At 59.7% G+C, this 56,718-nt stretch carries 52 protein-coding genes, 1 tRNA gene and 3 pseudogenes (1 of these 56 only partly in view); 27 read left to right on the top strand and 29 right to left on the bottom strand.

Features of this window, described 5'->3' with window-relative positions; translation table 11 throughout:
* The 4 genes in view from BW978_RS22195 to BW978_RS22180 are tightly spaced (at most 52 nt apart) and all read left to right on the top strand, a layout consistent with a single transcriptional unit that may run on beyond the window.
* Positions 1–351: the 3' portion of a gluconokinase gene (locus BW978_RS22195; protein ID WP_076398240.1), read on the top strand. The gene continues 147 nt to the left of window position 1, outside the view; only the last 351 of its 498 coding nucleotides appear in the window; its start codon lies off the left edge, out of view; the stop codon is at positions 349–351.
* Positions 348–1,235, top strand: a complete 888-nt coding sequence (locus BW978_RS22190) for an NAD(P)-dependent oxidoreductase (protein ID WP_076398237.1) — start codon at positions 348–350, stop codon at positions 1,233–1,235. Before BW978_RS22195 ends, BW978_RS22190 begins: the two co-directional genes overlap by 4 nt.
* The gene (locus BW978_RS22185; protein ID WP_062284603.1) at positions 1,232–1,567 is read left to right on the top strand and encodes a hypothetical protein; all 336 of its coding nucleotides are present in this window, start codon (positions 1,232–1,234) and stop codon (positions 1,565–1,567) included. The genes BW978_RS22190 and BW978_RS22185 overlap by 4 nt, the downstream gene beginning before the upstream one ends.
* 52 nt (positions 1,568–1,619) lie before the next feature.
* Positions 1,620–2,636, top strand: a complete 1,017-nt coding sequence (locus BW978_RS22180) for a LacI family DNA-binding transcriptional regulator (protein WP_076398234.1) — start codon at positions 1,620–1,622, stop codon at positions 2,634–2,636.
* Positions 2,637–2,691: 55 nt separating this feature from the next.
* Here BW978_RS22180 and BW978_RS22175 read toward each other — a convergent pair whose 3' ends face one another.
* The 3 genes from BW978_RS22175 to BW978_RS22165 are packed head-to-tail and all read right to left on the bottom strand — an operon-like array spanning position 2,692 to position 5,462.
* Positions 2,692–3,666 carry a TRAP transporter substrate-binding protein gene (locus BW978_RS22175; protein ID WP_076398232.1) on the bottom strand — a complete coding sequence of 325 codons (975 nt, stop codon included), beginning with the start codon at positions 3,664–3,666 and terminating at the stop codon, positions 2,692–2,694.
* A gap of 27 nt (positions 3,667–3,693) precedes the next feature.
* Positions 3,694–4,974, bottom strand: a complete 1,281-nt coding sequence (locus BW978_RS22170; RefSeq protein ID WP_076398229.1) for a TRAP transporter large permease subunit — start codon at positions 4,972–4,974, stop codon at positions 3,694–3,696.
* Positions 4,971–5,462: a TRAP transporter small permease gene (locus tag BW978_RS22165; RefSeq protein ID WP_076398227.1), complete on the bottom strand. Its 492-nt coding sequence runs from the start codon at positions 5,460–5,462 to the stop codon at positions 4,971–4,973. Before BW978_RS22165 ends, BW978_RS22170 begins: the two co-directional genes overlap by 4 nt.
* A gap of 82 nt (positions 5,463–5,544) precedes the next feature.
* Between BW978_RS22165 and BW978_RS22160 the strand changes: the two genes are divergently transcribed.
* The 5 genes from BW978_RS22160 (at position 5,545) to bcsN (ending at position 14,600) form a co-directional block, all read left to right on the top strand.
* Entirely contained in the window at positions 5,545–6,576 is a 1,032-nt protein-coding gene (locus BW978_RS22160) for a LacI family DNA-binding transcriptional regulator (RefSeq protein ID WP_076398224.1), read from the top strand.
* Positions 6,577–7,227: 651 nt separating this feature from the next.
* Positions 7,228–9,498 carry a UDP-forming cellulose synthase catalytic subunit gene (gene bcsA, locus BW978_RS22155; protein ID WP_348529170.1) on the top strand — a complete coding sequence of 757 codons (2,271 nt, stop codon included), beginning with the start codon at positions 7,228–7,230 and terminating at the stop codon, positions 9,496–9,498.
* The gene (locus BW978_RS22150) at positions 9,491–11,782 is read left to right on the top strand and encodes a cellulose biosynthesis cyclic di-GMP-binding regulatory protein BcsB (RefSeq protein WP_076398222.1); all 2,292 of its coding nucleotides are present in this window, start codon (positions 9,491–9,493) and stop codon (positions 11,780–11,782) included. The genes bcsA and BW978_RS22150 overlap by 8 nt, the downstream gene beginning before the upstream one ends.
* Entirely contained in the window at positions 11,779–13,824 is a 2,046-nt protein-coding gene (locus tag BW978_RS22145) for a hypothetical protein (protein WP_076398219.1), read from the top strand. Before BW978_RS22150 ends, BW978_RS22145 begins: the two co-directional genes overlap by 4 nt.
* Positions 13,824–14,600: a cellulose biosynthesis protein BcsN gene (gene bcsN, locus BW978_RS22140; RefSeq protein WP_076398217.1), complete on the top strand. Its 777-nt coding sequence runs from the start codon at positions 13,824–13,826 to the stop codon at positions 14,598–14,600. The genes BW978_RS22145 and bcsN overlap by 1 nt, the downstream gene beginning before the upstream one ends.
* 52 nt (positions 14,601–14,652) lie before the next feature.
* Here bcsN and BW978_RS22135 read toward each other — a convergent pair whose 3' ends face one another.
* On the bottom strand, positions 14,653–15,081 hold the full coding sequence (locus tag BW978_RS22135; RefSeq protein ID WP_076398215.1) for a Tn3 family transposase: 429 nt from the start codon (positions 15,079–15,081) through the stop codon (positions 14,653–14,655).
* A 296-nt stretch (positions 15,082–15,377) separates the two neighbouring features.
* Between BW978_RS22135 and BW978_RS22125 the strand changes: the two are divergent.
* Positions 15,378–16,547: pseudogene (locus BW978_RS22125) on the top strand (IS3 family transposase).
* Between the two features lie 89 nt (positions 16,548–16,636).
* A complete protein-coding gene (locus BW978_RS22120) occupies positions 16,637–16,873 on the top strand; it encodes a hypothetical protein (protein ID WP_139330634.1) in 237 nt (78 codons plus the stop codon).
* A 221-nt stretch (positions 16,874–17,094) separates the two neighbouring features.
* On the opposite strand, the gene BW978_RS22115 is transcribed toward BW978_RS22120, so the two are convergent.
* The 4 genes from BW978_RS22115 to BW978_RS22100 all read right to left on the bottom strand — a co-directional run bounded on the left by BW978_RS22115 (position 17,095) and on the right by BW978_RS22100 (position 20,864).
* A complete protein-coding gene (locus BW978_RS22115) occupies positions 17,095–17,796 on the bottom strand; it encodes an ATP-binding cassette domain-containing protein (protein ID WP_076398210.1) in 702 nt (233 codons plus the stop codon).
* A 9-nt stretch (positions 17,797–17,805) separates the two neighbouring features.
* Positions 17,806–18,978 (bottom strand): FtsX-like permease family protein, encoded by a 1,173-nt coding sequence (locus BW978_RS22110; RefSeq protein ID WP_076398208.1) that lies wholly within the window; start codon positions 18,976–18,978, stop codon positions 17,806–17,808.
* A complete protein-coding gene (locus BW978_RS22105) occupies positions 18,975–20,024 on the bottom strand; it encodes an HlyD family efflux transporter periplasmic adaptor subunit (protein WP_175616928.1) in 1,050 nt (349 codons plus the stop codon). The genes BW978_RS22110 and BW978_RS22105 overlap by 4 nt, the downstream gene beginning before the upstream one ends.
* 387 nt (positions 20,025–20,411) lie before the next feature.
* On the bottom strand, positions 20,412–20,864 hold the full coding sequence (locus BW978_RS22100) for an EF-hand domain-containing protein (protein ID WP_076398204.1): 453 nt from the start codon (positions 20,862–20,864) through the stop codon (positions 20,412–20,414).
* Positions 20,865–21,083: 219 nt separating this feature from the next.
* Here BW978_RS22100 and BW978_RS22095 point away from each other — a divergent pair, with 219 nt between their 5' ends.
* Entirely contained in the window at positions 21,084–21,818 is a 735-nt protein-coding gene (locus tag BW978_RS22095; protein WP_076398201.1) for a response regulator, read from the top strand.
* Entirely contained in the window at positions 21,815–23,152 is a 1,338-nt protein-coding gene (locus BW978_RS22090) for a sensor histidine kinase (RefSeq protein WP_076398199.1), read from the top strand. The genes BW978_RS22095 and BW978_RS22090 overlap by 4 nt, the downstream gene beginning before the upstream one ends.
* 29 nt (positions 23,153–23,181) lie before the next feature.
* Here BW978_RS22090 and BW978_RS22085 read toward each other — a convergent pair whose 3' ends face one another.
* The 5 genes from BW978_RS22085 to dsbD are packed head-to-tail and all read right to left on the bottom strand — an operon-like array spanning position 23,182 to position 27,608.
* Positions 23,182–23,637, bottom strand: coding sequence for a thioredoxin family protein (locus tag BW978_RS22085; protein ID WP_076398196.1), 456 nt, complete (start codon positions 23,635–23,637; stop codon positions 23,182–23,184).
* A gap of 4 nt (positions 23,638–23,641) precedes the next feature.
* Complete coding sequence (locus BW978_RS22080; RefSeq protein ID WP_076398193.1) at positions 23,642–24,253, bottom strand: DsbA family protein; 612 nt, start codon at positions 24,251–24,253, stop codon at positions 23,642–23,644.
* Positions 24,253–24,960, bottom strand: a complete 708-nt coding sequence (locus tag BW978_RS22075) for a L,D-transpeptidase (RefSeq protein ID WP_076398190.1) — start codon at positions 24,958–24,960, stop codon at positions 24,253–24,255. Before BW978_RS22075 ends, BW978_RS22080 begins: the two co-directional genes overlap by 1 nt.
* 6 nt (positions 24,961–24,966) lie before the next feature.
* Positions 24,967–25,782 (bottom strand): TlpA disulfide reductase family protein, encoded by an 816-nt coding sequence (locus BW978_RS22070; RefSeq protein ID WP_076398187.1) that lies wholly within the window; start codon positions 25,780–25,782, stop codon positions 24,967–24,969.
* Positions 25,782–27,608, bottom strand: coding sequence for a protein-disulfide reductase DsbD (gene dsbD, locus BW978_RS22065; RefSeq protein ID WP_076398184.1), 1,827 nt, complete (start codon positions 27,606–27,608; stop codon positions 25,782–25,784). Before dsbD ends, BW978_RS22070 begins: the two co-directional genes overlap by 1 nt.
* A 113-nt stretch (positions 27,609–27,721) precedes the next feature.
* Between dsbD and BW978_RS22060 the strand changes: the two genes are divergently transcribed.
* The 4 genes from BW978_RS22060 to dsbG all read left to right on the top strand — a co-directional run bounded on the left by BW978_RS22060 (position 27,722) and on the right by dsbG (position 31,434).
* A complete protein-coding gene (locus BW978_RS22060; RefSeq protein ID WP_076398181.1) occupies positions 27,722–28,381 on the top strand; it encodes a response regulator in 660 nt (219 codons plus the stop codon).
* Complete coding sequence (locus BW978_RS22055; protein ID WP_076398178.1) at positions 28,381–29,745, top strand: sensor histidine kinase; 1,365 nt, start codon at positions 28,381–28,383, stop codon at positions 29,743–29,745. The genes BW978_RS22060 and BW978_RS22055 overlap by 1 nt, the downstream gene beginning before the upstream one ends.
* Before the next feature lie 106 nt (positions 29,746–29,851).
* Entirely contained in the window at positions 29,852–30,595 is a 744-nt protein-coding gene (locus tag BW978_RS22050; RefSeq protein WP_083697677.1) for a L,D-transpeptidase, read from the top strand.
* Between the two features lie 71 nt (positions 30,596–30,666).
* The gene (dsbG, locus tag BW978_RS22045) at positions 30,667–31,434 is read left to right on the top strand and encodes a thiol:disulfide interchange protein DsbG (protein ID WP_076398304.1); all 768 of its coding nucleotides are present in this window, start codon (positions 30,667–30,669) and stop codon (positions 31,432–31,434) included.
* A gap of 8 nt (positions 31,435–31,442) precedes the next feature.
* On the opposite strand, the gene BW978_RS22040 is transcribed toward dsbG, so the two are convergent.
* Together BW978_RS22040 and BW978_RS23855 are read right to left on the bottom strand one after the other, a co-directional pair.
* Entirely contained in the window at positions 31,443–32,132 is a 690-nt protein-coding gene (locus BW978_RS22040; protein ID WP_244552031.1) for a hydrogen peroxide-inducible genes activator, read from the bottom strand.
* Between the two features lie 36 nt (positions 32,133–32,168).
* Positions 32,169–32,354 (bottom strand): annotated as a pseudogene (locus BW978_RS23855) (LysR family transcriptional regulator); the annotation flags it as partial.
* Between the two features lie 196 nt (positions 32,355–32,550).
* On the opposite strand from BW978_RS23855, the gene BW978_RS22035 reads away from it, so the two are divergent.
* The 5 genes and pseudogenes from BW978_RS22035 to BW978_RS22015 all read left to right on the top strand — a co-directional run bounded on the left by BW978_RS22035 (position 32,551) and on the right by BW978_RS22015 (position 36,273).
* Positions 32,551–33,201 carry a peroxiredoxin gene (locus BW978_RS22035; protein WP_244552029.1) on the top strand — a complete coding sequence of 217 codons (651 nt, stop codon included), beginning with the start codon at positions 32,551–32,553 and terminating at the stop codon, positions 33,199–33,201.
* A gap of 137 nt (positions 33,202–33,338) precedes the next feature.
* A pseudogene (locus BW978_RS22030) lies at positions 33,339–34,208 on the top strand (MBL fold metallo-hydrolase); the annotation flags it as partial.
* Complete coding sequence (locus BW978_RS22025) at positions 34,205–34,999, top strand: sulfite exporter TauE/SafE family protein (RefSeq protein ID WP_076398165.1); 795 nt, start codon at positions 34,205–34,207, stop codon at positions 34,997–34,999. The pseudogene BW978_RS22030 and the gene BW978_RS22025, both read left to right, overlap by 4 nt.
* Positions 35,000–35,010: 11 nt before the next feature.
* Positions 35,011–35,634 (top strand): class I SAM-dependent methyltransferase, encoded by a 624-nt coding sequence (locus tag BW978_RS22020; RefSeq protein WP_076398301.1) that lies wholly within the window; start codon positions 35,011–35,013, stop codon positions 35,632–35,634.
* 81 nt (positions 35,635–35,715) lie between these two features.
* Positions 35,716–36,273, top strand: a complete 558-nt coding sequence (locus BW978_RS22015) for a CIA30 family protein (protein ID WP_076398163.1) — start codon at positions 35,716–35,718, stop codon at positions 36,271–36,273.
* Positions 36,274–36,416: 143 nt separating this feature from the next.
* Here BW978_RS22015 and BW978_RS22010 read toward each other — a convergent pair whose 3' ends face one another.
* The 8 genes from BW978_RS22010 to BW978_RS21975 all read right to left on the bottom strand — a co-directional run bounded on the left by BW978_RS22010 (position 36,417) and on the right by BW978_RS21975 (position 45,681).
* Positions 36,417–36,770, bottom strand: a complete 354-nt coding sequence (locus BW978_RS22010; protein WP_076398160.1) for a DUF5368 domain-containing protein — start codon at positions 36,768–36,770, stop codon at positions 36,417–36,419.
* 10 nt (positions 36,771–36,780) lie between these two features.
* On the bottom strand, positions 36,781–38,124 hold the full coding sequence (locus tag BW978_RS22005) for an NAD(P)/FAD-dependent oxidoreductase (RefSeq protein ID WP_076398157.1): 1,344 nt from the start codon (positions 38,122–38,124) through the stop codon (positions 36,781–36,783).
* 166 nt (positions 38,125–38,290) lie between these two features.
* Positions 38,291–39,235, bottom strand: a complete 945-nt coding sequence (locus BW978_RS22000; protein WP_280173604.1) for an SLAC1 anion channel family protein — start codon at positions 39,233–39,235, stop codon at positions 38,291–38,293.
* 130 nt (positions 39,236–39,365) lie between these two features.
* On the bottom strand, positions 39,366–39,482 hold the full coding sequence (cydX, locus tag BW978_RS21995; RefSeq protein ID WP_076398152.1) for a cytochrome bd-I oxidase subunit CydX: 117 nt from the start codon (positions 39,480–39,482) through the stop codon (positions 39,366–39,368).
* 12 nt (positions 39,483–39,494) lie between these two features.
* A complete protein-coding gene (gene cydB / locus BW978_RS21990; RefSeq protein WP_076398150.1) occupies positions 39,495–40,658 on the bottom strand; it encodes a cytochrome d ubiquinol oxidase subunit II in 1,164 nt (387 codons plus the stop codon).
* A gap of 5 nt (positions 40,659–40,663) precedes the next feature.
* Positions 40,664–42,274: a cytochrome ubiquinol oxidase subunit I gene (locus BW978_RS21985; RefSeq protein ID WP_076398147.1), complete on the bottom strand. Its 1,611-nt coding sequence runs from the start codon at positions 42,272–42,274 to the stop codon at positions 40,664–40,666.
* A 117-nt stretch (positions 42,275–42,391) separates the two neighbouring features.
* Positions 42,392–44,035, bottom strand: a complete 1,644-nt coding sequence (locus BW978_RS21980) for an amino acid ABC transporter ATP-binding/permease protein (protein ID WP_139330633.1) — start codon at positions 44,033–44,035, stop codon at positions 42,392–42,394.
* The gene (locus BW978_RS21975; protein ID WP_076398144.1) at positions 44,032–45,681 is read right to left on the bottom strand and encodes an ABC transporter ATP-binding protein/permease; all 1,650 of its coding nucleotides are present in this window, start codon (positions 45,679–45,681) and stop codon (positions 44,032–44,034) included. The genes BW978_RS21980 and BW978_RS21975 overlap by 4 nt, the downstream gene beginning before the upstream one ends.
* 127 nt (positions 45,682–45,808) lie before the next feature.
* Here BW978_RS21975 and BW978_RS21970 point away from each other — a divergent pair, with 127 nt between their 5' ends.
* A complete protein-coding gene (locus BW978_RS21970; RefSeq protein WP_076398141.1) occupies positions 45,809–46,282 on the top strand; it encodes an RrF2 family transcriptional regulator in 474 nt (157 codons plus the stop codon).
* Between the two features lie 456 nt (positions 46,283–46,738).
* On the top strand, positions 46,739–47,770 hold the full coding sequence (locus tag BW978_RS21965; RefSeq protein WP_076398138.1) for a CNNM domain-containing protein: 1,032 nt from the start codon (positions 46,739–46,741) through the stop codon (positions 47,768–47,770).
* 71 nt (positions 47,771–47,841) lie between these two features.
* On the opposite strand, the gene BW978_RS21960 is transcribed toward BW978_RS21965, so the two are convergent.
* The 3 genes from BW978_RS21960 to BW978_RS21950 form a co-directional block, all read right to left on the bottom strand.
* Positions 47,842–49,293 carry a phospholipase D-like domain-containing protein gene (locus BW978_RS21960; protein ID WP_076398136.1) on the bottom strand — a complete coding sequence of 484 codons (1,452 nt, stop codon included), beginning with the start codon at positions 49,291–49,293 and terminating at the stop codon, positions 47,842–47,844.
* A gap of 79 nt (positions 49,294–49,372) precedes the next feature.
* The gene (locus BW978_RS21955; protein WP_076398133.1) at positions 49,373–49,837 is read right to left on the bottom strand and encodes a hypothetical protein; all 465 of its coding nucleotides are present in this window, start codon (positions 49,835–49,837) and stop codon (positions 49,373–49,375) included.
* Positions 49,834–51,411, bottom strand: a complete 1,578-nt coding sequence (locus BW978_RS21950; RefSeq protein WP_210216997.1) for a mechanosensitive ion channel family protein — start codon at positions 51,409–51,411, stop codon at positions 49,834–49,836. The genes BW978_RS21955 and BW978_RS21950 overlap by 4 nt, the downstream gene beginning before the upstream one ends.
* Before the next feature lie 175 nt (positions 51,412–51,586).
* On the opposite strand from BW978_RS21950, the gene BW978_RS21945 reads away from it, so the two are divergent.
* Entirely contained in the window at positions 51,587–52,672 is a 1,086-nt protein-coding gene (locus tag BW978_RS21945; protein ID WP_076398131.1) for an AI-2E family transporter, read from the top strand.
* Positions 52,673–52,826: 154 nt separating this feature from the next.
* Positions 52,827–53,942: an acyltransferase family protein gene (locus BW978_RS21940; protein WP_076398129.1), complete on the top strand. Its 1,116-nt coding sequence runs from the start codon at positions 52,827–52,829 to the stop codon at positions 53,940–53,942.
* A 314-nt stretch (positions 53,943–54,256) separates the two neighbouring features.
* Here BW978_RS21940 and BW978_RS21935 read toward each other — a convergent pair whose 3' ends face one another.
* Positions 54,257–54,880 carry a class I SAM-dependent methyltransferase gene (locus BW978_RS21935; RefSeq protein ID WP_076398127.1) on the bottom strand — a complete coding sequence of 208 codons (624 nt, stop codon included), beginning with the start codon at positions 54,878–54,880 and terminating at the stop codon, positions 54,257–54,259.
* A gap of 538 nt (positions 54,881–55,418) precedes the next feature.
* Here BW978_RS21935 and BW978_RS21930 point away from each other — a divergent pair.
* Positions 55,419–55,835 carry a hypothetical protein gene (locus BW978_RS21930; RefSeq protein WP_076398124.1) on the top strand — a complete coding sequence of 139 codons (417 nt, stop codon included), beginning with the start codon at positions 55,419–55,421 and terminating at the stop codon, positions 55,833–55,835.
* 364 nt (positions 55,836–56,199) lie between these two features.
* On the opposite strand, the gene BW978_RS21925 is transcribed toward BW978_RS21930, so the two are convergent.
* Entirely contained in the window at positions 56,200–56,421 is a 222-nt protein-coding gene (locus tag BW978_RS21925) for a hypothetical protein (RefSeq protein WP_076398121.1), read from the bottom strand.
* A gap of 202 nt (positions 56,422–56,623) precedes the next feature.
* Positions 56,624–56,700: transfer RNA gene (locus tag BW978_RS21920), tRNA-Met, on the bottom strand.
* Positions 56,701–56,718 lie beyond the last annotated feature (18 nt).

The following is a 56,718-nucleotide window of genomic DNA, read 5'->3' as shown; positions in this document are numbered from 1 at the left end:
CCGCTTGGCGACGATGATCGCTGGCCTTGGCTGGATCGGATTGCCCACGCACTCAGGAGCGAGGTGCCTCTGATCATCGGATGTTCAGCCCTTCGACGCTCTTATCGCGACCGCATCCGTGCCGGTGCTGGTGGAGACGTCACGTTCGTCCACCTGGCGGGAGACCGAGATCTCATCGCATCCCGCATGGCCTCTCGCGCCGGCCACTACATGCCCCTGTCACTGCTCGACAGCCAGTTCGCCACCCTGGAGCGGCCGGGACCGGACGAGGCCATCGAAGTGACAATCGACCAACCGATGGACGCCATCGTCGGACAGGTCCTGTCCCATCTTGGAGGAAACCCACAATGACAGACAAGATCGCCCTGATCGGGGCCGGCGCCATGGGCGGCGCCATCGGCGCACGCCTCGCCGAAACGGGAACGGATCTGATCGTCTACGATCGTGACCCCGAAAAAATCGCCGCCCTTGTCGCCAAGGGCGCAGTGGCGGCCTCGTCCGCCGCAGATGCGGCAAGCCAAACAAAGGCCGTGATCCTCTCGCTGAATTCCGCAGCCATCGTCCGCGCAGCCGTCTTCGGGCCACAGGGCGTTGCCGAAGGGGCTAAGCCCGGCACGCTGATCATCGATATGTCCTCGATCGATCCGGAGACGACCAAGGCGCTCGCGACAGAAGGCGCGACCCGTGGCTTGCGCTGGGTGGACAGCCCTCTGTCCGGCGGCATCCCGAAGGCCGCGATCGGCCAGCTGACTCTCATGCAGGGCGGCACCGAAGCCGATGTACAGGAAACGCAAGCCATCCTGTCGAAGCTCGCTGGCAACCAGACCCATATGGGTGGCCCGGGAGCAGGACAGACAACCAAGATGATCAACCAGGTGCTTTGCGGTCTCGGTTTCCTCGCTGTCGCAGAGGCAACCGCCCTCGCCGAAGCAGCCGGCGTCGATGTCGAGAAGATCCCGCAGGCGCTCAAGGGTGGCCGCGCCGACAGCGCACTGCTGCAGGAGTATATGCCGCGCTTCGCCAGCAGGGATTACCGCCGCACCGGGCGCATCGACAACATGGTCAAGGACCTCAACGCCGCCCAGGATCTGGCACGGCTCACTCACACCTCGATGCCACTGACGGCGATTTGCGCCGAGGTGCATCGCATGCTGACCGCCGCCGGCCTCGGCGGCGAGGACCAGGCCGCACTGATGGAATATTTCAAGGGACCCAACAAGGAGATTGCCCCATGATCACCCGCTACGCACTGTTCGACGGCAAGATCCATGAAGGACAGACGGAGGCTTTCCGCGCCGCTGTGCTCGCCGAAATCCTGCCCAAGTGGCGCCAGTTCCCTGGCGCCCTGTCCGTCCGCGTCACTTTCGCCGAAAGCCGCGATGAGGGCGCACCGGAATATCCGATGATCCTCGCCATCAGCTATCCGGATCTGCCAAGCGTGGACGCTGCCCTTGCGAGCCCCGTTCGCACCGAGGCAAGAGCCGCGACAGAGTCTGTCCTGGCGCGCTTCTTCACAGGCTCGATCCATCATCACGTCACAACGGCGCATGAATACGCGCCCCTGTGAGCTAACCCTGCAGAGACTGGATTTTCGCCAGAGATAACGATAACAAAATGGTATGAGCACGCCCCGCAAAACACCGACCATGGCCGACGTCGCCCGCCTTGCGGGCGTCTCGCCCATGACGGTGAGCCGGGCGTTCAAACGTGATGCCTCGGTGAGCGATGCGACCCGCAGTGCCATCCTAGAAGCTGCCGATACGCTCGGATACGTGTTCGACAGCACCGCCTCGAACCTGCGTTCGCAGCGCACGGATTTCGTCGCCGTGACGATCCCATCGATCAACAACGCCAACTTCGCCGATACCGTGCGTGGCCTGTCGGAGGGGCTGAAGGAGCGCGGCCTGCAGATCCTGCTCGGCTATACGGATTATGACATCCAGGAAGAAGAGCGGCTGGTCGAACAACTGCTTCGCCGTCGCCCGGAAGCGATCGTCGTGACAGGCGGTCGCCACACCCCACGGACGCGGCGTCTGTTGGAAAACGCAGGCATACCTGTCATCGAGACATGGGATCTACCCGAGAATCCCGTCGGCCATGTCGTCGGTTTTTCCAATGCGGCAGCGGTTCGCTCCATGGTAGACCACTTCGTCTCGGTCGGGATCACCCGAATTGCCTTCATCGGCGGCGACGCCGACCGCGACACCCGTGGCACGGACCGCCGGGCCGGCTTCATCGCGGCCATGCAGGCACGCGGCCTCGATGCCACCCGGCTGATCGCAGCCGGAACACCGCCCATTTCCATGAGAGAAGGCGCAGACGCCATGGGCCGGCTGTTGGATACGCTGCCGGACACGCGGGCCGTCATCTGCGTGTCGGACCTGTCAGCCTTTGGCGCCCTGACGGAATGCCAAAGGCGCGGTGTAAATGTGCCCGGACAGATTGCTGTCGCCGGCTTCGGCGACTACGAGATCGCCGGGATTTGCGTACCGTCGCTCACCACCATCAACCCGCTGCCCCGGGAAATTGGCAAACGCGCGGCCGAGCTCATCCTTGATGTTCTCGATGGCACACTGGCAGGCCCTACGACCATTGCTCTGGAACCCATCTTGATGCGTCGCCAATCGAGCCCGTAGCGGCATGAAAAAGGGCGCAGATCGTGCGCCCTTTCTCCTGACCAATGGCAGTATGTTACTTTTGGGTGGCCAGCACCGCATTGACGACTGCATCGCCATTCGCAGCGGTATAGCCATCCCAAACCGGCTTCACAGCGGCCTGGAAGGCAGCAGCATCCACGTCCGAGTTGACCTCCATGCCGGCAGCCTGCAGCTCAGCGATCATCGAAGCCTCTTTCTCCTGTGCCAGCTTCCGCTGCATGGCGACGGCTTCGGCGGCCACGTCGAGGATCACCTTCTGCTCATCGGCGGTCAGGCCGTTGAACTTGGCGTCGTTGATGGCGAGCGCCAACGCCGAATAGGCATGCTGCGTCATGCTCAGATACTTCTGCACTTCGTTGAACTTGAAGGACAGGACGATGCCGATCGGATGATCCTGGGCATCGACCACACCCGTCTCAAGCGCCGTGTAGAGTTCGGCGACCGGCAATTGCGTCGGATTGGCGCCGAGTGCCGCGAACATGTCGTTCAGGGCCTTCGAATTGTTGACGCGCATATTGAGCCCGGAAACATCAGCCGGCACGCGGATTGGACCGCGATTGTTGGTCATGTTGCGGTAGCCATTTTCCGGATAACCGAGCATTTTCAGGCCATGCTGGGTAAACTGCGCCGACACGCTCTGACCGACCTCCCCGTCGAGGACCTTGTAGGCAAGCTCGCGGTTCGGAAACATGAAGGGCAGCTCAAAGGCGCCGGCGTCCGGCACTAGCCCGGTCAGGTTGTTGAGACCGGTCATGACGATGTCGATGATCCCCGAACGGGCGCCATCGATCATCGCCTGATCGTTGCCAAGCTGCCCCTGCGGGAAGATTGTGACCTTCACAGAGCCATTGGTGCGAGCCTCGACCTGCTCTTTGAAGAAGACTGACAGAGTCTGCTGCAGGTCTGTATCGGGGGCCGCATGGGCGAGTTTCAATTCGGTCTCGGCATAGGCCGAAGCGCCGGTGAAAGCGATCGCGGTTGCCAGTCCAAGCATTTTCAAGATTTTCATTTTCAGGCTCCTCCCTGTTGTGAAGTCTTAGCCGCCAAGGAATTTGGCGGGAACGGTAATGAGTTGCGGAAAGATGATGAAAAGGCCGAGCAGCGCGGCATAGGCCAGCAGGAACGGCACGACCCCGCGCACTGCCAAGCTCATCGGCACACGTCCGACGCCACAAATGACGTTGAGGACTGTGCCGACGGGGGGCGTCAGAAGGCCGATCGAGCAGTTGAGAATAAACATGAGCCCGAAATAAACCGGGTCGATGCCTGCCAACTTTACCACCGGCATAAACAGCGGAACCAGGATCAAAACTGTTGGAGACAGGTCCATAACCATGCCGACCGCCAGCACGATCAGCATGATCACCAGCATCAGAAGCCTTGGGCTATCGATCAGCGGCTGAAGCGTCTCGGCGAGCTGTTGCGGCAACTGTGCGACTGTAATCAGCCAGGCGGCGACCATGGCGGCACCGACGAGGAACATGACCATCGCCGTCGAGCGACCGGCCGTAACCAGAACGTCGAACATGATCTTCCAGGTCAGGGCGCGATAGATGAACGTTGAAACGAGGATGGCATAAACGGCGGCCACGACAGCGGCCTCGGTCGGCGTGAAGGCGCCGGATCGGATGCCGCCGATAATGATGACAGGCAGCAGCAGCGCCCAAATTCCTTCCTTCAAGGCAACGAGACGCTCCTTGCCACTCGCCTTTGGCAGCGTTTCGATCTGTTCGTTGCGCATGATGAAGGACCAAACCGCCATCAACGTCAGGCCCATCATCAACCCGGGCGCGATCCCGGCCATGAACAGCTTGGCGATCGAGATGTTGCCGGCGACACCGATGAGGATCAGTGGAAGTGACGGGGGAATGATCGGGGCGATGATCCCGCCCGAGGCCAAGAGGCCGAGACTGCGGCCTTCCGGATAGCCCGCCTTGCGCATCATCGGATAGAGAATGGCGACGAGCGCTGCGGCATCAGCAACGGCTGATCCGGAGAGCCCCGCCAGCACGATTGCGGTCATGATCGCTACATAGCCGAGGCCGCCGCGCTTGTGACCGACAAGTGTCATCGCGAGCCGGACGATACGCTCCGACAGCCCGCCCTTTGACATGACTTCGCCAGCCACGAGGAAGAAGGGAATGGCAAGCAGCGGAAAGTTGTCGACCCCGTTGATCAGCCCCTGTGCCAGGATATCAGGGCTGAATGTGCCGAGATGCAGCATCAGAACCATGGCGGACAACAGCAATGCGAAGGCGACGGGCAGACCGGCCAGAATTGCTACGAAGAGGACGGTGAGGAACAGAATCAGGGTCATTGATGGATGTCCTCGGGCATGCGGGCATCGACGTTCATGGGATGGATAAAGCGGGCGACGGCAATGACACCCATCAGGACGGCCGAGACGACGCCTGCGAGATAGAAGAGACCGGACGGAAGGCCCGTCAGCGGCGAAATGTTCTTCCAGTTCGCGACCGTCTGGTTAAGGGCACCGATGAACAGCATACCGACAGCCATGAGCACCACGAACCAGCAGAGCCGACGCAGGATCGGAACCGCCCTCGGCATGAGGGCTTCGGAAAACTCCGCCACAGCGAGGTGCTCCCCGCGGCGCAAGACGACGGCAGCACCCAGCATCACGATCCACACGAACCAGAGCCGCGCCAGCTCGACAGACTGACGGATGCCGGATGAGAAGCCATAGCGCAGGACGACATTGGCAAAGACGAGGGCAATCATGGCCGCAAGTATCACCGCCATCAACACGTCGATGATTGACCAGATTGCCTCAATCAGGCGTCGCATGAGATCCTCCTCCCTGAAGTCTCGTTGCGTTTAACCCTCCACTGGGTTATCGTTAACCCAAATTGGTATCGATAACATTTTCATGAGTCAAGTCCCGCATTTGCCCCGCACGATCACAATCGCCGATGTCGCCAAGGCGGCTGGCGTCAGCAGCATGACTGTCTCAAAGGTGCTGCGTGGAACGGGCCGCATCGCCGCCGAAACGCGGGCTCGCGTCACCCGGATCGCGGAAGAACTGGGCTATGTTCCAAACCGATTGGCTGGCTCACTGTCTTCGCAGACGAGCTCGCTGATCGGCATTGTCATTCCCTCAATCGGCGATCAGGTCTTTGCGGGAATATTGGCTGGCATCAACGAAATCCTGAACGATAAGGGATACACCGCCTTTATCGGGGAAAGCTTTTTCGACCCAGCCAATGAACTTCGCATCGTCCATATGATGCTCACGATGAAACCGGCTGCCCTCATTCTGACCGGGGGTATTGCACGTGACGAACGCACCAAGCATCTCCTTCGCCAGTCTGGCATACGCACCGTACACTTATGGGATGGCGATAATCCGGACTTGGACGTAACAGTTGGGTTCTCACACCTCAAAGCGGGCAGGTTGGCGGCGCAGAGCTTCCTCAATGCAGGCCTTACCCGCTGCGCCTATATTGGGTCTCAACTGTCTCGCGATCTCTGTGCGGCCTCCAGGCTTCAGGGGTACAGCAGCGCATTGGCAAAGCATGGCGCCAGCCTGCAACTGAAGACGGATCCAAACCTGCCGCGTAGCACGGAGACCGGCTACGCCCTGACAAGAGCGCTTATCTTGCAAGGGGAAACGCCACAGGGAATTCACTACCTGAACGACGCCATGGCGATCGGCGGCCTCCGCTACCTGCTTGAAGCGGCAATTGCCGTCCCGGATAAAGTGTCTGTCAACGGCTTTAACGGTACCGCCCTGATACATGCACTCACGACACGCTTAACCAGCATTGAAGTACCACTCAATGAAATTGGCCGCATGGCTGCAACCGCCGCTCTAGCGTCGCCGGAGCCATGCTTACAGGTACCAGTTGATCTGATCGAAATCGGCCTAACTGAGGGCAATACCGTGTTCGCGGATGATTGACGCGAATGCTCGCTCTTGAAGGGATGCGAACCGAGAACCCCCGATTTTCCGTTTTAGCTCCAGCAATCACATTTAGCGGCAGAAGTATGCGGTTCTAGAAGTTACCGTCATGTCCGTTGGCACGGTTCTTTGCGAGACGTGCGATGAATGCGCTCAACATGAAGCACTGGGTGATCCACGCCGCTTATCGCGCATTACCCTTTGGAAATCCGGGTCGAAGTCTCACCTGCACAATAGACCGGCAGTCCGACCCAGTCCCAGGTCTCGGATGAGTTACGCAGAGCGAGCGTCCAAGCTCAAGGTGCGGCACGGGCGTCGTGACTTCAGGCGTTTGCCCTGGCAGCGGAGCTTTTCAGGTTCAAATTGATCCAAGACTGACGCGACTTCACCGAAAAGGTGCCGATTTTCAGAAATCGTAAACCATGTCGATTAGAACAGGCTTAGGGGTTTGATTATTCTTTTATGCCGAATTTCCGAAATTCAATTTCGGGAAAGACTAGCAACTTCATAATGTTATTCTCAGCGACGAATTTGGAACGACGCCTATCCAGGTTGCTTTCGCCCCTCGATGTCTTAGCAATTTGCTAAGAAATCACCCCTAATTTCCGGCCATTCCTTCTGAGGGGTCGCCGCAGATGAAGCTGCGGATGAATGAAAAATGGGGGTCTGCACATGATGTGCGCTGCGTTGCCTGCAATCATTGCGGGCGCTTTTGGTGTGTTTCTGCTTTGGCTGCCGATCAGCCTTCAGGCGCAATTGGTGCTCAGCCTGGTCATCCTGGCCCTGATGCTTCTGTTCATGATGCGTCCGCAGAACAAGACATTCCGCGTGATGACTTTCGTGTTCTCGGCCGTACTCGCCCTGCGCTATGCGTTCTGGCGCACGACGGAGACGCTTCCCGACATCAACGAGCCCTGGAACTTCATCCCGGGCATCATTCTCTATGCGGCGGAAATGTATTGCCTGGTCATGCTGGCAATCAATTTCTTCATTGTCGCGGATCCGCTGCAGCGCAAGCCGGCGCCGCAGCTGGCCGATGACGACAAGCCGACCGTCGACGTCTTCGTTCCGTCCTACAACGAGTCGGCCGACCTTCTGGCGCTGACACTGGCTGCGGCCAAGTCGATGAACTATCCGGCCGACAAGCTGACCGTCTATCTGCTCGACGATGGCGGCACCGATGCCAAGTGCAGACAGTCCGATCCGCGTGCCGCAATCGCTGCCCGTCGCCGTCGCGAGGAACTGCAGGCGCTTTCGGCAGCGCTTGGGGTCCGCTATCACGCCCGCGCCGAAAACAGCCATGCCAAGGCCGGCAATCTGAACGCGGGTCTCTCGATCTCGACCAGCGAGCTTGTGGTCGTCTTCGATGCGGACCATGCGCCCGTCCGCGAATTCCTCAACGAGACAGTGGGCCACTTCAGAAACGACGAGAAGCTCTTCCTCGTCCAGACACCCCACTACTTCCTCAATCCGGACCCGGTGGAGAAGAACCTCCAGACCTTCGGCAAGATGCCGTCGGAAAACGAGATGTTCTATTCGGTCGTGCAGCGCGGCCTCGACAAGTGGAATGCCTCTTTCTTCTGCGGCTCGGCTGCCGTTCTGCGCCGCAAGGCATTGAAGGAGACCGGCGGCTTTTCGGGCCAGTCGATCACCGAAGACTGCGAGAGCGCGCTCGCGCTCCACTGCCGTGGCTGGCACAGCCTTTACGTCGACAAGCCGCTGATCGCCGGCCTGCAGCCCGAAACGCTCGTCTCCTTCATTGGTCAGCGCGTTCGCTGGGCCCAAGGCATGCTGCAGATCCTGACGCTGAACCGCCCCTTCCTGCAGCGCGGTCTCTCGACTGCGCAGCGCATCTGCTACGCCGGCACGAACCTGTTCTGGCTCTTTCCCCTGACGCGGTTGACCTTCATGTTCTCGCCGCTGCTCTACATCTTCTTTTCGCTGCAGATCTTCGAAGCCAACATCACCGAATTCATCTGCTACTCGGTGACCTATCTCATCTCATCCTTCGCCATGCAGAGCTACCTCTTCGGTCGCGTCCGCTGGCCCTGGGTCTCCGAGCTCTATGAATATGTGCAGTCGGTGATGCTTTTCGGCGCGATCCTGAGCGTCGTGAAGAACCCGCGCAAGCCGACCTTCAACGTCACGTCGAAGGGACAGACACTGGATGAGAGCAAGCTGTCACCGCTGGCGCGCCCATACTTTGTGATATTCTTCCTGCTCTTTGCCGCCACCTGCTATGCGATCTGGCGTTACACGACGGAAGCAATGCCCTCCGAACTGCTCCTGATCGTCGCCGGCTGGAACATCATCAACATGGGCATTGCGGGTGCTGCCCTCGGCTCCGTCTCGGAACGGCGCGAACGTCGGCGCAACCAGCGCCTCAGCGTTCGGCGTCATGCGATCCTGCATTCCGGCGGCACAAGCCACGCCGTCATCATCGCGGATGTCTCGAGCGGTGGTCTCGCACTGCAGTTCATCGACGGACATCCGGTGAACGGGCTGGAGACGGGCGAAGAGGCCACAATCGAGATCCGCCGCCACGGCCGCGGAATGCGCGTACCCCTTGTTTGCCGCAGCATGCTGCGCCGGCAGGACGAGACGAGCTTCGGCTTTGCCTTTGCCGAGCGCACACCCGAAACCTTCATCGCGATTGCCGAGATGATGTATTGCGAACAGCAGCCGCTTCAGGAGCGCTGGAACCGTGTTCAGAAACACAAGGGCTTCTTCACCGGCACCTTCCGATTTGCCCTCTGGACGATCACCGAAACGCTGCGCGGCTTCACCTACGCCTTGCGTCTGGTTCGCGAAACGACGGAAATCTCGCATCCCGACGCGCCGCTGATCATCAACACATCGAGCAGCGTTTCGGAGCCGGGCGCGACCTATCCGGCAGCCGTGAAAGGGCCGGCCTATGCATAACCTTGAAGTCCGGCGCCGGCTCTCAGCAGCAGCGATCCTCGTTTGTCTGTCGGCAAACGCCTCTCATGCGGGTGATTTCGTGCCCGCAGACCTTGGTGCGGCAAGTGTCCAGAGCGCGGGTCAGGCCGTGTCGGACATCCCCCGCCAGATGGTCGCCTTCCGCCAGACGGCAGCCGCCATGCGCCTGGAAGGCGAAGACGCGGCGAGAGAACTCAGCTTCTATCTCTCAGCGGAGCAGGCCGCGACAGCAGGCCTGTTGAGACTGAGCTATACCAATGCGGTCTCGGTCATGCCTGATGACGCCGTGCTCGACATCGAGTTGAACGGCAAGCCTCTCGCGGCCTTACCCATCCGCTCGCCCAATGGTCCGGCGACCCATGACATTCCGGTCGCCGCCAAGGATCTGACGGTCGGCTGGAATCAGGTCCGGCTGCGTGCAAAACAGCACCACCGCATCGACTGCAGCGTTCAAGCGACCTATGAATTGTGGACGCAGGTCGATCCGCTGATCAGCGGCTTCCTGACCAGCGCACGCCCGAAGGACGGCGATCTCGCAGGCCTTCTGTCCGTCGGGCGAAATGGCGATGGCGCCACGGAAATCCGCGTGATTGCCGGAAACGATGCTCCCCAGGCGACATTGAGAGACAGCCTGTCCCTCGTGCAGACCCTTGCACTTGTGCTCGGTCGTGAGGACCTGAGCATCACCGTCGGCGACGTCGGAGGCAGCGGACCGGGCATCGACCTCTATCTCGGTGACCCCGCAGACGCGAACTTACCGCAACCCGCCCGCGACGCCCTTGCCGCCGCACCGCGTGGCCTATTCGTCCGGCAGGGCGAACACGGCCGCCAGATCGTCACCATGCGCGGTTCGAACAACAGTGAGCTTCAGTCGCTCCTGGTTGCCGCCGTCAACGGCCCCCTGCTTCCGTCGATCCGCGCAAACAAGTTCGCCATGACGAAGACGCGGATCGATGGCGAGAGCCCGGGCACACACCCGCTGTCGAGCATCGGTTATCAGACGACACCTTTCGCCGGCCGTCTCTTCCAGACGAGCTTCGATGTCGTCATGCCCGCCGATTTTTATCCGGGCGACTATGCCACGGTTGATCTCAACCTGAATGCGGCCACTGCGTCCGGCCTGGCACCCGGAACGCAGTTGCTGGTCCGCGTCAATGAACGCGCCGTGGCAAGCCTCGTGCTCTACGATCCCGAGGGCACGACGCTTGAGGACAAGCCGCTGGAACTTCCGCTCCGCGCCTTCCATCCCGGCGTGAACCATGTTCGTGTTCTGGCCGAAGTGCCGCTCGCTTCCGATCTCGTCTGTGATCCGGCCGCCCGTGACGAGGCGCGATCTCGCTTCCTGCTGCTCGAAGAAACCACGGTGACGATACCGCCCCTGGCCCGCGCCGGCCGTCTTCCGGACCTTGCAGCCTTTGCTGGCTCCTCCTTCCCCTTAAAGGGTTCTGCAGCATTCGATCTCTATGTCGATACGGCGACACCCGCCCGATTTGGCTCGGCCCTGACGCTTCTGACGCGGCTCGCCATGTCGGCAGGCCACCCTCTGCCGGCCGAGCTCAAGATCGGTCGTCCGGATCCCCGCAAGTCGACAAATGCACTGATCGTTGGTGCCAGTGGTCAACCGCTGGAGCTTGCCGCCCTTGCCGGGCACAAGGGCGATCGCCTGCAGCCGTCTTCAACCGATGACCTCGTCACGGCGTCCGTGACAGTGGGCGACCAATTGTCGGACTCTCAGGCCCTTCTCGACGCTTTCCAGGTCGAAACGCGGCTCGAGCATGATCAGCTGTCATTGAAGAGCCGCGCCTCCGATTGGGTTGCGCGCGCCTCGACGACCGTCAACCGCTGGCTGGCTTACAAGGACATCGGGCGCGAAGACATCAAGGTCGATCCGCGCGACCAGTTGATCAGCGTGAGACAGGTGGCATCCGCCGAAAGCGCCGCCGTCTGGACCTATGTCAACGCGGCTGATGAAACCATGCTTCAGCGGGGCGTCGCAGCCCTGACCAAGCCGGCAACCTGGACGGCCCTCGAAGGAGGGGAAGCGGTGATCCGCCGCTCGGACCTCGAACTCGTGAACCGCTATCCCGAAAGCTACAGCTTCTTTCCGATCACTGATACGAGCCCCGCCAATCTGAGACGTCTCGCGGCTGCCTGGCTCTCCGACAACTTCATCATCTATGTCGGCCTTGTCCTCGCACTGATGGGCGGCTTCGGCTGGTGGGTTGGTTACGTCGTGCCGCGCCGGGGCGTGAGGACAGTCGAATGAGGAAGACAATCAACATGAAGCTTTTGGCCGGCACCATCCTTGCCACGCTGCTTCTATCACTGCCTGCCAGCGCGACGTCGCTTTTGGTACCCGAGGCGAGCACCGCCATGGCACAGCCTTCGAACGGCCAAGAAACCGGCGAAGCGAATGCGCAGACGACGTCAGCCCCCGACACGGTCGATCTTGCCGCACTCTATTACTATGCGCGCAATGGCGAGGCAGAGCGCGTCGAAGCCGAGACCCGCCGCCTGGAACTGAAATATCCCGGCTTCATGCCCCCGGCCGACCTCTATGCCCCCGATGCCGGCGACCATGTCGATGAGACAACGCTCTGGCAACTTTACGAGCGCGATGACTATGCCGGTATCGAGCAGGAAATCAGCCGGATCGCCGCAAGCCATGTGGGCTGGGAACCGTCAGAGGATTTCCGCAGCAAGCTCGAGCGGCGCAAGCTGAGATTTGCCATGACGCGAGCCAGCGAGGCGAAGGACTTTGTGACCGTCATTCGTCTAGGTGCAAAGCTCGACCCTGCGCAGGAAACCGAGATCGACCTGCTCTGGATGATGCTTGACGCGCACCGGGCGAACGAGATGCAGGAGGGGCTGACGGCAGTCTATCGCGGAATCCTTTTCCGGACGCCGGAGAAGGCGTTTTCAGATGAGATTGTTCTCACCACCCTGCAAAAGGCGATGGAGGACATTCCGGCAGCCGATCTGCGGGAGGCGATGCGTGTCCTCTCTGCCGATCCCGAACTCGCCCTCGCAATGCGGTCGCTCAGCCTCGATCTCATGCGCCGCGAACTGGGAGACTTCGCATCGGGCATTGCGGGCGCTCCTCAACCTGGCCCAGAAATCATCGCCGCTGTCAGGACGGTTGCCGAAAGCGGTCAATTGCCCGAAGACCTCGCCCTCATGGGCTGGTACATGCTGAAGATCGAGCAGCCGGACCAGGCCGCAAACTTCTTCCAGCGCATGCTGCAGAACAAGGCGACGCCGGAAGCCGTCCGCGGCATGGCGCTCAGTTTTTCCCACCAATCGAAGGACGAGGACGCCTATGCGTTTGTCACGGAGCACCTCGACATGCTTGCCGGGCAGGACGCCTTCCTCCTCGATCAGCTATCCTTCCCTTTCAAGGGCGAGGGCAAGACCGACATCGATGAACGTGTCGTGACCCGGTATTCGGAAGCGATCCAGAAGACGGAATCGTCCGATCACGCCCGCCTCATCGGCTGGTATGCCTATAACTCTCGCCAGTTCGAGCCGGCGCGTGCCTGGTTTGCCAAGGCCTTCGAATGGAAGGCCGAGGCAGACAGTCTGAAGGGCCTGGCCCTCACCCTGACGCGCTTGGGCGAGAAGAAAGCCCTTGCCAACCTGCGGGAACAGCATGGCGACGCCTATGAAACGGTTTTCGCCGAGCTGAAATCAGCAGCGGAACCGCGCGAGCGGGCCGGGAAATCGGTCTCGGCACCCGCAGGCGTTCAGGCCGGCTATCTTTCCCGGCTGCAGAAAAAGGACTATGGCGGCTGTGTTGCCGAGTTGCGGCGGCTTGAAGCGAGGACAGCCTTGCGGCCGGATGCACAGGTGGCCAAGGGCTGGTGTCTTCTGGGTCTCAACCATCTGGCCGAAGCGCGTCAGGCCTTCACGGCCGGCCTCGCGGGCGGTGGCGGCAAGGCGGATGATGCCGCCTATGGCCTTGGCCTCACGCTGCTCCGCGCCAACCTGATCGACGACGCCGAGGCTCTCTTGATGCAGCACAGCCTGACGCCGCTCCGCGACCGGGAACTGCGCGCTGAGCTTCTCTGGCAGCGGGCGCGCGCCGCCTTCGACCGCAAGCAATACCGCGTGACGCTCGAAGCGCTGAACATCCGCCTGCAGATCATGCCGGAGCCGGTGGGGATCAGCCAGATGCGCGCCTGGAGCCACTACCACCTCGGCAATCTGGCACAGTCGCGCGCGATCTTCGCCCAGCTCAATCAGGTCATGGCAGACCCGACAAACAGCAGGGGCATCGCGGCCATCAACGAACGCATGGGGATCAACTAGTGAAGCCAAACATCCTTGCGATCCTGGCACTGCTTGGCCTGCACGGTTGCAATACCGTCGAGGATCCCTTCCTTGATGGCATGACCGGCAATATGCCCGTCGCGACAGGCAACCGCGAACTGCCCGTTCATCTCGCCTCTGCTTCACTGACCGGGCTAGGCGAGATGCCGATCGGCCTTCGCCAGACATTTACGGATGGAGTGACCAGGCAAACTCTGGTCTGGGCGAACACAACATTACTGCAGGGCGAAAACGCGCTGACGATATCAACCTCAGCCGCCTCAAGATCGACGCTCAGGAAAGGGCCTGATCGTGCAGAGATCACCCGAACCTTGCGAAGGGAATTCCCGGGTGTCTCTATGAGTATCGATCCGGTCATCCGCCGCAACGCTTACGGAGCCTATGGCGCAGCGACCGGCAAACTGGGCGACAAAGGCGGCTGCGTTTACGCGTGGCAGATCATCGGCCACGACGTCGAGCTTGGCCGCAACGAGCCGAGAGAGATCCGACTGCGATACTGCCATCAGGCGCTTGGACCGGAAGTGCTCGCAGAGCTCCTCACCGGGCTGTCGGTGAGAGGCCCGGGATTCGTGGCGTCCACTGCAACCGTGGCCTATGGTTATCCCGCTTTCGCCGCAGCATCGAAGAAGGTCATCGATCATGCCACCATCGACCAAGACGCGGATAAGTCACTGAAAACTGGAGCAGTATCCGTAGCCGCGACGATCGATCCGGACATTGAGGCCACCATACCGGTGAGAATACCAAAGCCTTAACGCGGGCCAGTCACGGGGGAATAAGCCCTACGGCGTTTTCGCCTTGTTGCCGTCACGGCACGAAAGTGGCAGATCTGTCCGAATTTTGAGAACATAGGGTGCTGATGCTGTGAGGATGGAGGTTTCCTGCCGCAATGGTCTGAGTGAGATCGGCGCCGTCCGTCGGCGCAAAGATGTAATCGCCAGTGAGACTGATATGCTGCCATCCAAGCGGAGTGATGTGTCTGATCACGTCGGGCGGCGTTACGACACTTTCCCGGTTTAGCTCGGCGAACGCTGGTTCAAGATAGAGCGTGTTCCAATAGACTATGGAGTTGGTTTGCAGGTTTTGTCCTGAAGCTCGGTAGAACTGGCCCTGAAAAGTCCGGTCACGCAGTTCTCCGAGGCGATTGAAGAACAGTGCGCGAGCAAGAGTGTTCTCGGCTTCGCTGTTATTGAGGCAGGTGGTTGCGTTCCTCCGTCTCTCCGGGTTTGCCAGCATTGCGGCAGGGGGTCTGGTAGTTTGGGTTCGGCAAGCGGCCCTTCTTGGAAATGTCGAGAAGCTCCTGACCAATGCAATCTGATACGGAAAATCCCCGATCAGCTTAAGCGCATGCGCTGATGGTCGGAACCTGCTGATCGGTGCACGGGATTGCGGGCCTGGCATCTCACCTGGAGACGCACGGGACCTGAGGCGCCCATTCGCACGAGGCGATGTTGCACGCGATGGAGAAGGTGATCTGTCACTGAGAATTCCCTCCGCTATTGATTCGAGTCCGCCCCATTGAGGACGGACGAATGAAGAAGCAGAGATTTACGGAAGAGCCGATTACGGGTTGCTGCGTGAGCAGGAGGCTGGCGCGAAGGCTGCCGAACTGTGCCGCAAGCAAGGGATTTCTGAGGCTACATTTTACAACTGGAAGGCCAAATACGGCGGCATGGATGTCGCCGAGGCAAAGCGGCTGAAAGCGCTTGAAGAGGAGAACGCGAAGTTGAAGACGCTGCTCGCCGAGGAGATGCTGCATGTGGCAATCCTCCGTGAGCTTCTCAAAAAAATGGTAGGGCCTGCCGACAAGCGTGACGCCGTCGCGCATCTGAAGGTCGTGATGGGCCTCTCGGAGCGTCGGGCCTACCAGATCATTTCCGCCGACCGCAAGATGATCCGCTATCGGCGGTCCTGCCGACCGCCGGAGGTCGAGTTGCAAATGAAGCTGCGCGGACTCGCCAACCAGCGACGGCGTTTCGGATATCGGCGGCTGTTCATCGTGGTCAGACGGCAGGGAGAACGATCCGGCGTCAACCGCATCCACCGGCTCTATCGCGAGGAAGGGCTATCCGTTCGCAAGCGCAAAGCGCGACGAAGTGCCGTCGGCACCCGTGCGCCGATCCTCGTCGAGGCGAAGGCCAATGTTCGCTGGTCGCTGGATTTCGTTCATGATTAGTTCGCCTACGGCAGACGCCTTCGGGTGCTCAATGTCGTTGATCATGTCACCCGCGAACGCCTGACAGCGATCCCTCACACCTCGGTCTTCGGCTGTCGGGCTGCTCGCGAAATGACGACACTGGTCGAACGGCGCGGCAAACCCAGCATGATCGTCTCCGACAATGGCACCGAGTTCACGTCGAATGCGATCCTGGCTTGGTCCAAAGACCACAAGGCCGAATGGCACTACGTCGCACCGGGCAAACCTATGCGGAACGGCTATGTCGAAAGTTTCAACGGCCGCATGCGTGATGAGGCGCTCAACGAAAGCCTGTTCTTCGGTCTTGATCATGCCCGCAGCGCCATTGCCGAATGGGCGGAGGACTACAACAGATTTCGTCCGCGCTCGTTGCTCGGACCAGACCCCGGCTGCCTATGCCGGAACCTACGCTACGCAATGTGAAAGCTACGCGTTTCCACCGGTTGCTCCCACCGGGCCCATTGGCGTATCAGAAACCACCGAGGCTCTAATCGCTGCTGGATGAAAATTCAATAGCAGGTCACGATCCGCACGCTCATCTTCCTCGCGCGCATCAACGCCGACGAAGCGGTCAAACAGCGACTAGTGCCGATCGTGCGTGACCTCATCCGGATCGCCGTCATCGGTACGACCCCGGGCCACCGACCGGCAAGCCTGCAGGTGCATGGCGATATCGCCCACATCATGACTTCCATGGACGTGATCGATGTCCTGCAGCAACAGTTTATCACTGCAGCGCAGAATGATTTGATGACGCGCCTGACATCCGGTGAGATCGACACGGAGGCCAAAAAGAACAAGCTCATTGAGGCTTATATCAATGAGCTTTGATTGTGACGATTTCGGATTGTGTAGTCATTTGGGGATGATTTGGTTGCGGGGGCCTGATTGCACCGAGGCTTGCATAAAACCCGCATCGAGAGCGCTGAAACGAACCTTTTGTGGGGCAAGCAAGATAATGCAACTTTCGCTTACATCGCATGCTTGTTCAGTCCGCCAGGCAAATCCGTCAGTCGCAGATGGGACGCCTCAAGTCTCTTGCTTCATGGATTCTAGTTTCGCGCTCGGTCCTCTATTTTGACGATACGGCCATCCTCCAGCGTAAGGATACGGTCAGCGCGGTCGAGGATACGATTGTCGTGGGTAACGAGCAATGTCGTAGTACCCCGAGCCTCACCCATGCGTTTCAGAAGATCTACAACGTCAGCCGCACTGTCTTTGTCCAAGGCGGCTGTCGGCTCGTCTGCCAACACCAGCGCCGGACTAGAGACCAGAGCACGGGCCACTGCCACGCGCTGCTTTTGCCCGCCTGACAAGTTCGCGGGCAGATAGGTAGTACGGTCGGTCAAGCCAACGAGGCCAAGCGCATGTGCGGCCGCGCTTTGCGCTGCGCTATCAGCCACTTCGCCATGCACCTGCACGCCCATCATCACGTTCTGCAGCGCCGTCAGACTTTCATGCAGATTGTGTGCCTGAAATATGAAGCCGAGGCGGCGGCGCAAACTGACAAGTTGTGCCTGCGATGCGCCATTCAACTCGCTCGACAGAAGCCGCACCGATCCATCCTGCACGGCTCGGAGACAGCCGACAAGCGTCAGGACAGTTGTCTTGCCAGATCCGGAAGGACCCATAAGCACGGTGAGGCTGCCGCGCTTCAGTGTCAGGTTCACATCAAACAGTGCCTGTTTGCGAACGTCGCCACTGCCGAACCAATGGTTCAATCCACGCACCTCGACGATTGCCTCATTGTCCATCGCAGCCTCCTAAAAAAGTTCGGCAGGGTCGGCAGCGCCGAGCCGACGGGTCGCAATCGCGCCGGAAAGGGCGGAAAAGACAATGGTGCCGAGAAAAACGGTAATTGCCATCGAAGGTGTCATCCCCAGAGGCAGGGTCGTGATCTTGCCCATGAGCGTCAGGATGGTCGTGCCGACAATAAGGCCGGGAATAAAGCCCATAATCCCGAGCACGAGCGCTTCTTCGAAGACGATGCCGAGGAAGAAACGAGGGCCATAGCCCATGGCCTTGAAGGTTGCGTATTCGCGCAGGTGGTCGGCCACGTCGGTGGACAGCACCTGATAGACGATGACGATGCCGACGAGAACGCCGATCAGCACGCCGAACCCGAAGATGATGCCCGTCGGACGCTTGGTCTGCTGATAGCGCAGATCCTCCTGCGCTGCATCCTGGTAGCTGCGTATGCGAAGGGACGGGTCGGAAATCAGGGTTTTCAGGCGCGCGATTACGTCGCCTGTCTCGGCACCGGGGCGCAGGTTCAGGAGAATATGATCGGGTGCAGAGGAACTACGCGTCGGGAATAGCGACAAGAATGTCTGGTCCGAAACCAGCATATAACCATCGCCACCGAAGCCCCCTCCGCCGGAGAACGTGGCATAGGCGGTGATTGTGCGGCCTTGCGTTTCAAAGGACAGAGGCGTTTGCGGACGGATTGAAGCAGCTTCGTTCTTGGCGAGGCCTCGGGCCAGCCGATCGAGTATTGCCGCGTCTCGCACCTGCAGGAGATTGAGATCGCTTGCAATATCCTGAGACAGAAACTCGGTCTTGATCGGATCTACACCGAAGGTCGTCAGACTGATGTCCTTTTCGCCACGGTCCCAGGGAACATTGGCGATGAAAAGACCCATTCCAGCGGCTACATCCGGATCGCCCAGCGCTTGCAGCAACCATTGCCGAGCCACATTGCCACCGTCGGTCAAGGTACTCGCATCGCCAGCCGAGATCATGATATCCGCCTGGAAGAAATCATAAGGGCGCAATGTTGCTGCCCCCATCGAATTCATGATCCCGAGCTGGACAAAGACCAGCACATTGGCAAAGGCCACACCGGCAAGTGCCGCGGCGAAGCGGGTCCGGTTGTGGGTCAATTGCAGCCAGCCGATGGGCAGTCGCCCGAACAGGCGTTGCAGCAGGTAGCTCATGGATTGACCCGTACCGTGGTGTCGATGCGGGCGATGACCTCGAGATTGGTGAAGCGTGCAGCGACATCCGAGGAGGTTTTGTCCAGGACCACCAAGACCTGAATGACGCGCGCGTCCTTGTTTTCCGCAGCATCGTCCGAAATCAGGCCCTGCCGTCCCACGGTCAGGCCTATCCTGTCCACCCGGCCTTGCAACGTGACGCCAAGAGCCGGAGTTACCAGTTCCACCGGCTGGCCGACCATGACTGCACTGATGCGGTCCTGCCAGATCTCAACCTCGGCCATCATCTGATCCGTGTCCCCCATATCCATGATCCCGTCGGTGGGTGGTCGCTGTCCGGGCGTGACATGGATGTCGAGGATCGTGCCGGTGATGGGCGCCACGACCTCGGCACGTGCAAGGTCGAGCCGAGCCCGGGCCAGCTCGGATCGGGCGGCGTCGACATTGCGACGGGCGACGATCACATCGGGCTGTTCGTCCAGCGTGACTGCGGCATAGCGCGTGAGCGTGGCCTCAGCGCGGACAACAGAAAGTTTCGCGCCTTCTGCTGCAGCACGGGCCGCATCGAGTGCAGCCTGCGTGCTGACGGCGCTCGAGGCGAGCGCTTCCGTTCGCGCCAGCGTCGATGCAGCTTCTGCGGCCGTGGACACGGCTTGATCGAGTGCGGCCTTTGCTTCGTTACGGCTTGCCTCTACCGCCGCCCGCGTCTGGATGAGGTTTGCTTCGCGCACGGCGAGATTTGCCTCTGCGGTCAGCACGGCACCCGCAAGAGCCGCATGATTATCGAGCCTCGCCAGCAAGGAGCCTTTTTCCAACCGGTCGCCGACGGAAACGAGGATGTCAGCTATGCGCGCATCCCCAGCCCCATAGGGCGCCGCCACAACTGAAACGTCGCCACGCGGCATCATCCGCGCCAAACCGACCACGTCAGATGGCAGCAAGGTTTCGACCATCTTCGGTGGAAGCTCGATGTCAGGCGGCAAGGCAATGGGTGCGTCAGAGCCGCCGCCGGGTTGAAGCCCCGTCAGCGCGTAAAACTTCTGCAAGCCCGTCGGCTGAAAATACATTCCCAGCACAGCACCTGAGAACATGAAAACCGGGACCAGCATCACTAGCAGGTACCGCTTGCGAAACCAGCGGCGCCGAGACAATTTTGGCTCGGACAGGTTCAGATTGATCGGGAGGCTTTTTTCATCCGTGGCTGGCATTGCAGGTCACTCGTTCCTGTCGATCTTCGAATGGGATGTTGACTTCAACACCTTCGTCACGGCCTTGCCAACCGGCAAGGATGCCTCAGCGTTCAGGCTGCAACGAAACACATAGCGCAGAACATATATTTCTATTGTTCGATATCGTGCATTTGTGAGCCTGGCCAGACATCGAAGCGGTTATCTGGCCAGGCAAGATGCGACAAAGATACGCAAGCCCAGCGTTTAGCGACCGAAATCAGCCGTGGTCACGACGCCGTCTGTGTCACGATCCAGCATGCCCATCCAGGCGACGGCACCGCCGAGAAATTCGTCCCGCGACACCTTGCCGTCCTGGTCGGTGTCGTTGTTCTGAAGTGTCATTCCCTGGGACGCCCGGTCGGCTCTGCCACCATGCCCACCCTGACCGCCTGCATTGGCCTTCATGTCGTTGGCGCGCGCCTCGTCGAAATACACGTATTCGTCGGCATCTATAAAGCCGTCCTCGTTGGAATCGAAGGTGAGGAAGACGTCACCGCGCTTGGTCTGCAGCTCTGAAAGGGTGACCTCGCCATTTGCGTCGAGGTCCCAGTTTTCCAGGAAGTGGGCGCCGGGATTGCCCTGTTGCTGAGCCATCAGCGGTGCGGCGGTAGCAGCCAGAGCCATGGCGGCGATCAGGGATGTCTTGAGACTATGCATTTTGCGTTCCTCTTCATCGGATCTCGTTTGCGCGTCTTGAGCGGGGAAGTTTGTTTCACCCCGCCTCGACTGCGATGGACATCTGATGACGGATACATGTCGCACGATGATGCCGTCTCAGGCCCCTTTTGTAACGGTTTGTCGCAGACCGGCTAACTGACACCCGGTGTGACAAAGGAGGAGTAGAACACGGTCGCCATCATGCGCTAGAAACGTGCCATGACCTCAAGCGACCCCAGTCCCCATATCCTGATTGTCGACGACCATCGCGACATCCGCGACGGGCTGGTCCGTTACCTTGAGAAGAATGGATTCCGGACGACGGCTGCGCGCGACGCGACCGAGATGGACAAGTGCCTGCATGGCGGACGCTTCGATCTTGTGATCCTCGACGTCATGATGCCGGGTGAGGACGGGCTTTCTATCGCACGGCGGCTGAGCAGCGCAGGCGGGCCGCCGATCCTGATGCTGAGTGCCTTGGCCGAGGAGACGGATCGCATTGTCGGTTTGGAGGTCGGCGCTGACGACTATCTGCCGAAACCCTTCAGCCCGAGAGAACTGCTGGCAAGGGTCAAGGCCATATTGCGACGGACCGGCAGAACGACCAGCCTGGCCGGCAGCCTCTCGGGCCGACGCCTTGCCTTTTCCGGATGGACACTGAACACGGATACGCGGGAGCTGACACGTGACGAGGACGGAAAACAGATATCGCTGAGCTCGACCGAATTCCGTCTTCTCATCGTCTTGCTCGAACGTCCCCGATTTGTCCTGTCCCGGGATCAGTTGATGGATCTGACCGAGGGTCGGGCCCCGGACGTCTTTGATCGGGCAATCGACAACCAGATCAGCCGGCTGCGTCGCAAGATCGAACCCGATCCGGGACACCCGACGATCATCACGACGATACGGGCGGGAGGCTACAGCCTCGCCTGTGACGTGGCAGTACTGCCATGAAAGTTGGATGGCCCAAGGATCTCAGTGCACAGATCGGACTGACCACCCTGGCGGCGCTGATCTTTACCCAGATCCTGTTTCTCGCCTTGTTCGGTGCAGAGCGGGGCCTCTCCCATGTGGAGGAGCAAAGGGCGGATATCGTAAGGCAAGGTGAACGCCTGGTTGGTCTCCTGCCGAAGATCCCTGAACCGGCGAGGATGGACGTTCTTTCGGCCGCCGGATCTGACCGCGTGATATTCCGGTTGGGCGACACGCCAATTGTCCCCGCCGTGACATCAGATGGAGACGCGCGCGTGGAGTTGGCGGCGCGTGGCGGTTCCTCCTTCGACCACCGCGACAATGGACCGTTGACGGCGTTCGCGCGCCGGATTGGCCTCACACCAGCAACGCTGCGCTTGTCTCTTCCGACGTCGGAGGGGCAATGGCTCAACATCGAGGCCTCCCTGGAGCGGCCCGGCGCATTCCTGCCGCCGCGGCTGTTGCTCGGCGCAATCCTCTCGGCCCTCGCCGTCTGGATTGTCATGCGCTTCCTGCTGTCGCGCATTACCCTACCCTTGCGGCAACTCGCTGACACGGCAGACGCCCTGGATCTCGACCGAAACGCACCGAAGCTCAACGAAACCGGTCCGAGCGAAGTCAAGGTCCTGACAAAGGCACTCCACCGGCTGCATGCACGGCTTGTGAACGCAGTGCGCGAACGGACCCGCATTCTGGCGGCGCTTGGCCACGATCTGCGAAGCCCGATCACGGCCCTCAGGCTGCAAGCCGAATTCGTCGATGAGGATCAACTGCGCGAGCGGATCACCCGCATTCTCGACGAAATGCAGGAAATGACCGAAACGACCCTGGCCTATGCGCGGGGCCTCAGTGAAGCAGGTGACAAGCGTCCGTCCGACCCCTTTGCTCTGGTCGCCCGGCTGGCCGATGAACTCAACACGACGGCGGCCCCGGTAACACTCGGCAGCATGCCGGTCGTCACGACACCACTGCGGGAGCTTACGGTGCGCCGTGCCATTCGCAATCTGATCGAAAATGCCCAGAGATACGGCGGCAAGCTTCACATCAGTGGTGAGCTGGACGGATCCGCCGCCCGCATTCATATCGATGACGACGGTCCAGGAATCTCCCAGGAGGACCTGCAACGCGTGTTCAGCCCCTTCGAGCGCCTCGAGGCGTCCCGTTCCCGTGACACGGGCGGCCACGGTCTCGGCCTAACGATTGCGCGCGACATTCTTCGTGCCCAGGGCGGGGATGTGGAACTGACCAACCGGGCAGAAGGTGGCCTGCGGGCAACGGTGACCCTTCCTGTTAGTAGCGGATCTGACGCTCACTAGTTGCTGTTTTCCGGGAATGTCCGGCCAAGTTAGCGCGCACTCTCCAGCCGGCCGACCAGATTCTCGACGTCGAACTCGCCGACGGTCCGTGAACCCAGAACCTCTTTTCCCTCGCCTGTCTCTACAATGAAGACGGTTGGAGGCCCTTGCACATTTAAAAGCTGAAGCAATGCGGCATTGTCCGCCGTCCAGGCGGTCACATCGATCTTGAGCAGAGCGAATTCATTCATCCGCGCCCGGACCCTCGGATGCACGAGGATCTGACCATCGATCGTCTTGCAGAAGGCACACCAATCTGCAGCGATATCGACGAGCGCGTACTTATTGCGCATACGGGCAAAGGCAATTGCTTCGGTATAATCCCGGACGGATCGTATCGGGCCGACCACCGTCGAAGCCGCAAGCGCTTCGCCCGCAGGGGCCAGCATGACGGCGAGGCCACCAACGAGGAAGTCGCGGCGGTTGCATTTCGAAATCGAACGCATGCGCTTAGCCCTGCCGGGCGCGTGCGATGGCGGCAACAAGCGCCTTTTCGTCGAGCACTCCGGGGTAAAGGCTCGATCCGATCACATAGGCCGGAGTTCCGGCGAAGTTAAAGGCAGTGGCCTGGGCATAGTTGCGATCCAGCAGGTCTGAAATTTTGGCTGTGTGTTTGTTCACCGAGACGGCGATTTCGTCCATGGACAAGCCGGCACCGGTCAATGTGCTTTCGATGTCGTCATGGGTGAGTTTGCCCTTGGTCTTCATCAGGGCGCCCATGGCAATTTCGTATTTGCCGATCTGGGCCGCCCCCAGAACAGCCTGCGCTGCGAAGATCGAGGCATCGCCGAAGATCGGCCAGTCCTTCATGACCAGCTTCACATTGCCATCTCTCTCGATGACCTTCTTCACCGTCGGGTGGGCCTTCTTGCAGTAAGGGCACTGGTAATCGAAGAACTCGACCACAGTGACATCCCCCTTCGGGTTTCCAAGAAACGGTGCGTCCTTGTCGTTGAAGACCTCGTCCTTCGTCAGTTCTTGCCCGAAGGCCAGGCGACTGCCGAAGACGGCGAACGTGCCAAGGGCAAGCCCTGATGTCAGTATTGTGCGACGCTTCATCATCAGAATTCTCCCTTTCCGGATTCTTCGGCAGTCAGAACAACCATCTTCGACCCTTCCGGAACACGGGCATGCAGATCGATGATGTCCTGGTTGAGAAGGCGAATGCAACCCGAGGAAACCGACTGCCCGATCGACCACGCCTCGTTGGTGCCATGGATACGGTAGAGCGTGTCCTTGCCTCCCTGATAGAGATAGAGCGCACGCGCCCCGAGTGGATTGCCGATGCCACCCGGCAATCCCTGTGCCAGCGGACCATAACGGTCAGGCTCTCGGGCGATCATGTTGGGTGTCGGCACCCAGCCCGGCCAGCGTGCCTTTCGCTTGATGTCGCCTTCGCCCTGGAATTCGAGCCCGGCCTTGGCGACGCCGACACCGTAGCGCATCGCCTTCTCGCCCTCCATGACGAGATAGAGGAAGCGGGCATAGGGATCGACCACGATCGTACCGGGCGCATAGGAGGTGCGATAGTTGACGATCTGGCGAACATTGCGCGGATCCATTTTCGACACATCGACAGCGGGAATGGTTTCCTCACCGTCCTGCACCTCGCCATACATGGCCTGCAACGCCGGATCGATAGGCGGTGGAGATGGCTGAGACGGCGTGCCCGTCGTCTGCGAGCAGGCGGCGAGCAGGAAAGCAAGCCCTGCCCCTATGACCAATTTTTTTAAGATGCCGATAACCGGCCACAAATCTGTAAGTCTCATTCGCTGTTATTCCTTGTCTGCGGGGATCAGTCGGGCGATGGCGGCATTCAAGGACTCGCGCGAGATCTCTCCGAAATGGGTGGTGACAACCTGGCCGTCAGCGCCAAGAAAGAGGGTGACCGGCATTCCGGGCGCTGCGTAGTGGCGCGAAAGGGAATGGGCCGGATCAAGCAGGATGGTTTCGAGCCGGAGGTTCTGACCGTCGAGATAGGCCCGGATCGTCGCAGGCCCCTCACCCTGATTGGCGAAGATGAAATCGACGTCTGTCCGAGCCGCGGCCACTTCCGCCAGAAGTGGCATTTCGCGGCGGCAAGGCGGACACCAGGTTGCCCAGAGGTTGACGACAGCAGGGCGTCCATCACGCTCCGACAAGGCGACAAACTGAGATCCATCAAGATTTGCCAGCGTGAAACGGGGTGCAGCCGCTCCTTCGGCTGCTTGCCAGAGCATGGTAAGCGCGAACCAGACAAAGCATCCTGCGGCGAGCGACACGGCTGCAAGCGGCAGGGTCTGCCGGGATTCACGCATCAAAAAGACAAGCGTGATCGCAACACCGATCGCGCCTCCGATCATCGAAAAACCACCCTGCCAGACATACAGGGCCCGCCATGGCTCAGTGAGAAAGCTGTCGAGATGCATCAGGACATGCAGTGCCCGCGCGGCGATGAGGCCCGATAGCAGCGCAGCGGTCGTCCAAGGCGCGAGCCTTTTGTCATAGCGACCCGCCAGCCATGAGCCGAGCCCGAGGAACACGAAAATCCCGATGATTGTCGCCAGCCTGTCGGATGCGAAGGCAAGCGGCCCCAGTGTCACGACATCCATCAGGGCGTACCCTTGGCCGCCCGGGCGGAGGCAGCAAGCTTGCCGATCGTTATGTCGCCCACCAGGCGCGTTCCCGCCACTTCCTGCCTTTCGTGATCGAAGAAGATCATCGTCGGCGGACCGATGGCATTGAGGGACTTCAGCAGTTCATTTGTCTCTGGAGAGGTCGCGGTCATGTCGATGGTCAGCAGGCGCGCATCATCGAGAGCCGCCGAGACGCTCTGGGCCGGCAGAACGGTTCGTTCTATGGCGCGGCAGGTGACGCACCAATCCGCGGTCACATAGACGAGGCTCGGCCTGTTCTCGGCCGAAGCTTCGGCCAGCACCGAAGTCAGCGCTTGTGGCGAGGCGACGGCTTCAAAGTCCGATTTCGCGATCTCGCTCGCCGTCTGTCCGAACTCCGTCTTCATTGTGAGCGGCTCCAGAGGGGCAAGCGGATCACGGGCACCGAGGCCGACGCCGACGAGCAGCAGGGCTCCCCAGGCTATCGAAACAGTGGCCACAAATCGCGAGATGACAGCCGCGCCAGGAGAAGCATTTGCAACCCGCATGTGCCAGAGGAACACGCCGACCGACACGGCCAGACAGGCCCAGGCAAAAAGCACCAGCGTTTCAGGCAGAAGAGGGCTGACCATCCAGGTCGCCGTTCCGATGAAACCGAAGCCGAAAGCGGAGCGGATGCTTGCCATCCAAGCCCCCGCACGCGGCAATGCCTTACCGCCGAGCGTTGCCATGAGGATCAAGGGGAGGCCTTTGCCAAGCCCGAGCGCGAACAATGCGACCGCCCCGATAAGGACATCTCCGGTGCGGGCAATGTAGAGAAGCGCGCCCGCGAGTGGCGCGGTGACACAGGGACCAATGAGAAATGCGGAGGTAAAGCCCAGCATCGCAGCCCCACCGAGGGATCCGCCACGGCGCCCCCCGGACGATAGGCGACTGCTGAGCCCCGCCGGCACCTGGATCTCGAAGAGCCCGAAGTTGGACAGGGCGAGGATCAGAAACAGGCTTGCGATGACAATGGTGGCCGTTGTCGACTGCAAGGCAAATTGCAGGTTCTGCCCCGACCAGGCCGCGACCATACCGAACAGCCCAAACGCCAATGCCAGCGCTCCGACATAGACGCTCGAAAGGATGAAACCACGTTTCGGCGAAAGCGCCTCGCCTTCGCGCGACAGCATGGCAGCAACGATAGGATACATGGGAAAGACGCAGGGGGTGAAGGCCAGAAGCACGCCGAAACCAACGAAGCCAATCAGAAGCAGAGGCAGGCCGCCGCGCGCCAGGAGTGCATCGACACCGGTTGTCACTTCATCCTGTGCGAGCGCAAAATCCGGTTTTTGAGCGCTGAAGGACGACCATCCGCTTTGCGATGCATTCGGTGCCTGGGCGGATATTGGGCCTCCGTGCTCGGAGCCACTGAATTGCAGACGGGCCATGTCTATAGTCTTGGTGACGGGCGGATAGCAGAGCCCGCCATCCTGACAGCCTTGATACGTCAACTCGATCGTCGACGCATCGCTGACGAGCGTCGCCCGGGCGGTATTGTAGTAGACCTCCGTCGACCCAAACCCCGGATCCTCCTTGATCTTGCCGGCAGGCGTCTCCAGTTTCAGCGGGCTGCCATCGCCACTTTTGGCGGAGAGATATTCCCGGTAGAGATAGTAGCCAGGTTCGATCTCCCACGTGACGGCAACTTCGGTGGCGGAGATCCGTGACAGCGAAGGCCGGAACGCCTCGTCCATCTGGAGCGGCGCGATCTGGGCGATGGCGATGCCGGAGAAGAGCAAAGCGGAGAAGAAGATCGCCAGGTGCCTCAAGAGCTGCATTCCATCATTCCTTGTTACGCATCGAATGTGCGCCCGTTTCCGCGGGGCAGCTTAAGGCAGGCTTAAGCTGGGCGGGCCATGGCAGGAAACGACATTTTTCTCACGGAGGTGTGATGCGCATCCTTGTCATCGAAGACGACGCGGTTCTGCTCGACGGTTTAAAGGTGGGGCTTGGTCTCGCCGGCTTCTCGGCAGACACCGTCAGCACGCTTTCTGACGCGATGGCCGCAATTGAAAGCGATAGCTTCGATGCCATCTTGCTCGACCGCATGCTGCCGGATGGATCCGGGCTGGATCTGCTTCGCGCGATGCGCGCCGCCAACAACCGCACGCCCGTTCTTCTGTTGACGGCCAAGGATGAGGTGACCGATCGCATTGATGGACTCGACGCCGGCGCCGACGACTATCTCGGCAAACCCTTCGACCTCGACGAAGTGGCAGCACGGCTACGCGCCATTACCCGGCGTGCTGAAGGACGCGCGACACCCAAGCTGACTTGGGAAGGAATGACCCTTGACCCGGCCAGCATGGAGGTTTTGCAGAACGGCGAAATCATTGGGCTGTCACGGCGGGAATTTGCCGTCCTCCTGGCCTTGATGGAAAATCCCACCATGGTTCACTCCAAGCAGATATTGGAAACGAGGCTCTATGGCTGGCAGGAAGAGATTGAGAGCAACACGATCGAGGTCCACGTACACAAGCTGCGCCACAAACTGGGTGCCACCTCGATCGAAACCGTGCGCGGTGTCGGATACCGCATGGGGAAACCGTGATGCGATCGATCCGGCTTAGGCTTTTTCTCATTCTTCTCGCGGCGACAGGTGCCGTATGGCTCCTCGCCGTGCTTTGGACCTATCTCAGCACGCAGCGCGAGGTCGAGCGTGTACTCGACGCGCGCCTGACGGAAGCAGCGCGTATGGTGAGTTCACTGATCACCGACCACCATATCGACGTCGCAGCAGCGGTCGATGCCGCGCAGGCTGCTGGCATACCCGAAGGCTTCGGCCTGCATGAAGGAGACTATAGCCGGCAATTGTCCTGTCAGATCTGGTCCCTTCAGGGTGATCTTGTCAGCCGGTCGGAGAGCGCGCCCAACACGTCGCTCGCCGATCACGAAAGCGGATTCGCCGAAAAGCTCGTCAACGGCGAGCGCTGGCGTGTCTACGCTGTCATCAATCCCGAGCTGGGTGTCAGGGTCCTCGTCGGCGATAGCATCGAGATCCGCGAAAAGCTGGTCGGTGACGTCATCAAGGGCCAGCTCGTTCCTGCCCTGGCGATCCTGCCCATTCTCGCCGGTCTGATCTGGCTGAGTGTCGGGCGCGGTCTTTCCCCCCTCCGACAAGTCGCCGACACCTTGTCGCTGCGCTCAGCCGACGAACTCCACCCCGTCGACGATAGCGGAGCGCCCCGCGAGATCAGGCCTCTGCTCGGCTCCCTCAACGCCCTGTTCCAACGCGTGGAGGAGGCCCGCGAGCGGGAAAAGACCTTCATCGCCTATGCGGCCCACGAGCTGAAGACGCCGCTATCCGGTTTGAAGACCCAGGCCCAGGTCGCCCTTCGCAGCGATAGCGATGAAGTCCGCGCCAATGCCCTCAACCAGATCTCGCTGAGTGTAGACCGCACCGGGCGCCTCGTTCGCCAGTTGATAGACCTCGCAGCCATCGACTCATTGGACAGCTCTTCGACATCAGAAACTGTAGTGGTCAAAGCAATGGTCGAAGAGCTGCGCGGTGAAATGGCGGCACTCGTTTCGTCGAGGGAGATCACCGTTGAGACCGAGATTGCGCAGGACCTGATGATAAGAGTGCCAGGCAAGACCCTTTTGCGGCTGGCCTTGCGCAATGTCATCGAAAACGCCCTGCAATATGCGCCGCGCAATTCATCCGTCCGGATCATCGGCACACAGACCGAGGCAGGCACGACGATAGCCGTGTGCGACACCGGAGCCGGTATCGATGAAAAGGACGAGCAGCGTCTCAAGGCTCGGTTCCAGCGCGGCAACAGCGCAAACGCGCTCGGAAGCGGCCTCGGCCTTTCGATTGTTGAAATGGCCCTGACAAAGATTGGTGGTCGGATGTCATTCCAGCGGCAGTCAGGTTTCTGCGTTTGTCTGGAGCTGCCAGGTTCAGAAGCGTGAGCGATCGCTTTCTGTGCTACGGGAGCGGAGGTGAGCCTTAAGCCAGCCTTAAGGTGAGAGAGAGAAGCGGGGCCTGGTAAACCTCACGAGGAGCTTCTCGCTCGACATGTCCGCACCCTTCTCACCCTGCCCCCTATCTGCCGACTACCTTAGCTTTATTCATATCCGGTCTCTGAAGACATTGGTCGCTCTGGGTCTGGTTTCGATCGGTCTCATTTCCTGCGCCACCACCGCGCCGACGATCCGCCCCCTTGCTCCGCACGCCTTTCAACCGCCGGCACCTGAGCCAAGCTCATCCCGCCTCGAGCGTTACAAGGCACTTGGAAACGAACCCTTCCCCGTCCCCGCTGTCGATACACAACGGATTGGCCAGCAGTTTCTGAAGCAGACCATTGACTACAAGACCGAGCATCCGCTCGGCACCATTGTCGTCGACCCCAAGAACCGCTTCCTTTATCTGGTCAAAGCACGAGGCAAGGCCGTCCGCTATGGTGTCGGCGTCGGCAAGGCCGGCTTCGAATTCTCTGGTTCCGCCCATATCGGCTTCAAGCGCCAATGGCCCCGCTGGACGCCCACGCCCGATATGCTCAAGCGCGATCCCACCCGCTACCGCAAATGGGCCGACGGCATGGACGGCAGCGACAAGAACCCTCTTGGGGCGCGGGCACTGTATCTGGTCAAGGATGGCAAGGACACGCTGTATCGCATCCACGGGACCAACGAACCCTGGACGATCGGAACGGCGGCGTCGTCCGGCTGCATTCGCATGCTGAACCAGGACGTTATCGACCTCTACAACCAGGTGCCGCAGGGTTCGAGGGTCGTGGTTCTCGGCACCGAAGGCGCCTGACCACCTTGCCCAACACCGCAAACAGACAATCAAAGGTTCGCATCATGTTTTTGAAAGCGCTTCACCGTCCCATGTCATACCCCGCAATCGCCCTGGCGCTTCTGATGGGCGTCGTCATGGCTACCGGTGCTGAGGCTGAAGACAAGGCCTATCCCGAGATCCTCAAGACGATCGAGCAGCAGGGCATCCGCATTCTCGGCGAGATGCAGGTTCCCGGCGGTCTTAGAGCCTTCGCCGCCAAAGCCGGCGCGCAGCCTCTAGCGATCTATCTGACACCCGATAATCAACATGTGGTCGTCGGAACGCTCGTCGATGCCTATGGGCAGGACATGGCGGAGGATCAGCTCAAGAAGATGGTCGAACAGCCCCTGAGCGAAGCATCCTGGACCAAGCTCGAGGCAGCGACCTGGGTGCGGGACGGCAATCCGAATGCGCCTCGTGTCATCTATACGTTCACCGACCCGAACTGCCCTTATTGCAATCGCTTCTGGCTCGCGGCGCGATCCTGGATCGAAAGCGGCAAAGTTCAGTTACGCCACGTGATGGTCGGCGTTATCCGCCAGGATTCCCCCGCCAAGGCTGCCGCCATTCTACAAGCGAAGTCCCCTGAAGAAGCTCTTTCGGAGAACGAGCGCAAACATGCCGATGGCGGCATTGCCCCGCTGGATCGGATCGATGGCGACACGGCTGCAAAGCTTGATCGCAATGCCGCCTTGATGACCGAGCTCGGTTTTGGCGGCACGCCGGCAATTGTTTTCAGGACCGAGGAAGGCAAGATCGACACCTTCGCCGGAATGCCGAGCGAAGCTCAGATGGGAGCTTTTCTGGGACCGAAATGATCGGACGCTCAGCCCTGTTTGGGTTTCAGTTGGTCTCGCAGATAAAGCCCGAGTTCCCGGATTGCGGATGCGCGCGGTGATTGCCCACGCCAAACAAGTCCGATCTGGCGAGCTTGGGTTTGCCCCGCAATTGGCACCACCACGCTCGAATGCGCTTCATGCAATCCAGCCTCTATCGCGATGGTCGGCAGAAGCGTAGCGCCCTGCCCCTCGCCAACCATCGCGACAAGTGTGTGAAGGCTTGTAGCCGAAAAGCTGCTGCGCGCGCCCCCAGCGGCTGCCGTCAACAGCGGAATGGCATGCGCATGAAGACAATGTTCCTTTTCCAGCAACAACAAGTCCAGTTGCGGCAGGTCTTTGACGTCGACTGTCTCAGCCGTGGCGAGCGGATGGTCGGCATGGCAGACGAAGTGGTAGACATCTTCAAACAAGTCCATGGTTTCCAGACCGCTAACTGCATGCGGAAAGGCCATGAGCAGAGCGTCAAGTTGTCCCGCTCTCAATCGCTCCATGAGAGGAGCCGTCTTGTCTTCGCGCCAGCCCAGTTCAAGTTCGGGATAGCGCTGGCGAAGCGCGGGCATCAATCGCGGCAGCAAGAATGGTCCAACCGTCGGGATCACGCCGATCTCCAGTCTACCGGTAAGCATGCCTGGACCACCGTGACCGAGATCCACGAGCTCATCGCTCAACTGCAACATCATCCGCGCCTTGTCACAGACCAAACGCCCGAGAGGGGTCAACATGACCTGGCGTTTGGTTCGCTCGGCACGCTGCCCGCCGATCAGTGTCTCAAGTTCACGGATACCGGCACTCAGTGTGGATTGCGTCACTGAACAGGCACCAGCCGCCCGACTGAAATTCAGGTGCTCGGCAAGTGCGAGGAGATAGCCCAGATGTCGAAGATTAGGTGCGGGTTTCATGATCGATTTTTCCGATGAGTGTGTCCGCTTTTATTCGTTTCCATAATACATATATATAGTCATATGTATTGGTGGTCAAAACAGAAACAGGTCTCGCACGAAAGCGAGCCACACAAGGACCAGTCACATGAGTTGCTCCGACAACACCGCTAGCAGCGCAGCCGCACAATCAGCCTCCGTTTTACCGGCCACAGCCATGCTGGCGCCCGCCGCAGGCCCCGCGATGCCGCGCATCAACGAGCCGGCGCCGGACTTCTCCGCCAAGACCACCCATGGCGATCGCCGCCTTGCTGACTACAAGGGCAAGTGGCTCGTACTCTTTTCGCATCCGGCGGACTTCACCCCCGTCTGCACGACCGAGTTCGTCGGCTTCGCCAACGCTTCGGCAGAATTCAAGGCGATCAATTGCGAACTGCTCGGCCTCTCGATCGACAGCATCTACTCCCATCTCGCCTGGGTTCAGAACATCAAGGAGAAGTTTGGGGTCGAGATCACCTTCCCGATCATCGAAGACCTCTCGATGAAGGTGGCAACCGCCTACGGCATGATCCATCCCGGGGCCTCAGACACCTCGGCCGTACGCGCCACCTTCATCATCGACGACAAGGGCATCCTGCGCGCCATGGTCTACTACCCGATGACCAACGGTCGCAGCGTTCCTGAAGTTCTTCGCCTGGTCAGAGCCCTGCAGACGAGCCTCACCCACGGCGTCGCGACGCCGGAGGCCTGGCAACCGGGCGACAAGGTCATCGTCGGCTCGCCGAAGACCATGGCGGAAGTGGAGAAGCGTCTGACGGAGGGGCTCGAGACCACGGACTGGTATTTCACCGTCAAGGATCTCGCCTAATCATCGTCTGACCGGCACCGGCAGCACACAGCAAAGCAACCTTCGCGCCGTCGGACGGCGCGAAGACATCCGATCCGGACAATCGGACAACAGAAACGCAAATGACTGACGTTGAGGAAGGAAACACCATGACCGCCAAGCCAGATGTGAAGGGCTTTTACGACGCGCGGACATTCAGCATCCAGTATGTCGTGAGTGATCCGGCAACGAGAAAATGCTCGATCATCGACCCGGTGCTCGACTACGATGAAAAATCGGGCGCAACCGCGACCCGCAATGCCGATACGATCCTGGATTACATCAGGGAAAAGCGCCTCAGCGTGGAGTGGATCCTCGACACCCATCCCCATGCAGACCACTTTTCCGCCGCCCGCTATCTGAAGGAAAAGACCGGCGCGCCGACCGCCATTGGCGCCCGTGTTGTCGAGGTGCAAAAGCTCTGGAAGGAGATCTACAACTGGCCGGATCTGCAAACCGATGGCTCGCAGTGGGACCGGTTGTTCGAAGCCGGCGACACCTTCACGGTCGGTGAACTCCAGGGTCGCGTCCTCTTCTCACCCGGCCACACGCTGGCCTCGATCACCTATGTGATCGGCGACGCCGCCTTTGTGCATGACACGCTGTTCATGCCGGACAGCGGCACGGCGCGCGCGGATTTTCCCGGCGGCAGCGCCAAGCGGCTCTGGGCCTCGATCGAGGAAATCCTGTCGCTGTCCGGCGAGACGCGCCTGTTCACGGGCCATGATTATCAACCGGACGGGCGTGAACCCCTCTGGGAGAGCACCGTCGCCGAACAGAAGCGCAGCAATCCGCACATCGCCGTCAAAGACGAGGCAGCCTTCGTGGCGCTGCGCGAGGCACGCGACAAGACACTGCCCATGCCGAAGCTGATCCTGCATGCGCTTCAGGTCAACATCCGCGGCGGGCGCCTCTCGGAACCGGAAGGAAACGGCAAGCGCTATCTAAAGATCCCGCTCGACGCACTTGCAGGAGCTGCCTGGGAATGAACGACCTCGTCACCCAGGCCCTGACGGCGATCGGCTCCGGCGGCCTCGTGGGTTTTACGCTCGGCCTCATCGGTGGCGGCGGCTCTATCCTGGCAACGCCCCTGCTTCTTTATGTCGTCGGCATCTCGCAACCGCATATCGCCATCGGCACCGGTGCTCTGGCCGTGTCGGTCAATGCCTATGTCAACCTCATCGGCCATGCCCGCAAAGGGCATGTCTGGTGGCGTTGTGCCTTCGTCTTTGCCGCCACCGGGACGATGGGCGCCCTCGCCGGCTCCAGCCTTGGCAAGGCGTTCGACGGAGAGAAGCTGCTTTTCCTGTTCGGCCTGTTGATGCTGCTTGTGGCGGGCCTCATGCTCCGTCCGCGAACCGCCATCGTGGCAAGCACCGTCAAGACGGATCGCCTGACATGCTGGAAGACGGCCGCGGTCGCCCTGGCCGCAGGAGCAGCTTCCGGCTTCTTCGGTATCGGCGGTGGTTTCCTGATCGTGCCTGGCCTGATGCTCGCGACCGGCATGCCGATGATCAATGCGGTCGGCTCTTCGCTTCTCGCCGTCGGCACCTTTGGTCTCGCCACTGCGATCAATTACGCAGCCTCCGGCCTGATCGACTGGGCAGTCGCTGCCGAGTTCATCGGTGGCGGCGTGATCGGCGGCATCGGCGGCATGCTGCTGGCGACCCGTCTGTCGACACAGCGAAACATTTTCAACCGAATCTTTGCCGTGCTGATCTTCGTCGTCGCATTCTATGTGCTGTACATGAGCAGTGCTGCAATCTTGCCCCTCTGGTGAAGGCTTTTGAAATGACCGTATCGAAGCAGCAGAAGTTCTGGAACCGCATTGCCGGGCGCTACGCCGCCCGGCCACTCAAGGATGTCGCAGCCTATGACGCCATGTTGGCCGAGGTCGCCTCCCGGCTCAAGCCGTCAGACAAGGTCCTGGAACTGGGATGCGGCACAGGCGGCACCGCAATCCGGCTGGCACCCCATGTATCATCCTGGACGGCGACAGACTTTTCAGCCGAAATGATCCGGATTGCCAGGGACAAACCGGCAGAAGCGAACGTCACCTTCAGGCTGGCAGACGCTCAGAATTCCTATGATGGCGGGCCATTCGACGCCATATGCGCCTTCAACGTCCTGCATCTGGTAGACGATCAGCCGGCGACGCTCGCGCAGATTTTCGCCAACCTCAAACCCGGCGGCGTGTTCATCTCCAAGACCTGGTGTTTCGCCGATCTGAAGCTCAGATTTCGCCTTCTCTTCAGCGTACTGCGGGCCGCCGGTCTGTTTCCTGCAGTCACGCAACACACCGTCGCCGAATTTCGGCAATCGCTTTTCGATGCGGGCTTCGAGATCATCGACGAACGCGTCTTCGGCAAGTATCGGCAGAACCCCTATATCGTCGTGCGCAAGCCAGAAGCCTGAGAACGCCGCGAATTCCAACGAAGCGTTGCCGCAGGCTTGATTGCCGGACCGGCGTAGATATCAAACAGTCAGGAAGAACCGATGCGTGCTTTGACAAGATTGACCACGGTGGCAATGCTTGCGCTCTGGGGTGTTTCCCAAGCGCTTGCGGGTGACATGATGATCGAGGATTTCAAGGTTCAGCCCGAAACTCGCTGGCGTTTCTTCGCAGATACGGTGATGGGAGGGATCTCATCCGGGCAAATCCGGTTCGTCACCGAAGATGGGCGCAGGCACGCGCAGATGTCCGGTCGCGTCAGCGTCGAAAACAACGGCGGCTTCATCCAGATACGGATGGACTTGGCCAGCCCACCGCCCGAAGGCACAGTCGGCGTTCGCTTGATGGTCCGTGGCAATGATCAACGCTACTTCGTTCATCTGCGCACCACAGGCACGATCCTGCCTTGGCAGTATTACCAGGCCGGGTTTGATGTCACGAACACCTGGGCCGAAGTCCGTCTCCCCTTCACAGACTTCGCACCCTCCGGCGCATTGTTGCGCAAGGTCCCGCGGGCCGCAAGCCTGACATCGATCGGTATAGTCGCCTTTGGTCGGAACCATGACGCCGACATCAGCGTGAGCGAGATTGCCTTCTATTAAACCGCCGCCCGACCGGATCAGAGGGTCGCAGCTCCACCCATGGTCGCAGGTATCAAGATGACAAGCGTGTCGCGACCTTCCGATTGGTCCGTCACGCTTTCAGCCTTTGTTTCGGCTGATCTCCCCGGGTCGGGTGTAAAGTGTCAGGCGCCTTTTGTTCTGAAGAACAGAGACTGGGCCGTATAGACCAGGATCGCCGCTCCCACAGCCCCCATGGCGGCCACACCCAACAGCACGATAACGTCGACAGGCCCACCGATGTCGCGCAGATGGGAATTTGTCACAGATTGCACGAAGACGACGGCCGCGACTGCACCAAAGGGCATGGCGAGTTGGGCCAGCAGAAACTTCCGCATCGACATCGATCGGTCGCGGATCAGGACATAGAGATAGGCTAGTGTCACGACGATCGCGGCGGCGACCATGCCCCAGAACAGGCCGGGGCTGAAGATCTCTTCGAACACGGCGATGAGGGTTTCGAATGTCAGCTCTTTCATGGCGTCCTCCTCAGGCTTTCCCGCGCAGCATTGCATTATAGGTCGCCTTGAGGGCCACCTCTTTCATCAGCCAGCTGATCCATAGCTCCTCCAGCGGTGCGATAACGCCCGGAAACGAGGGGACCAGATTGTTGTGGTAGTCGAACTCGACCAGCATGGCGCGGCCCACCCGGGTGATCAGGGGGCAAGAGGTATATCCGTCATAGACGGCAGTGCCCTCGCGCCCTTCTATGGCAGCCACCAGATGGTCTTCGACGACTGGAACCATCCACTTGACCGAGGCTGCCGTTTTTCCCTTCGGCACTCCGGCCACATCGCCCAGGGCAAAGATCTCGGGATAGCGCAGATGACGCAGGGTTTTCATGTCGACCTCGACCCAACCCTGATCGGTCCATTTGTCCGCCCAGGACAGGCCGGATTGCCGGATGACATCAGGCGCTCGCTGCGGCGGGATCACATGCAGATAGTCGTAAGGCATCTCGACTTCAGACTGCACTTCAACCTTGGTGACGGGGTCGAGTTTCGTTTCCACGAAAGTCGCGCGTTTCGTACCTGGCTCGATGGATTTCAGCCTGTGCCCGTAATGCGAGGCGATCCCTCGCTCTTCGAAGAGCATACGGACTTTTTCATGCACGATCGGCACGGAGAACAGCGCCTGCTGCGGAGCGGCGTAGTGCATCTCGTATTTTCCAGCCGCACCGCCGCGGCTGGCAATGTCCTCGATCAGAAACGTGTGCTTGAGCGGTGCGCCCGCGCATTTCATCTCCGTGGCTGGCCGCGTGAACAGACCGATGCCGCCTTTCTCGGTAAATTCCGACGCTGCCTGCCATGTTCGGGCGGCGTGATCGGGCCCTGCATAAAGCGCGCCGATGCCGTTCTGACCAACGAGATCCAGTGAAAAGCCCTCGATGGCATCATGATCCAGCACGAGCCCGGGTGCGACGACCAGAAAATCGTAAGCCAGGCTCTGCCCGCCCGTGGTTGCAACGGTTTTTGCGACCGGATCGATCTCAGCGGCGTGCTCAGCGATCAGGGTGATGCCGTCCGGCAGCCAGTCGGTGGTTTTTGACAGTGTATAGCTGGCAGGCTTCAGACCCGCAGCCACCAGCGACAGACCGGGCTGATAAAGATGCTCGGCGCGCGCATCGACGATCGTGATCTGGGCACCATCGAGCCGTGCCACCAGATGATTGGCGAGAGCGGTGCCTGCAGCCCCCGCCCCGATGATGACAATGCGGGCTTTCGTCGCGATCCGGGCAGCGCGCGCCGGAAGGCCAACTGTTGCAGCAGCCAAGCCCGCCACACCGAGGCCGAGCAAGGCGCGGCGGGAAGTCGGTAGACCGGTCAATTCCATGATTTCTCCTCCGAGGTTTGTCCTATCCGTGCCACAGGTTTGCCGGCCAGCATTTGATAAAGATCAAACACATTCAAAAAATGCAATGTGTTATGGATTGCAGGTCCGGCATTCCCGACCAGCCAAGGGCCGCATCGGTGGTACTGTCGTAGTTCGGCAAGACGTTTCACTCGGGCACGCAGATCGCGCCGGCCCTGATGGCAAGTGCCGTCCGTGCGATCAGCCCGACAACGACGGCCATCAGAAGCGCAAGAAGTCCCAATCCGATGTGACGATGGGCGTCCGAGCCTATTGCTTGGGCATAGCCGAAGCTTGCGATCGACAGGGCCGCGAGGGGGAAGGAGAGTGCCCACCAGGAAAGTGCGAAGGGCATGGTCCGGAACTTTGGCAATTGGGTCGTCACAAGGAGCGCAAATACATAGGCGACCGACAGGAGGAAATGCCCGAAATGGCCGACTTCTCCTGTCAACCTCAGCCATGCGGTGAAGGCCACTGCGGGCGGCGCGACCAGGATCATCAGCGTCGGCACCATGCGGCCCGGCAAGGGCTCGTGAAACATCAGGCGGTTAATGACCAGCGTCAGGAGCACCAGCCAGAAGATGAGCCCGCCGGAGAAGAACAGCCAAGATACCTCCATGTAACCAAGCCTGGCACCTGCCAGGGGCACGATGACATTGCCGACCGCCGGAATGAACCATGCCGGCGTCAATTGCCCTTGTTGGAAAGGACGATGCCCGATCCAGGCGCCTATCACCGACAGGGCCAGAACCCCTTGCAACGCGGTGGCAGACAGCCAGACAGCGTGTGCAACATGTGGCATCTGGTCCAACAGCGCAGCCGACAGCAACAGCAGCGAAATCGAGATCGCCGGGAAAAAGGCGATACGTACGGGATGGTTCCACTCAGCCTTCACTTCGGAGAAGTGACTGAGAACCTTGGCAAGATAGCCGATGGCAACTGCCACCAGCATGACCACCGCCAGGAACAAGGCGGCCGCGGAAGCGATATTGCTCCATGAATAAGCGTGCTCGGCCGCTCTGATTGAAAGGACCAGTCCCATCATCCCCATCCCCACGGCAAAGAACGTGACAGGGTAGTGGGCAATCCGCATCGCTATGGCAGAGGAGGAGTCTGCAGGTGTCATCGGTTCAGTCCGTTTGCAAATGGAGAGATGCAACGGCAAGGCGAAGGGAAACTCGCGCCTTGCCGTGAAGCGATCATGTGGTCAGACGGATGTTCCGTCAGGAACCGTGGTGATTCAGCTTCTTTTCATCCTCTTTCATCTCCAGCCACATCGCGTTCATCACCGCAAAGATGGCCGCCAGCGGGAGGCCGAGAATCCAGGCGAAGTACCACATGTTTCAGTCCTCTCAATAAACGGAATGCGAGTTGTCGCTAACGTCAGCCTCAGTCACCTTGCCCCACAGAACCTTGTAGACCCAGGCCGTGTACATCAGGATCAACGGCATGAAGATCACGGTCACCACCAGCATGATGAACAGCGTCAGATGGGACGAAGAGCTGTTCCACACCGTCAGCGACGATTGCGGGTCAGACGAGGAAGGCATGATGAAGGGGAACATCGTGAGACCCACGGAAGAAATCACGCCGAGGATCGCCATCTTCGAGAACAGCAGCGTGGATACTTCCCGACCTGCCCGCAGACCGAAAAAGGTCAGCACACCACCCAGAATGCCCATGACAGGCGCCACCGCGATCCATGGACGATCTGCATAGGCCGTCAGCCATGTCGCCGTTTTTTCGACCTCGAAATGAAGGGGATTGGATGGGCCAGCCATCAAGTAGTCGCCGACAATACGATAGCCCTCGATGCCTACCGCCATCCAAAGGCCCGCAAGTGCATATGCAGCGACCGCAACGAGTGCCGCGACGGAGCCGATGGTGCGGGCACGGCTCTGCACCACACCATCAGCCTTCAGCGTCAGCCAGGCTCCCCCATGCATGATGAGCATGGACAGCGACACCACGCCGGCCAGGATCGAGAACGGATCGAGGAGGCCGATGAACTTCATGTACCAGGCGCCTTCATAGATCGAGTGCAGGTCATCGGTGAAATGAAACGGTACGCCTTGGATCACGTTGCCGACGGCGACGCCGAACAGGAGGGCAGGCACGGCACCAGAAGCAAAGAGTGCCCAGTCCCAGGCGGTGCGCCAGCGCGGGTCATCGCGTTTCGAGCGGTACTTGAATGCCACCGGACGAACGATGAAGGCCGCCAACACCACGAACATGGCGAGGTAGAAGCCCGAGAAGCTGACGGCATAGAGCGGCGGCCAGGCCGCGAAGATCGCTCCGCCGCCGAGGATGAACCAGACCTGGTTACCCTCCCACACGGGGCCCACCGTATTGATTGCCACGCGGCGCTCAAGATCCGTCTTTCCAACGAATGGCAGTAAAACTCCGACGCCCATATCGAACCCGTCTGTCAAGGCAAACCCGATGAGCAACACACCGAGCAGCCCCCACCAAAGGACACGCAGAACTTCGTAACTCAGCAATTCATGCAGGATCATGGTGATTACTCCGCTGGCACGGCGATGGCGTCGGCATTGTGCCGCCCAGCAAGCCGTTCATTGTGACGCACAACCCAGGCGTCGGTTTCGGACACATCCTGGAAGGGGCCCTTGCGGATGTATTTGAGCATCAGCCCCATCTCGATGACGAAGAGGATCGTGTAGAAGGTGATGAAACCGGCCAGTGTCAGCGCAACCTCAGTGATCGACAGGGCGCTGACAGACATTGCGGTCGGCAGCACACCGTCAACCGTCCAGGGCTGGCGACCGAATTCGGCAACGAACCAACCCATCTCGGCTGCAATCCAGGGGGCCGGGATCATGATCACCGCGAGCCAGAGGGCCGGACGCGGATAGTTCATACCCTTGAATGAGGCGCGGTAGAAGAAATAGGCCATGGTCGCGATGAAGCCGAAGCCGAGCCCGACCATGATCCGGAATGCCCAGAATAGCGGCCAGACGGTCGGCACTGTGTCATTGGAGGCTGCAACGATCTGCTCTTCCGTCGCCTGCCTTGGATCCTCGACATATTTCTTCAATAGGAATGCGAAGCCCAGATCGGCGGAATGACTTTCAAACGTTGCCTTGATGGTCGGATCGGCTGCATCGCGCTTCTCGCGGATGTGCATCAGTGCGTCATAGGCGATGATGCCGCTGCGAATGCGGGTTTCAGCCTGAGCCACAAGATCATTGATGCCAGGGATTTCCGTCGTCAGCGAGCGCGTGCCGATCAGGCCCATTGCCCACGGAATCTCGATCGCATAGTGCGTTTCGCGGGCATCCTGGTCGGGGAAGCCGACCAAATTAAATGGTGCCGGGGCTTCATGGGTTTCCCACATGGCCTCGATGGCAGCCAGCTTCATCTTCTGGCTGTGGGTTGCAGAATATCCGGACTCATCGCCGAGCAGCACGACGGAAAATGCCGAAGCCAGACCGAAGGCTGCTGCCACGGTAATCGACCGGCGGGCTAGTTCAACGTGACGGTCCTTCAGCAGATACCAGGCAGATACGCCGATCACGAAGACGGAAGCCGTAACATAGCCCGCAGAGACGGTATGAACGAACTTGGCCTGCGCCACCTCATTGAACAGCACGGCGAAGAAGTCGGTCATTTCCATGCGCATGGTCTGCGGATTGAACTCGGCACCCACGGGGTTTTGCATCCAGCCATTGGCAATCAGGATCCACAAGGCCGAGAAGTTCGAGCCGATGGCGACCAGCCAGGCCACCGTCAGATGCGCAACCTTGCTCAACTTGTCCCAGCCGAAGAAGAACAACCCGACGAAAGTCGCCTCAAGGAAGAAGGCCATCAGACCTTCGATGGCGAGCGGCGCACCGAAGATATCGCCGACATAATGGCTGTAGTAGCTCCAGTTCATGCCGAACTGAAACTCCATGGTGATACCTGTCGCGACGCCGAGAACGAAGTTGATCCCGAACAGGGTGCCCCAGAACTTGGTCATCTGTCGCCAGATGGGGCGATTGGTCATGACATAGACCGTCTCCATGATCGCGACCAGGATCGATAGGCCCAAGGTCAGCGGCACGAAGAGGAAGTGATACATGGCGGTCATGGCAAACTGCAGCCGTGACAGCTCGACGATACCGAATTCCATAGATTTGGCTCCAGTGGTGAGGGCGAATTGCCCGCGAGACATATTTCAATCGCTATATATCGCGATGGATCCCTGGAAGCTTTGACTCAAATCAATAACCGGTATTTTTGATGCGACTTATTTTATTGCGATCACCTGATCGGCGAAATCGATCTCGATGCCCCGGTGCGCCGCAATGAGGATTGCCGCTTCTGGCAGGATATGTCGGATGCCCTGCAGGACAGCATAGGCGGTGGCATCATCCAACCCTTCCGTCGGCTCATCAAGAAGCAGCACGTCGGGAGATCGCAGCAATGCCCGCGCAAGGACGAGGCGGCGGGCTTCCCCACCGGATAGGCCATCCCCGCGCGGACCGATACGGGCTGAGAGCCCGCCGCGCTCCTCCACGATGCGATCAAGCTGCGTCGCTGCCAGGATATCCCACAAGCGATTTTCTTCCACCGGCCCTGCAAGCTCCAACGCCTCGGCGAAAGTCCCTGCCATGAGGCTGCTGCGCTGGGGCAATAGGGTGACGTGGCGACGAAGGACGGTATCCGGCCAATCGGCAATTGCTCGCCCACCCAGGACGATCTCGCCGGCCGCCACGGGATGGAGACCGGCAATTGCCAGAAGCAAAGTCGATTTTCCCGTCCCGCTGGCCCCGGTGATCGCCACGGTCTCACCGCGGGCTAAAGAAAACGACGTTTCGCGCATGAGAGGTTCCGTTCCACCAGGGCGATGGAGGACAAGGCGCTTCAGGCACAACGGTGGGCTGTCAAATCCCGGCACCTCGTCAGCATCCGATGAAGCGGGCCGGGCCAGATCGCCTCCAACTCGGCGGGCGGCGTCAGCCATACGACCGATATCTGCGGCGGCGCGGCGCAAAGGTGCGAGGGTCTCCGAAAGGGCAAGCGTGGCAAAGAAACCGAGGGCTGCGAAGGCAGGCTCCATCCCCCCCGACTGCACCAGCACCATGCCGATCCCAAGCGAACCACCCGCGACGACGGACGTCACGGCAGCCAACAGGGCGCCCGCACGGCGCTCGGCTGCATCCAGCCGCCAGCGATGCTGCTGGCGTCGAAACTCGGCATCCTCGACCGCGCGCCTTTGTGAATCCAGGAAGCCGTAGACCGCAAGATCACGTCGGGCCCGGATCATGTCGATCAAACGCGAACGGAAAGCCTGAGCCGCGAGTTCGGCCCGGCGTGACATTCGCGTCGTCGCGCGTGCGCCCCATCCGAAGGCTAATCCCGCGCCGAGCATGTAGCCGGCAAAAACCCACAGTGCGACCAGAGGCGAGACGAGAAACCACAGCGCGACGAGCGCCACGATCTGAGCCGAGACACCCGCAAACAGCGGAAGAACCAATCGCAGCGCGACCCCATCAAGCGCGTCGATATCGGCGGTCAGCCTGTTGAGCGTCTGAGCGCCCCGCATCCGGATCATGCGATTGTAGCTGCTGGTCAGAAGGCTAGCGAGAAGTCTGAGCCGAAGTGTTTCCAAAGCACGCAAGGTAGCATCATGGGTCAGCATCCGCTCGCCGTAGCGCGCAGCGGCCCGACCAAGCGCGAGGAATCGAACCATGGCCGAGGGACGAAACACGTCGAACACCGCCCCTGCTCCCACCAGACCTGCGGCTGCGGCTGCCGTGATAAACCAGCCCGAAAGCCCCAGAAGGGTAACCCCCATGATGATCACGAGAAGGCTGAGGGCTGCACCGCGCAGCATTGCCGTGCGCTGCTCCAACACAATCAGCCGGAAGATAGTCCAGAGCGGCTTCACGTCGCATCTCCCAGGTCAATGACCCGATCCATGCGAGCAGCCAAGGCCTTGTCGTGGGTCGCGATGACCAGGGTCGCGCCCAGCGCCGCCTGCGCCAGAAGCCCTTCGGTGACCATGCGAGCCGTCTCCGCATCCAGATCCGCCGTCGGCTCATCTGCCAGAAGCAGGTCGGGCCGTCCATGCACCGCCCGGGCAAGCGTCAGCCGGCGGGCTTCACCACCCGAAAGGCCAGCGCCTGTTTCTCCGAGCCGCGTCCTGAGCTGCTGCGGCAAGGCCTCTACGACTTCGGCTATTGCAGCGGTTTCAAGAGCGGCTCTCACGTCACCGCCGCGCCCAAGCGTCAGGTTCTGGCGCAAGCTGCCGCCCAGAAAATGCGGCGCCTGCGGCATCCAGCCCAACCGCGCGCGCCAACTGTCGGCGTTCTCGGCCGTCAATGGCTGATCTGCGACGATGACAGATCCATGCCTTGGCAATTCCAGACCCGCCATCAGACGCAGCGCGCTCGTCTTGCCCGAGCCGCTGCGTCCCACGAGCGCGACACGTTCTCCATCGGCGATTACGATGTCGGGGAGCTGTGTGCCTGTCGGCGTGCAGCAGCCATGCAAGGCCACGCTCGCAGGTCCAGGCAGTCGTACTGCAGTGGCGCCCGCACCTGGAAGCTTTGCATGCGGCTCGCAAGAATAAGCCGCAAATTCGTCCGTCACTGCCATGGCCGCCTGCTTGTCATGCCATGCCGCCGATAAGTCGCGCAGCGGCTGATAGAATTCTGGCGCCAGCAGAAGCAGGAATATCCCCGCTTCCGGCGTCAGAGGCGCGCCCCAGGCGCCGAACTGCAACTCTCCCAGAAGCGAAAATCCGACATAGACGGCCACCATCGCAATGCCGATGGCAGCAAACAGTTCGAGAACCGTCGAGGACAGGAAAGCCACCCCGAGCACGGCAACCGTGCGGCGCCGCAGGTCGCCCGCCTGCTTTGAAAAGCCCTCCAGCACTTTGGGGCCGGCACCCAGCAGGCGGATGTCGACCAGGGCAGACAGCCGTTCCACGAGGAAGTCGTTCAACGTCCCAATTTCGGCCATCTGGCGCGCACTGGCCTGTTTGGCTGCCATACCAACCAGAGCCATGAACAAGGGGATCAATGGACCGGAAATCAGAAGCACAATACCAACTGCCCAAGAGTGCCAGAACGCCAGCACCAGAATGACGAGCGGCAACACCATCACCCTTGCCCGGACCGGGCTATAGCGGGACACGTATGGCCCCAGCAGTTCCAGCTTCTCGCTGGCCAAGGCCGCAATGCTGCCCGCGCCGCCGAAGGTGCTGTCACTGGCGCGACCGGCCTCCGTCGCGACGATCTCCGCCCGCAGCTTGGCGATATCGACTTCCGCGGCCGCCTGGGCATCCGCGTCCGCGAAATAACCGAGGCCAGCGCGGAGTAGCCCGAGACCGCCGAAGCCGAAGGCCGCGAGCAGCGCCGAAGGTTCTTTCCCCGTAAGCAAGCCGCCGATCGCCCATGCGACCAAGGCGGCCTGCAAAGGCCAGATCACACCCGACAGCACCGACAGAACGGCCGCACGACGCCCTCGATCCAACCCCGGATCGAGAAGCACGGAGATGTCGGAGACGGGCGGGGGAGCAAGGGCCATGGTCGCACTCAAACTTTAATCTAGGATGCGACTTAAAGCAGATTGGGCAGCCCCAGTGTGATCCAAATCAAAGACAAGGCTTTAGGGTCATATATTCTTGGGACACAATCCCGAGGTAGCGGTGAAGATGCGTCTGACCACAAAAACCAATCTGGCGGCACGCGTGCTGATGGCCTGCGCGATCAACGAGGGCAGGACGCTGCGCAGTGTCGAGATTGCTGAGGCCTGCAATGCATCGCTCAATCACCTCCTGCTGGTCGTCGGGGCCCTTCAGGCCCATGGCTTTGTCGAGACGATCCGGGGCCGCAACGGCGGACTTCGGCTGGCACGCTCCCCGGCCAAGATTTCCATAGGCGAGGTTTTCAGAGTCTTCGAGGCGGGCGTGCCCTTTGCGGAGTGCTTCTCACCCGACACCAACACCTGTCCGCTGACAGCCTCTTGTCGGCTTAAAAGCTTTGTTTCTCGAGCCGTTGAAGCATTTTATCACGAACTGGACATGGTCACCCTACATGATCTGACGAAGGGCAATTGCGGCCTCGATGAATTACTTTTGGTCAGAGATAGCATTGAGGGCGCATGTACTGGAGCGGCCTTCAACTGAAGGCGTTATTGCCACCGTCGAAGCAAGCCGAATGCCCGCGAAACGCTAAACGGGCCATAACTGGCATCGCAAAGTTCAGCAATGCTTCACAATTGGCGCAAGCCGAACTGTGATAAACATCTCACAAGCGGTCGCCTTCAACGAGATTGAACAAGCGATCCCAGGCTCACGAGCTGTAAGGCTTCTGTTACTTTCAAAAGGACCGCATCCTGGAATGGCTGGTTCGGGGCCGTGAGGGGACAGTCCGCTTCTGTCGGACGTACCACAGAAGCTGACGTCTCATTTCAATCTGTAATTGGGTGGAAGTGCCAACTGGAGGAGGCGTGGCAGCCCGGTCTGGGCCTCTGCGAACCCCAAGGAATAGTGAACAGGAACAATCCAGCTTTGAAACCATTGGCGAATGGATGGAACCTTCCGAGGTTGCGCCCTGGAACTCTTCTTCGATCCTGGAAAACCATGACCCTTCTTGTTCTCTACGTCGCCATTGCGATTGCTATTTCGTTCATGTGCTCGATCCTTGAAGCCGTATTGCTGAGCATCACGCCAAGCTATACCGCGACGCTCGAAGCGACACAGCCGGAGACAGCCCGCAAGGTGAAGATGCTCAAGGACGATGTCGATCGTCCCTTGGCAGCCATCCTCAGCCTGAATACCGTCGCCCACACTGCAGGTGCGGCCGGAGCGGGTGCCCAGGCAGCCTATGTCTTTGGAGATGGGGCCATCGCTATTTTCTCGGCCGTTCTGACGCTGCTGATCCTGGTGCTTTCAGAGATCATCCCAAAGACACTGGGTGCGATGTACTGGAGAGGATTTACGCCGTTGGCCGCGCGTATCCTGCCAGCAATGATCTGGTCCATGTGGCCATTGGTGAAGATGTCGCAGCTCATCACCCGTCTCCTGTCGAGCGGCAGGCCGCAGCCGCCCGTCAGCCGCGACGAGATTGCGGCGATGGCCGACATCGGCCATCGCGAAGGCGTGATCGACAAGGGGGATTCCATGGTCTTCCGCAACCTTCTGAAGTTTGATCGGCTGACCGTTGCTGACATAATGACCCCGCGCACTGTCGTCTTTGCGCTCGAGCAGATGTCCACGATCGATGATGCGATAGCACGCAAGGCTGAGCTGAAATTTTCTCGTATCCCTGTCTTCGACGCTTCGATCGATCAGGTCACAGGCTTCGTGCTGAAAACGGACATCCTCTACGAAGCCGTGGATGACAAGGGCGGCACGCTCCTGCAGGACATGAAGCGCAGTCTGCACGCCGTCACAGAGGCGATGCCGTTGGACGAGCTTTTCGATTTCCTCATCCACAAGGACCGGCATGTCGCTCTGGTCGTCGATGAGTTCGGAGGAACTGCCGGGATCGTGACTTTGGAAGATCTCATCGAAACGCTGATCGGCGAAGAGATCGTCGATGAGCTCGACAGCATACCGGATCTTCAAGCCCATGCGCGCCAGAAATGGAGCGACCGTAGGGGTAAGAGTTAGCGCGCCACGCAGAGCAGAGACCAGTCAAGCTCCGACAGAACTGATCCCATTGAGAAAAGAGGCGTTCCAGTTCACCGCAAAGCCCCCGGGCGCCAACTGCCTCCCGTCAGGCTTGCATAAAAGTTTTTCGGGCTTTCAGGATCAAGCAGATCATTCTCTGCCAACGTCTCCTCGAAGGCACCGACCTCGTCAGGCATGTACGGTCGCAGCGTCTTTCCCGGACCGATTAATTGATCGATCGCCTTCACGAACGACCCTTTCGCCAAAGCGACGGCTTCGCGGAGCGCCTGCGGCTCGATCGCGAGGTGCTCGGCCAATAGCTCTGCCCGGATCGTCTCGATCGCCGATGCGGTTGCGCCTGCCCTATCATCCGAGGGGACCTCGATGGCAACATCACATTCGGAATCAAATCCCATCGAGCGGTTGTTGAAGTTGGAGGACCCGACACGCAGCAGCCGATCGTCGATAATCGTGATCTTCGCATGCACGTAGATCGGGCTTCCCTTCTCGGTGACCGGTGTGAAGATGCGAAACCTGTCGTGGCGGTCTGCCGCGCCTACGAGTTGGAGCAGACGGGCTCGCGCCGTGTCCATGGTTTTGGATTCCAGATATCCATCTGCGGATTCGGGGTTGATCACAATGATCTCGGGACCATCTGGCTCCTGCAGGCGGGCTGCTATGGCCTCGGCAATCCGGCGGGATGCGAAATACTGGCTCTCGCAATATATGATGTCTCTCGCGCCGGCGATTGCGTCGAGATAAAGCGTCTCGATTTCCCGGACATCGGATTGATCGCGATAGGCGGGGAGCGTGCGCGCGATTGCAACCTCGACATCCCTGAGCAACACCTGGACTGCTTCCGGCCACAGAGGATCGCTGCGGTTGGGCTCGGGGAGTTTTTCGCCGGTGGCGGCAAACCATCGCTCCCGGGCGACATCCCCCAGCAGCTTTGCAACAGGTCCGCTCAGAACCGATGTCGCATCGTGCCAGGGGCCATGGGGCTTGCCGTTCGGCATTTTGCGACGCGCATCCTCGTCAAGATGCCAGCGGGTGTCCCAGCGCTCAGTGGTTATGTCGATCCCACCACAGAAGGCCAGCACGTCGTCGACGACCACGATCTTCTGGTGATGGGCGGAGGCCGGCGGATGTGCGCCATCCAGTTTGAAGTGGATATTGGAAGAGGACATGAGGTTCAGGAGACGGAAGGGCATGGTTCCGCGTCCCAACGAAGTGAACAAGCCCAGATGCCATTTGAGTATGTGGACCTGCAGATCGGGACGGGTCTTGCCGATCCACTTCAGAAACCGTCCCAGCTTGTTCGGCCCTTCTAGACTGGCACCCTCCGGCTCAAACTCGATCCGGGTGTCGAAATCCCAGCCGATCAGGTAAACCGCCTGCCGAGCTTCGAGGATGGCCTGCTTGACGGCAACGAAATAGTCTTCGGCGTCGAAGATGACGCCGAAACGATCTGCGCGCGCCTTCTTCCAACAGTTGCGACCGGGTTGGAGGATGCTCGATGTCATGCTTCGCTCATTCTGTCCTTGACGAAAGAAGAGGCGTGATCGCCCCTTCGTGTCGATGCGGATTTCTGATGTAAGCCTGTCACGGCGCCAGATAGATCGTCACTCGTTTTTCGGAGCTCAATCCACTCTCTGCGTCTGCGAGTTCCGCTCCGATGACGTCGCTTGCAGCGACGCCCTCGCTGCGCATGGCCGTGTAAAACAAGGCGCTGCTCTCGATCGCGGCCTGCAAACGCGTCACATCGGCCCCTCGCTTTGCAAGCTCCGGCGCTACCACGTCCATGCTGCCCTGCTTCAGCGCAATGAAGTGGAAGCGATTGGCGCCAAAGACCATCTTCACTTCCTCGGCGGTTTCTCTCGCCCGCTGAACGGCTCTCAGCGCCTTCTCAGCAACCCGCGTGCTGTCCGTCTCCCTGGCATCTATTTCGTATCCGAACAGCTTGGCCGGATCTTCTCCCGGATAAGGGGCCGACTGTGAAAAAGCCTGTGACGCTGCGGCTGAACTGGCGAGGGCGACCAACAATGCAATGGCTTGATTGTGTTTCATTTGCTGCTCTTTCCTTTCATATCATCGTTCTTCTCTGCGCCTGATGTCGGATGCAATGGCTCTCGGCATGATGACAAAGCCGTTTTCCATTCTTCCAGGTGGGCAGGTACGACGCGCCAAAGGTCAGGCTCTGGAAGCGGAAGGCCCATGTCTTCCATGGTGGAGGCAATGTGCCGGCGAACATCGGATGTGGTTTGTTTGTAATCGGACCGGAGCGAATCCGTCCAGAAACCGATGTTCATGGTGATCGCATCGGCAGCCAGTTCATCGATCCGAACCGTCACCGGGCGGTCGTCGAGCACACCCTGCACCGAAGCGACAGATCCGCGCAAACGCTCGACCAATGCGTCCAGATCGGTGTTGTAGCCAACCTGAAGCAGAACATTGCCGCGACGGATCGGATCTGCGGTGTTGTTGACGATACGCGACGTGAAGACTTCGGCATTTGGCACAAGTGCCACGCGGCCATCATAGGTGCGGATCTGTGTTGCACGCAGTTCGATCCGTTCGACCGAACCCTCCGTCGGCCCGACGACAATCTGGTCCCCGATTTCGAATGGCCGAAGCGCCAGGATCAATAGGCCGCTGACGAAATTCGACAGGATGTCCTTGAGCGCAAAACCAAGCACCAGACCCGTCAGGCCAAGCCCCGTCACAAGCGCGCCCGGACTGAACCCCAATGCATCAGCAGCAACGAGCACGCCAAGCAAAATGAGAGAGTAGTACGACAACTGCCGGATCAGGTTCTCGAGCGTTTTGTCCGCGATCCGGCGCTTGAAGACTACGACGAGCACGCGGTTGACACCGGACGCGACCAGCAAGGTGGTGCCCATCACCAGTGCCGCGGCCAGCAATCGCGGAACAACGCTGACCACCGAACTCCAGGCTCGCGAGAGAACGGTCTGCAGGGCCGCGAGTGTGTCTGCGAAAAAACTGCCGCCGAAACCCTGACGTCGCTCGACGGCCTCACGAAGCCCGGATTCGATCGCAGTTGCCCAACGGGCTGCCAGAGTGTCGATGTCGGTCAGACTGTCTTCCGCATCGATCGGCGAGACCGTCGTGATCCGAACACCCGCTACGACGATGACGCGCTCGCTTCCCGAAGCTTCGACGGCAGCCTTCGGCACAGTTTCGAGCGCCCTGACCAGAACGCCAAGCCGCTGCTCAACCCGCCGAGCCCGTACTTCAGCGCCAAGTGTATCACTCGAATTCACAGAAAAAAGCGCACGACCATCCAGCCTTACGGTCTCAGCCCCCTCCTGCGCCACGGCCCAATTTGCCAGAACCAGGAGGATTCCGAGGAACAGCATGGCTATCAGCAGGCTGAACCGCCTGCCTGCGCCCGCAGTTTCAGGCATCAGAAGATCAGCATCAGGAGAAGAACCACCACGGCCAAACCGATGAGAAATATGACACCAATCGTGCCGCCGAGAAACTTGAGCATGAATAATCTCCTTTACCAATTTGAACGGAGGAAGCGGCGAGCCTTTCGAACTTCGCTTTCCATCGAGGGAACAGGTTCGGGGGACACATAGTTCCCTCCCCAGGAACAATCGCTGTGTGCCGTCCAGCAAGAGGCGCGGTCGCTCAGATCGGGTTCAGCTCGACACGTTGCCCAAGACGCCAGACTGAAGGCCCTGATTGCTTTGCAGCCCAGAAGTGGGACGTCGGGATCCTCAGGACCGTCGTTATCGCAATACCGACCAGACATGGCTGAAGGCGCTGAGCTGGATGAGAAGTGGAAACAGGATGATAGAGAACACAGTCGGGCAGAGGAGCAGCGGCTCAACGACGACTAGATGGGGCCGCCGTCCAATTTCCATCATTTTGATTTTCGCAGTACTTCTGCTTCTCCTGATCGTGATACCGCAGACATTGTTCATGATCTTTGCCGGGCTGCTGTTGGCAATCCTGTTTCGTGCGTGTGGCACAAAGATCGGAAGTGTGCTTTCGATTGGTCCTACCTGGGGCGTCGCGGCTTTTCTTGTAGCGGCTCTGACGGTCGTGCTTGTAGCAGGTGTAGCTGGCGCGCCTGCCGTCTCCGCGCAGATCGATGAGTTGTGGCGACAATTGCCGGAAACTGCTGGCGATCTAAAGTCCAGAGTTGAAGAGTACACCTGGGGGCGTTATGCGCTCGACAGGCTGGGAGAAGCCGATTTGTGGTCTTCGGCCTCCGGAGAGACAGCCACCCGTGCTGTCGGTTCACTCTTCGGCCACTTTGGCAACGCCGTGCTTCTCCTCTTCATAGCGCTCTACGGGGCTTTTGATCCAGGCACGTACAAGCGCGGTTTCCTCAAGCTGATTGCGCCGTCTCTGAGGCCAAAAGCCGAGACCGTTCTTTCCCATTCAGTAGAAACGCTAAAAAGCTGGCTCTCCGCGCAGCTCATATCGATGGCGGTGGTTGGCGTGTTAACCGGCCTGGGTCTCTGGATCATCGGCATCCCGCTCGCGCTCATTCTCGGGCTTATTGCAGGTCTGCTGGCGTTTATTCCCAATATCGGCCCCGTGCTCGCAGCAACGCCCGGAATCTTACTGGCGGTTCCTGATGGACCGAATACCATCTTACAGGTGCTCGGTGTCTATCTGGCGGTACAGACCCTTGAAAGTTATGTCATCACGCCGCTCATTCAAAAGGAAAAGGTGTCGCTTCCACCTCTGTTGGTGATCTGCACTCAGTTGGGGTTGGGCTCAGTGTATGGCTTGATGGGACTGGCGATTGCCACACCGTTAACGGCCCTGATCATGCAGATTATCAATGATCTCTACATTGATAATTATCTTGAGCAAGAGCAGCGGCAACTGGTGCACCTCCAGTCGGAGGACAGGAAAATTTAGCCCCATTCGTTCACGACAGGACAGGCACGAGAAGACAATCTTCGCGCACAGTGACTTCAATAATGGCACTCGGGGCCAACTGCGTCAGACGGCACAGATCAACGCACGATTTCGAACTCTCGGAACGGAATGCTGAACTACCAGGTAATCGAACATGGCTTATGAGCGTGATCCAAACACTGCGGACCTTTTGACGTCCTTGCGGGGCATCGCGGCCTTGATGGTCGTTTTCTACCACTACTCGGGAAATTTCTTACCAGCGATCAATCCAGCCGCGGCGACAGGCCTGGTGTCCAAGGCATATTTATGGGTAGATTTTTTCTTCGTCCTCAGCGGTTTCATCATGGCACACGCATACGGGACCCGTTTTGCGCACCGATTGTCTGCCAATAGCTTCAAAGAATTCGTTATTGCCCGGATCGCTCGCATCTATCCGCTTCACCTGTTCGTGCTGTTTGCATTTGTGGCCCTTGAGGTCACCAAGCTGCTGATAAACCGGTTCGCCCCCGGAGCTGCAGAGTTCCGTCCGTTCGAAGGCAATTACGAGTTAGAAGGTCTCGTTCTCAATGTGCTGCTTCTACAAACGAGCGGCCTACAAGCACATCCGAGTTGGAATGGTCCCGCCTGGTCCATCGGCGCCGAATTTTTCGCGTATCTGATGTTCCCCGCAGTCGCAGCCCTGATCATGGGTGGTAGGCTTTCGCGCTTGATCACTGTCATATCCGTTTGCGTCATTTCACTGCTGGTGCTGGTGCAAAATAACGGGACACTTGATATTACCAGTGGCTTGGCACTTGTACGGTGCCTCGCAGGGTTTTTGCTCGGGATCGCCGCATACCGGCTTCACGAGGTGGTATCGGTCAGCCAACGCTGGAACGCTTATATTGCCTTCACACTGACAGCCATAATACTGACCGCGATGCATTTTCGCGTTGCCGACATATGGTTTCCTATTTTGTTTGCTCTTCTGGTCGCTGCGATCTTTCGAAGCGATGCCCAGTCATTCCGCATGTTGCGCCTCAAACCTCTGATCGGGCTGGGCGAAATATCTTACTCCATCTATCTCACGCATTTCTTTGTTCTGAAACTCGCTGACTTTTTAGCGGAGCTGACTCTGGGTCATGGGCTAGGTGAACACCTTACCAAGGCGCAATCAATCCTGGCACTTACGCTAATGATGGCAGTAGTCATCCTCATCTCGATCGCAACGTATCGCGGCGTAGAAGCACCTTCGCGTTCCTGGCTAAAGCGCAAATTTGCGGTGAATTGACTTCTGTTTCTGAGGCCTTGGGCCCAGCTTCGTCTTGCAGTTGTCACCTCCGTGAATGGGCAAACGGAGTGCGCACCACATCACCGAGACGCAGTGAAACCCTTTCCAAGGAGGCTAACCGTCACCGGTAAGACTGACTGGAGATGCCTACGGGAGATGATCCCGGTTATAGCCCCATGGAAACTTCCGTTGAAACCCGACGCTCAAAATGCAGGCAGATGGCAGCTCTTGGGCCCGCTCGCGGTAGCATCGAATGTCTGAAATGAAGGCGATAGCGGACTGTCGACATGGGATAAAAGCTAATGGCGGGGCTCTTAGCCTCCGACCTTTTCAAACGTGCTGAACTGGAATTTCTGCACCGTTCCCCATGAGGTTGCGTGTTCATGCCGCCGCGTCGCAGCGAGCTTAAACTGTTCGCCAAGAACAGCTTGCAAGCTCTCCGGATCGTAACGGACAACAGGCAAGCCGCTGCATTTCACTGGCCCATCCATTGCGAAGGTGCCGATCACGGCTTTGCCACCGACTTTGAGAGCCCGTGCCAGCACGCTAACATAGGCGTGCTGATCGATGGCTGTTGTCAAAAAATGGAAGGCGGCCCGATCATGCCAGAGGTCATACTCGCGGTCAGGCGTCCATACTGTCACATCCGATACAACCCATTGCACATGAGCCATGTCTGTCAGTCGGGACTTGGCTGCCTCGAGGGCCGCGATAGAAAGATCAAGGACGCTAACGTGGGCTTGGCCGGCGTCCACCAGCGCATCGACCAACCGGGACGCACCACCACCAATGTTGATTACTGACATTCCTGGTATCAGTCCCGCTTCATGCAGCAGCGTCAGCGATAAGTCCGGGGCCTCCTCATACCAACTGACCTCGGTGTCAGACTTGGTGGGGTATACCCCTTGCCAGTGCGTCTGTCGGTCTCGGCTTGCCATAAAATCATCCCTGTTCACCATATGGGTCTACCAGATATCGGTCCATCCAGTCGTGAAGCTTTTACGAAGCCGCCGTTCCCTAGGGGAATCATCCTGCTGCCTTTGGCGCAGAAGCGACGCGGGGCGCTGCCACCGGCGCGATGTCTGCTTCCAGGGAGGCGCGACGGCGGCCTCTATGACCGGGTTGAAGGCGCAAAGCGGTCATAGCCTCGGTCTTGAAGGGATCTGAACCCGCGACCCGGGAATACGCCGTAAGTTCTTCTGCAGATTAATTACTTGAAACAGCCACGTAACCGAGAGGTCACTGCTGATCGAGGCCATCTGAAGAAAAAACGCGATCACTAAAATTCGATGCCAATAATGCATGGCCGAGAGACCTTGAGCAGGCCGACGTCGACCAAATTTTGCGGGACAACGGAGTTTAAGCGCCAAATACCAGTACGGGCTCGGTCTTGATTACCTTTTGAAATCAAGGGTACTTTACCGGGTTGCAATCCGCAGATAGCGTCTGCCCAGTGCACGCATAGGAGGAAGGCGTATGGCGCGGGACTGCAAACGTGATGCCATTAGGCTGCTCTTCCTTCTCAACGCTGGCAAAGCGGAGAACTACAGTAAAGACATGGCCAGCATTTATCCGTATGTCTTCGGCGGCGAAAAGCGTCTTCAAGCCATGGACTTCTGGGTACGCTATCCTGACTATTTGGCCCTTGAACTGATCTCTCAGCATGAAAAGTGCGGTGATCCGGCTAAACTCAACATAGCCAGGGCGATATATGAAAACGGAGAGCCGTCTCTCCGCACCATCCCAATGTTGCGGAAGCATTTCGGCGCTTACGAGCCGCTGGACACCGCGTTGGCACTGCTCGAGTGCCGAGGTCTGGTGAGACCCGAGCGCCGAGTGCGGCGGACCTTATGCCGTCATGGCCAAAGGTCGGTATGGCTGCACCAACCTTAAAAAGAAGATCCCCCTGGATGTTCTTGGCGGAGCCTGTTGCAGCAATCACAAGACGATCCTTCGCAAGGAACTCGAGGACCGTATCCTGACATCCATCCCTGCAGCCTTGGTGCACATGGATGTCTTCAGGCGGACAGTGGAGAAAGTTCTGCAAAGCGAACTCGCAGAGCAGAAGACTGCTGCCCATCAAACCAAGGATATCGAAGCCGCTCTCCAGCGCAATAAACGCGAGCAGGAGGGCATCATCGCCCAGATGTCACAACGGGCAGCAGAAGGACGGCGTTCTATCGCTGCCTTTGACGACCAGCTCGACAGGCTTGATGAAGAACGACAAGATCTGGAGCGACAGCTGGCAAGCGCGCCATCAATGGATAAGACCATCAGCGATGCAGAACGCCTCGCGGCTCTGCGCGACGAGATCAACGAGGACACAGTTCGCACGGTGATCCACGCCATGCTCTACATGATGCGGGATCACGCTGATACCCAAACCAAGCAGCCGCTGATCGGCATCATCCGGCAATTGATCCAGAAAGTGGTCATTGTCAGTACACCGGGCCGTCAACCGCCGGCGCTGGAGGTGCATGGTCGCATTGCGTCGATCCTCGCTGCCATGGAGACAGCTCAGGTGATGGAAGCCAAGTTCAGAGCAATGGTGGACCAGGATGTTTTAGCGCGCCAGCTGTCCGGTGAACTCGACACGGAGGACAAAAAACAAAAGCTCCTCGCGGCTTACGCTGAGGAGCTTTCAAAGAAACGACTTGAGTGGCAGCAGATTCAAGTCTCAGTGGTTGCGGGGGCAGGATTTGAACCTGCGGCCTTCAGGTTATGAGCCTGACGAGCTACCGGGCTGCTCCACCCCGCGCCAAGAGCGCAACTTTGA

This window comes from Rhizobium sp. RU33A, assembly GCF_900156055.1.
Taxonomy (GTDB): domain Bacteria; phylum Pseudomonadota; class Alphaproteobacteria; order Rhizobiales; family Rhizobiaceae; genus Allorhizobium.
The sequence above is the reverse complement of the archived record's forward strand: the minus strand, read 5'-3'. Positions and strand labels throughout refer to the sequence as shown.

Excerpts from the sequence above, each read along its gene's own strand:
- BW978_RS22190 (WP_076398237.1), top strand. The coding sequence starts at position 348 with ATGACAGACAAGATCGCCCTGATCGGGGCCGGCGCCATGGGCGGCGCC.
- BW978_RS22185 (WP_062284603.1), top strand. The coding sequence starts at position 1,232 with ATGATCACCCGCTACGCACTGTTCGACGGCAAGATCCATGAAGGACAG.
- BW978_RS22180 (WP_076398234.1), top strand. The coding sequence starts at position 1,620 with ATGAGCACGCCCCGCAAAACACCGACCATGGCCGACGTCGCCCGCCTT.
- BW978_RS22175 (WP_076398232.1), bottom strand. The coding sequence starts at position 3,666 with ATGAAAATCTTGAAAATGCTTGGACTGGCAACCGCGATCGCTTTCACC.
- BW978_RS22170 (WP_076398229.1), bottom strand. The coding sequence starts at position 4,974 with ATGACCCTGATTCTGTTCCTCACCGTCCTCTTCGTAGCAATTCTGGCC.
- BW978_RS22165 (WP_076398227.1), bottom strand. The coding sequence starts at position 5,462 with ATGCGACGCCTGATTGAGGCAATCTGGTCAATCATCGACGTGTTGATG.
- BW978_RS22160 (WP_076398224.1), top strand. The coding sequence starts at position 5,545 with ATGAGTCAAGTCCCGCATTTGCCCCGCACGATCACAATCGCCGATGTC.
- bcsA (WP_348529170.1), top strand. The coding sequence starts at position 7,228 with ATGAAAAATGGGGGTCTGCACATGATGTGCGCTGCGTTGCCTGCAATC.
- BW978_RS22150 (WP_076398222.1), top strand. The coding sequence starts at position 9,491 with ATGCATAACCTTGAAGTCCGGCGCCGGCTCTCAGCAGCAGCGATCCTC.
- BW978_RS22145 (WP_076398219.1), top strand. The coding sequence starts at position 11,779 with ATGAGGAAGACAATCAACATGAAGCTTTTGGCCGGCACCATCCTTGCC.
- BW978_RS22135 (WP_076398215.1), bottom strand. The coding sequence starts at position 15,081 with ATGCTGGCAAACCCGGAGAGACGGAGGAACGCAACCACCTGCCTCAAT.
- BW978_RS22115 (WP_076398210.1), bottom strand. The coding sequence starts at position 17,796 with ATGGACAATGAGGCAATCGTCGAGGTGCGTGGATTGAACCATTGGTTC.
- BW978_RS22110 (WP_076398208.1), bottom strand. The coding sequence starts at position 18,978 with ATGAGCTACCTGCTGCAACGCCTGTTCGGGCGACTGCCCATCGGCTGG.
- BW978_RS22100 (WP_076398204.1), bottom strand. The coding sequence starts at position 20,864 with ATGCATAGTCTCAAGACATCCCTGATCGCCGCCATGGCTCTGGCTGCT.
- BW978_RS22095 (WP_076398201.1), top strand. The coding sequence starts at position 21,084 with ATGACCTCAAGCGACCCCAGTCCCCATATCCTGATTGTCGACGACCAT.
- BW978_RS22090 (WP_076398199.1), top strand. The coding sequence starts at position 21,815 with ATGAAAGTTGGATGGCCCAAGGATCTCAGTGCACAGATCGGACTGACC.
- BW978_RS22085 (WP_076398196.1), bottom strand. The coding sequence starts at position 23,637 with ATGCGTTCGATTTCGAAATGCAACCGCCGCGACTTCCTCGTTGGTGGC.
- BW978_RS22080 (WP_076398193.1), bottom strand. The coding sequence starts at position 24,253 with ATGATGAAGCGTCGCACAATACTGACATCAGGGCTTGCCCTTGGCACG.
- BW978_RS22075 (WP_076398190.1), bottom strand. The coding sequence starts at position 24,960 with ATGAGACTTACAGATTTGTGGCCGGTTATCGGCATCTTAAAAAAATTG.
- BW978_RS22070 (WP_076398187.1), bottom strand. The coding sequence starts at position 25,782 with ATGGATGTCGTGACACTGGGGCCGCTTGCCTTCGCATCCGACAGGCTG.
- dsbD (WP_076398184.1), bottom strand. The coding sequence starts at position 27,608 with ATGCAGCTCTTGAGGCACCTGGCGATCTTCTTCTCCGCTTTGCTCTTC.
- BW978_RS22060 (WP_076398181.1), top strand. The coding sequence starts at position 27,722 with ATGCGCATCCTTGTCATCGAAGACGACGCGGTTCTGCTCGACGGTTTA.
- BW978_RS22055 (WP_076398178.1), top strand. The coding sequence starts at position 28,381 with ATGCGATCGATCCGGCTTAGGCTTTTTCTCATTCTTCTCGCGGCGACA.
- BW978_RS22050 (WP_083697677.1), top strand. The coding sequence starts at position 29,852 with ATGTCCGCACCCTTCTCACCCTGCCCCCTATCTGCCGACTACCTTAGC.
- dsbG (WP_076398304.1), top strand. The coding sequence starts at position 30,667 with ATGTCATACCCCGCAATCGCCCTGGCGCTTCTGATGGGCGTCGTCATG.
- BW978_RS22040 (WP_244552031.1), bottom strand. The coding sequence starts at position 32,132 with ATGTTGCAGTTGAGCGATGAGCTCGTGGATCTCGGTCACGGTGGTCCA.
- BW978_RS22035 (WP_244552029.1), top strand. The coding sequence starts at position 32,551 with ATGCTGGCGCCCGCCGCAGGCCCCGCGATGCCGCGCATCAACGAGCCG.
- BW978_RS22025 (WP_076398165.1), top strand. The coding sequence starts at position 34,205 with ATGAACGACCTCGTCACCCAGGCCCTGACGGCGATCGGCTCCGGCGGC.
- BW978_RS22020 (WP_076398301.1), top strand. The coding sequence starts at position 35,011 with ATGACCGTATCGAAGCAGCAGAAGTTCTGGAACCGCATTGCCGGGCGC.
- BW978_RS22015 (WP_076398163.1), top strand. The coding sequence starts at position 35,716 with ATGCGTGCTTTGACAAGATTGACCACGGTGGCAATGCTTGCGCTCTGG.
- BW978_RS22010 (WP_076398160.1), bottom strand. The coding sequence starts at position 36,770 with ATGAAAGAGCTGACATTCGAAACCCTCATCGCCGTGTTCGAAGAGATC.
- BW978_RS22005 (WP_076398157.1), bottom strand. The coding sequence starts at position 38,124 with ATGGAATTGACCGGTCTACCGACTTCCCGCCGCGCCTTGCTCGGCCTC.
- BW978_RS22000 (WP_280173604.1), bottom strand. The coding sequence starts at position 39,235 with ATGCGGATTGCCCACTACCCTGTCACGTTCTTTGCCGTGGGGATGGGG.
- cydX (WP_076398152.1), bottom strand. The coding sequence starts at position 39,482 with ATGTGGTACTTCGCCTGGATTCTCGGCCTCCCGCTGGCGGCCATCTTT.
- cydB (WP_076398150.1), bottom strand. The coding sequence starts at position 40,658 with ATGATCCTGCATGAATTGCTGAGTTACGAAGTTCTGCGTGTCCTTTGG.
- BW978_RS21985 (WP_076398147.1), bottom strand. The coding sequence starts at position 42,274 with ATGGAATTCGGTATCGTCGAGCTGTCACGGCTGCAGTTTGCCATGACC.
- BW978_RS21975 (WP_076398144.1), bottom strand. The coding sequence starts at position 45,681 with ATGGCCCTTGCTCCCCCGCCCGTCTCCGACATCTCCGTGCTTCTCGAT.
- BW978_RS21970 (WP_076398141.1), top strand. The coding sequence starts at position 45,809 with ATGCGTCTGACCACAAAAACCAATCTGGCGGCACGCGTGCTGATGGCC.
- BW978_RS21965 (WP_076398138.1), top strand. The coding sequence starts at position 46,739 with ATGACCCTTCTTGTTCTCTACGTCGCCATTGCGATTGCTATTTCGTTC.
- BW978_RS21960 (WP_076398136.1), bottom strand. The coding sequence starts at position 49,293 with ATGACATCGAGCATCCTCCAACCCGGTCGCAACTGTTGGAAGAAGGCG.
- BW978_RS21955 (WP_076398133.1), bottom strand. The coding sequence starts at position 49,837 with ATGAAACACAATCAAGCCATTGCATTGTTGGTCGCCCTCGCCAGTTCA.
- BW978_RS21945 (WP_076398131.1), top strand. The coding sequence starts at position 51,587 with ATGATAGAGAACACAGTCGGGCAGAGGAGCAGCGGCTCAACGACGACT.
- BW978_RS21940 (WP_076398129.1), top strand. The coding sequence starts at position 52,827 with ATGGCTTATGAGCGTGATCCAAACACTGCGGACCTTTTGACGTCCTTG.
- BW978_RS21935 (WP_076398127.1), bottom strand. The coding sequence starts at position 54,880 with ATGGCAAGCCGAGACCGACAGACGCACTGGCAAGGGGTATACCCCACC.
- BW978_RS21930 (WP_076398124.1), top strand. The coding sequence starts at position 55,419 with ATGGCGCGGGACTGCAAACGTGATGCCATTAGGCTGCTCTTCCTTCTC.
- BW978_RS21925 (WP_076398121.1), bottom strand. The coding sequence starts at position 56,421 with ATGCACCTCCAGCGCCGGCGGTTGACGGCCCGGTGTACTGACAATGAC.